Source organism: Thalassospira tepidiphila MCCC 1A03514, from assembly GCF_001662875.1.
Taxonomy (GTDB): Bacteria; Pseudomonadota; Alphaproteobacteria; order Rhodospirillales; family Thalassospiraceae; genus Thalassospira; species Thalassospira tepidiphila.
This window is the reverse complement of sequence record NZ_JPVZ01000002.1, coordinates 516,451-574,121: the sequence shown is the minus strand read 5'-3', so window position 1 is coordinate 574,121 and position 57,671 is coordinate 516,451. Positions and strand designations below refer to the sequence as shown.

Sequence of the window (57,671 nt, the reverse complement as noted above, 5' to 3'; positions counted from 1 at the left end):
CCACCGTCACCGTGCTGGAGGCCAGCCGCCGTGCTGTCGGCCTTGGCATGACCGTGATTGGCATTGTTGCCATCATTTACGCCCTGTCGGGTCCGCGCGGTGCGCTGCCGTGGGTTGGTGAATGGCTTCCGGGCATTCTTGCCCATCGCGGCAACGACGTTGATCGCCTTGTCGGGCAACTTTACCTCGGTCAGGAAGGCATTTACGGCCTGCCGATGGGGGTTGCTGCGACCTATATCTTCATGTTCGTTCTGTTTGGGGCGTTCCTTGAAGTCACGGGTGCTGGCAAGTTCTTTATCGATATGGCTTATGCCGCCACCGGCAAAAAACCGGGTGGCCCGGCCAAGGCCGCCGTTCTGGCATCGGCCGGTATGGGATCGATCAGCGGGTCGGCAATTGCCAACGTTGTCACCACGGGTGCCTTTACCATTCCGCTGATGAAAAAGCTTGGCTACCGCCCGGCACAGGCGGGTGGTGTTGAGGCCGCGGCATCCACCGGCGGCCAGATCACCCCGCCGCTGATGGGGGCCGGTGCGTTCCTGATTTCCGAATATACCCAGGTGCCGTATCTCGACATCGTTCTGGTCTCGATCTTCCCGGCGATCCTGTATCTCGGCACGGTTTATCTGTTCGTGCATATCGTTGCCCTGAAACAGGGCATGCGCGGCATGCCGGTCGAAGAACTTCCGGACTGGAAGGAAGTTCTCAAGGAAGGCTGGCAGTTCATCCTGCCGCTGGGCATCCTGATTTACCTGTTGGTCCTTAACATCTCGCCGATGCGGGTGGGCTTCTGGGCCATTCTGTCGGTGATGGCGGTTGCCGCCTTGCGTTATGCGCTGTGGTTCTTCTTTGTCGCCCCGCAGCAGGGTGAAAAACCAAGCCACGAAAAACTGATCGCCGCCATTCGCAAGGGCATCGCGATCACCATTGCCGCCCTTGAACTTGGTGCCAAAAACGCCGTTGCCGTCTCGATGGCCTGTGCGGTTGCCGGTATCATTGTCGGCGTGGTTGGCGTGACCGGTCTTGGCCTGAAATTCTCGTCGATGATGATCGCGTTTTCGGGTGGCAATATCGTTCTGGCGCTTGTTCTTGTGCTGATCGCAAGCCTGATCCTCGGTATGGGTCTGCCGGTTACGGCATCCTATATCGTTCTGATCGTGCTGGTGGGTCCGGCCCTTTCGAACGAGTTCGGCATTCCGCTTCTGATCGCGCATCTGGTGGTGTTCTGGTACTCGCAGGACAGTAACGTCACGCCGCCGATTGCGCTGGCGGGCTTCGCGGGGGCCGCAATTGCCAACGCCAGTCCGATGGAAACCAGTATTCAGGCGTGGAAATTCGCCAAGGGTCTCTATCTGATCCCGGCCTTCATGGTCTTCAACCCTGAAATCATCGAAGGCGGTTCGATCCAGATCGTCCTTTGGACCGGCTTTACCGCGATCCTGTGTCTGGTAGCCTTTGCCGCCGCCCTTGAAGGCTATCTGTTTGCCCCGATGGATGTGCTTTCACGCATCATCATCGTTCCGGCAACCATCGGCGTGTTCTATCCCGACATCCGGGCCGAAATCGCTGGCACGATCGTCCTTCTTGCGGTTCTGGCCTTCAACTGGTGGCAGGGCAAAAAGAACACCCCGACACCGGCGGTCGCCGCAAGCTAAACCATTTCCGTCCCGACGAAAGTCAAAGCCCGTAAGCGAAATGCTTGCGGGCTTTTTCTTTGCCGCATCCCCGGGCGACCTGATCCCATCCCACCCATGCGGGCAGGTAGACAGGTGTTCACACGCCAGATACATTCCTCATACTATTTAATTTTGCGCCCCACTCACACCTCGCCGGAATCCGCATGCAGTTTTTGATCTTGCTTCGCCAAGCGCCCCGCCAACTTGCCTTTGGCGCGTTGCACAGTTTTGGCTCCTCGTTCGGGCAGACGTTTCTGGTCGCATTGTTTGTGCCCTTCATCTCGGCAAGTTTGGCACTCAATGAAACCGAATTTGCCAATATCTATGCCGGGATTACCATTGCCAGCGCGCTCTGCCTGCCGGTCGTTGGCCGCTGGATCGACAAGGTCGATATCCTGTCCTATAGCCTCGCCACCATGGCGCTGCTTGCACTTGGCTGTGTGATGATTGCGCTCGCGGGCAATGTCTGGATGCTGATTGCCGCCCTGTTTGTGCTGCGTCTGGCTGGTCAGGGATTGATGAGCCATGTCAGCATGACCGGCATCGCGCGCTATTTTTCGCGCAGTCGCGGACGGGCGCTGGCGATTGCCAGTTTCGGCTTTCCCCTGGCAGAGGCGATCATGCCTGCCACCTTGCTGGCCCTGATTGCCGCCTTTGGCTGGCGATATACCTATGCCGGGTCGGCGGTGTTTATTTTGCTGGTCCTGCTGCCGGTTGCGATCTGGCTTATTCGAAGCGACGCAAAATTCCGCAAGGCGCCTGCAAAAGCAACCGAGTCGACGACTGTACCTGAAACAAACAGTTCGGATCAGGCCGAGTCCCCTACCGACACCAGCCAAAGTGATCACCCCCGCCTGTTCAAATCGCTTTATGTCTGGTTCTGCATGCCGATGCTGGCCGCACCCCCCTTGATCATGACCGCGCTCTTTTTCCATCAGGGCGCAATTTCCAACAGCAAGGGGATCGAGCTTGGCTGGTTTGCCGCCGGGTTTACGGTGTTTGCCATCACATCGGTGCTGGGCGCTTTTGGCAGTGGTCCGCTGATTGACAAACATTCGGCCCGCCGCCTGTTTCCCTGGCATCTGATCCCGATGATGGTTGGCATTGCCATTCTGGCGCTCACAACCACGCCGTGGGTGATCCTGATTTACATGGGGCTGGTCGGTATTACGGTGGGCTTTGCCACGACACTGCGCACCGCCATCATCCCGGAACTGGTGCCGCTTGATGAAATTGGCGCGGTGCGCAGTACGCTGACCGCGGTCATGGTGCTGGCATCGGCGATTGGCCCGGCGATTTATGGCTGGATGTTTGCCGCCGACATGTCGATTGCCACCATGCTGGTGGTGACCTTGATTGCCGCCGCCATCGTCAGCCTGGGGTCATGGTTCTCGGAACGGCCGGGCTTTTACATGCCGCCCAACATCGCCCCGAAAGAGGCCGATTAGGCAAAAAAATGGCCCGGATCACAAAAGTGACCGGGCCAGTCGGGAAAACAGCGTCAAATAGGGAGGAAGACGCTAGATAGAAACCGTCGTCATAGTCCTTGCCTGCGGGAGCACCTCTTGGGGAGGAAATCAATCGGCGCTCGACCGCATGCAGTTAGGTCGTCAGTTAGGCAGCACCGCCAACGGTGCCGGCCGGATGGTTTACGTCGGCTGATTTCTCGGAACCTTTGAACAGGTTACGGAAGAAGGAGCCTACGAATTCAGCGCGAAGCTGCTGACCTTTACGTACACCTGCCTCGATTTCGGTGGTGGAGATGTAACGGGTGGTGATTTCTTCGTAAGTGGCCATGGTGACCTCCTAAAATTTCGTTCGTTGCGACGCCGTGTCGCTCTCGATGAACTCAATCTAATTTCCTTTACGGGGAAAGAGAATTACCTCAATATGCACATTACTTGTGAATGTCCGTCATAAATAGGAAAGCTGAATATGGATCGCGCCGCGGAAATGGAAATCTTTGTCCATGCAGTCGAGGAAGGCAGTTTCTCGGCCGCTGCCCGGACAATGCGTCTGTCACCGTCAGCTGTTTCGAAATACATCTCACGCCTTGAAGATCGTCTGGGTGCCCGTCTTTTGATGCGCACCACCCGTCAGCTCAGCCTGACCGAGGAAGGCCGCGCCTTTTACGAGCGCGCCCGCACGATCCTAAACGAGATTGAGGAAGCCGAAGAAGTCGTTACCCAGCTTTATGCCGCCCCCCGCGGGACATTGCGCATCAACGCATCGGTCGCCTTCACCAAGATGCAGGTGGTGCCGCTGATCCCGGAATTCCTTGCGCGCTATCCCGATGTGCGGATTGAGCTGACCCTTGATGACAAATTCACCGATCTGGTCAACGATGGCTATGACCTTGCCATTCGCCTCTCGGCACTCGAAGACTCGTCGCTGATCGCGCGTAAATATGCGGTCAACCGCCGCATGATCGTCGCATCGCCGGAATATCTTGAAAAGAACGGTATCCCGCGCAAGCCGCAAGACCTTGAAAACCATAACTGTCTGCATCTGTCATCACGCGAAAGCTTCAACGACTGGCACTTTGAAACGCCCGATGGTCACGTGGCGTTCCGCGCACAGGGCTCGTTCTCGGCCAATGACGGTGACGTGCTGCACGAGGCGGTTCTGGCCGGGCTGGGTATGGCGCGCCTGGCCGAATATCTGGTGCATGAAGATATCCGCACCGGGCGCCTGACCCCGGTTCTAACCGAATATGTCCATGATCAGGCGTGGATTTCGGCGGTGTATCCGCATAAACGCCACCTGTCGCCCAAGGTGCGTGCCTTTGTTGACTTCCTGGCCGAAAAATTCACCCCGGTTCCGCCGTGGGAGCTTGGCTTCCGTGATGCCCGTGCGGTGCGCCGCAACAGTGACGGCACCACCGACACCAGCAAAACCGCCCGCGATGTTGGCAAATAACCGATAGGCACCCGGCCTAGAAGCCAAGCGCCTTCTGATAGGCCGCAAAGTCAAAGCGGAACTGCCATTCCGACGAATTGGAAAGATCATCCAGAATGCGGCTTTCGCCTGTGCGCGCAAAGCCGCATTTTTCATAAAACCGATGCCCGGCCTCAAACCGCTTATCGGTCCAAAGCATCACCACTTCGCATTCAGGATGCGTCTGGCCAAGCCAGGCCAACGCCTTGGCCATCAGTTTCTGCGCCGTGCCGCGCCCGCGCACAGCCGGATGCAGATAGACCTTGTGAAGCTCGCCTTCGCGGCTGGCCACGTCATATTTAACCCCGAAACAGCCCAGAACCCGATCCTGATCATCGACCGCAACCCAGATCCGGCCGTCATCGGCCTTGAAGTCATCGGCAATCGCATCAAGTTCGGGGAATTCGGCGGCACGATCAAACACGCAGCCGGGATAATCGGCAAACACCAGCGCGATCAGATCGGCAATGCCATCGCCATCGCGGTTAAAGGCCGGCCGGATCGTCACATCACCACCGGTATGTGCCGTGATATTTGCCATCAGCCGAGCTTTACGCCCTTGGCAAGCTTGTCATAGCCGCGCAGCACCGCATCAGTATCCATCACCGATTTGCCCGGGCGCTGAATACGGGTCGGGCGCAGCGCGCCGGTGCCGCAGCCAATCGTCAGCTTGTCATCAAGGATTTCACCCACCGGACCGGATTGATCAATCACCTCGGCCGCCTGCACCTTGATGCGTTCCTTACCAAGCTCGAAATAGGCCCCCGGCCACGGGGTAAAGGCACGAATTTTGCGCTCGAGTGCAGCGGCATCATCAGCAAAATCAAGCTTGGCCTCGGCACGTTCGAGTTTGGCCGCATAGGTCACACCCTCTTCGGGCTGCTTGGTCGCAACAAGCTCCCCCTTGGGCAGCTTTTCAAGCGCCTCGACAATCATCTTACCGCCAAGTGCGGCCAGATCATCATGCAAAGCATTAGCATAGGTCTCCGCCGTGATCGGCAATTCGCCAACTAGCAACATGTCACCGGTATCCAGCCCGACATCCATCTGCATGATGGTGACCCCAGTCGCATCATCCCCGGCCAGAATGGCGCGTTGAATCGGGGCTGCCCCGCGCCAGCGCGGCAGAAGAGATGCGTGAATATTCAAACACCCATATTTCGGCGCATCGAGAATGGCTTTCGGCAGGATCAGGCCATAGGCCGCCACCACCGCGACATCGAGATCAAGATCGGCAAAGGCCTGCTGTTCCTCGGCCGATTTCAGCGACACCGGATGACGGACCTCAATCCCCTGCGCGGCCGCCCAGGCATGCACCGGACTTGGCGTTTCCTTGTGCCCGCGGCCAGCCGGGCGCGGCGGCTTTGAATAGACGCAAACCACGTCATGCCCCGCCGCCACCAGATCCTTTAGCGCCACATGGGCAAAGTCCGGGGTTCCCATAAAGGCAATGCGCAGCTTGGTCATATCAATCCCATTCATCTTTTGACTCTTCTGGCGGCAATTTGGCGTTATCCTGCCCAAATGACAAGCCAAGCCTTACCTCAATCGCCGAAATACCCGGTCAGCCACATCTGGCATGCGGATTGGAGCCTATCGCCCAAAGGCCGCTGGGTCGCCAAGGCCAGCCGCAATGACAGTGGCTGGCAAATCCACGCCATCGAGCCGGTCGGGATGCTCCATCAGTTCCGCCAATCGCTCGCCAGCCATGGCAAGAAGGATGTGCTCTGGCTTGGCCTTGATATGCCGATCGGGTTTCTGGATACGTGGTATGATGGCGCGAATATCAAAGACTTCAAATCATTACTCGGATTGCTTGAAACCGATGAATGGCAGGAATTCTTTGATGTCTGCCAATCACCAGATCAAATCCGGCACACCCGGCCATTTTATCCACAAAGCTCCGGCATCAAGGGCAGCGTGAAACGCGACGATTTGATAAAGGCACTTGGCCTGACCGATTTCAACGCACTTCATCGCGCCTGCGAATTTCCAACCACCCAACGCAACGCCGCCTGCCCGGCCTTCTGGACACTGGGGGCGAATCAGGTCGGCAAAGGGATGCTGCACGGCCTCAAAAACCTGATCATCCCGGGCCATGCCGACGGCTTTCACATCTGGCCGTTCTCGGGTGACCTTGAAACCCGTACCAAAGCGCCCGGCGTCACCCTGATTGAAACCTATCCCGGCGAGATCTATGGCTGGCTTGATTACACAAGTGAGTTGACTAAATCAAATAAAGACAGTCGCAAGAAATACCTGCACCAACTACGCGATAACGCCAGCAAGAAGGGCATTGAAATCAGTCCTTCGGTCTGGGACGACATCAAGGATGGCTTTGGCCCGGACCACGGCAAGGACGATGCCTTTGACGCGCTGATCGGCGTAATGGGCTTGATCGAAATCGCCGAGGGTCGCCGCCCCGAACATCTGCCCCGCACGCCAAGCATTCTTAAGCGCGAGGGCTGGATCGTCGGGCTTGATCCGAACGACATCAAACCCCGCAAACTCTGAACCTGCGCAAACAAAAGGGCCGGAAAACCGGCCCCTCGCATGCGTTTCTGATCAGACGTCTCAGGCAGACTTTTTGGTTTTCTGCAGCTTCTGGACTTTCTTCAGGATCATGTTGCGCTTAAGCGCGCTGAGATAATCGGTGAACAAAACGCCGTCCAGGTGATCAATCTCGTGCTGGATGCAGGTTGCAAGCAACCCGTCCGCCTCGATCTCGTGGGTTTCGCCGTTTTCATCCATGTAACGCATGCCGACTTCGGCCGGGCGTTCGACATCGGCATATTGTTCCGGGATCGACAGGCACCCTTCCTGATAGATCGAGGTTTCCTCAGATTCCCAGATGATCTCCGGATTGATCAGTTTGAGCGGTTCCGGCTTGTCCTTGTCATCAGACACATCCATGACCACCACGCGCTTCATCACCCCGATCTGCGGCGCTGCAAGGCCAATGCCCGGGGCCGCATACATGGTTTCCAGCATGTCATCGAGAAGAGTCTTGATCTCATCATTCACTTCCTCGACCGGTTCGCATTCCTTTTTCAGGCGCGGGTCTGGAACGATAAGAATTTCACGCAGGGCCATGGGTCAGTAATCCGGTGTTCGAACTAATTGCAGTAAACCAGTATAGCGAATTTCGCGCTTCGAGATAAGGTTTCCCCACGCCCAAGTCAAGCAAACAGCCCGATTTCTCCGTGATGGCTGCCATGTCGCGCACAAGGGATCTCGGCCAAAACCGGTTTGACTTAATCCCCGGCGTCTGGCTTCGCAGCCTCTGGCCCGGCCAGCAATTCCGTCTTGGTGATTTCGCGCACATGGGTTTCCGACGGGGACGGTTCCTCGATCATGCGGTCATCAGAGACGATATGCTTTTCCTTGAGCTTGCGCGCCGACACCAGAACCGATCCTTCGAGTGACCCCAGCGTCTTGTTGTAATGCTTGACCGTACTTTCAAGCGATTTTCCCATCGATGAAAAATGCTTGGCAAGCGCGCCCAGACGATCATAAAGCTGCAAGCCAATTTCACTGATATCACGCGCGCTTTCGGCCAAAGCTTCCTGTCGCCAACCATATGACACGGCCTTAAGCAAGCCCAGCAAAGTCGTCGGTGTTGCCAGAATGACCCCGTCGCGGAAGCTGTCCTCGATCAAACGCGGGTCGCGTTCAAGGGCGGCCGAGAAGAAGCTTTCACCGGGCAGGAACAGCACGACAAATTCCGGGCTATCCACCGACTTCCAGTATGATTTTTTCGAAAGATCCGTGATCACCTTGCGCACATTGGTGACATAGGTCGCCATCAAGGCTTCGCGGCGATCGTCGTCATATTTCTCGTCAATCGCCTCAAGATAAGCCGATGTCGGGGCCTTGGCATCGACCACGATATTCTTGCCGCCCGGCAGGTGAATGACCATGTCGGGTTTCTGGATACCTTCGTCGGTGTTGAAATGCACCTGTTCGTCAAAGTCGCAATGCTTGAGCATCCCGGCCAGTTCGACAATCCGCTTGAGCTGCAATTCGCCCCACTTGCCCGACACCGATGAACTGGACCGCAGGGCCGAGCTCAGCGTCTGGGTTTCCTTGGACAATTTGTGTTGCGATTGCACCAGGGTCCCGACCTGTTCACGCAGCTCGCCATAGGCTTCCTTGCGGTTTTTTTCAAGTTCGTTAACCTTGGTATCAAAGGCTTCAAGCCGTTCCCGGATGGGCTTTACGATCCCGTCAATGGCCTGCTGGCGTTTTTCAAGATCGCCCTTGGCCCCTTCCTGCAGGCGTGAAAAGTTCTCACGCGCCAGTTTCATGAACTCGTCGTTATTGACCTTAAGCGCATCAGACGACAGGGCCTTGAAGCTATCAAGAAGCTTTGTCTTGGCATCTTCGAGCATCTCGAGCTTTTCCTTGGCCGCCTCGCGCTCTTTCTCAAGCGCGGTCTCAAGCTCGGACCCCTTTTCGCGCCAGTGATCAAGGGCGGTGCGAAGTTCCTTCATCTCGGCTTCAAGCACCGGCACCCGGTTGGCCGTGGTTTCGGCAATGGCCCGCTTTTCCGATGCCTCGGAAAGCTTTTCACGCATCTGTGCCACCTCGGTCGCAAGATCGCGCCGGGTATTGTCCGCATGTTCAAGCTGGGACGCCAGAAGGGCTGTGCGCGACTCCGTCTCGGCCTCTGCGGCATCCTTGATGCGCTTGACCATCATGATGCTAAAGACAAGTGCCAGAACAGATGCGCCAAGCGCCCCCGCTGCCAAAGAAATCGGATCCATTATCCCACCATTTGATTACGTGCTGGCTTCTTTGTATCTGTTTTGTTCCGTCAAATCCAGAACCGAACCAAGCTGGCCCCACATCCACGCACAGAAAAAATGTAATCGGCTTCACTGGCGAGCCTAAGAATTTCGGATATATTTCAATTGGATAAGGGAACAGAACCAAGGATCGGCACCCAAGGGCGGCCAATGACGACGACCACGCCGGCTGTTGCGGCAAACGTACACCAACCAACGCGCACCCGGCCAGGCCCGCCCCCGTCTTAAGTTGTATTCCCTCAATACTCTCTGCGCACTAGCATAGGGCGCAAGCGACAGGAGTAACTTTGCCGTGCCCGCCCCCTTTGAACGGGACCGATCACACACCGGACCGGGCAGCATGGCAAAGCAGGTTCTGAACCGCACCGAAATTACTGCATCGGACGGATGCCTTTTTCGAGCCCGTTGGAAAAGTCATCGAAAGCACCCCGGTGCCGACCTAGAGACCACAGGAAACGAACAAGAGGCCACATATGTCTGCGAACGTTTATCCCGTACCTGACGACATCGCGAAGGGCGCTTTGATCGACAAGGCAAAATACGACGCCATGTACAAGCAGTCGGTCGAAGACCCGGAAGGCTTCTGGGGCGAACACGGCAAACGCATTGACTGGATCAAACCCTATAAGACCGTCAAAAACGTCAGCTACGACGCCAAAGACCTCTATATCAAGTGGTATGAGGACGGGACGCTCAACGTCGCGGCCAACTGCCTTGACCGTCACCTTGAAAAGCGCGGCGATCAGACCGCCATCATTTTCGAGGGCGATGATCCCAACGTCTCCGAACACATCACCTATCGCGATCTTTATGAGCGCACGTGCCGTTTCGCCAATGCGCTGAAATCGATGGGCGTTGCCAAGGGTGATCGCGTTGTCATCTATCTGCCGATGATCCCCGAGGCCGCAGTTGCCATGCTGGCCTGCGCGCGTATCGGCGCAATCCATTCCATCGTGTTTGGCGGCTTCTCGCCCGAAGCGCTGGCTGGCCGCGTTGAAGATTGCGGTGCGAAGGTCGTCATCACGTCTGACGAAGGTCTGCGTGGTGGCCGCTCAGTCCCGCTGAAACGCAATGCGGACGAAGCCCTGTCGCACCCGGGCGTCAAATCGGTCGAGAAAATGGTCGTCGTCAAACATACCGGCAAGGACGTTGCCTGGAACGATGCGCGCGACGTTTGGTATCACGAAGTCTGTGCCGCCGCCTCCACCGACTGCCCGCCGACCGAAGTCAATGCCGAAGACCCGCTGTTTGTTCTGTATACCTCGGGCTCGACCGGCAAGCCGAAGGGTGTTCTGCACACCTCGGGCGGTTACCTTGTCTACGCATCCATGACCCATGAATATGTCTTCGACTATCACGAAGGCGACATTTACTGGTGTACGGCCGATGTCGGCTGGGTCACTGGCCACAGCTATATCGTTTACGGTCCGCTGGCCAACGGTGCCACGACCCTGATGTTTGAAGGTGTTCCGAGCTATCCGGACGCATCGCGCTTCTGGCAGGTTTGCGAAAAGCACAAGGTCAACATCTTCTATACCGCTCCGACCGCAATCCGTGCCCTGATGCGCGAAGGCGAAAGCTTTGTGAACAAGGCTGATCTGTCGTCGCTTCGCATCCTCGGCTCGGTGGGCGAGCCGATCAACCCGGAAGCCTGGGAATGGTATTACGAACATGTCGGCAAAAAGAATTGCCCGATTGTCGATACCTGGTGGCAGACCGAAACCGGCGGCATTCTGATTACGCCGCTGCCGGGTGCGACCGACCTGAAACCGGGTTCGGCGACGCTTCCGTTCTTTGGTGTCCAGCCGGCCTTGCTTGATAACGAAGGCAAGGAACTGACTGGCGCAACCGATGGCAACCTTGTCATCAAGGACAGCTGGCCGGGTCAGATGCGTACGGTCTATGGTGACCATGAACGCTTCATCCAGACCTATTTCAGCACGTTCAAAAACGTCTACACCACCGGTGACGGCGCACGTCGTGACGATGATGGCTATTACTGGATCACCGGCCGTGTCGATGACGTGATCAACGTATCGGGTCACCGTATGGGCACCGCCGAAGTCGAAAGCGCACTGGTTGCGCATTCCAAGGTGGCCGAGGCCGCCGTGGTCGGCGTTCCGCACGACATCAAGGGTCAGGGCATCTATGCCTATGTGACGCTGAATGCCGGCGAAGAACCAACCGACGAGCTGCGCGCCGAACTGGTCAAATGGGTCCGCAAGGAAATCGGCCCGATCGCAAGCCCCGACTTCATCCAGTGGTCGCCGGGTCTGCCGAAAACCCGTTCGGGCAAAATCATGCGCCGTATCCTGCGCAAGATTGCGGCGAACGAATATGATCAGCTTGGCGATACCTCGACCCTTGCTGATCCGGGTGTTGTCGATGACCTGATCGATAACCGCCAGAATCGTTAAGTCCTGAACCGCTAAGGCCAAAACTCCGGCGACCCATCGTCGCCAGATACCCTTACACGGAAAGGCCCCTGCCAATGGTGGGGGCCTTTCTTGTATGCGGGCTGCAATCAGGACTGTAATCCGGATCGCTTCCGGGGCTCGACGAAACGTCCTATCAACGCAATAATCCCCAAACTGAAAAGCCACCAAAAACACATATCAGCGGAGAACAGCACCGTGACACGCCCCACCCACAAAATCGCAGTCATCGCCGGCGACGGCATCGGAACCGAAGTCATGCCCGAAGGCATCCGCGTGCTTAAGGCGGCGGCCGAAGTATTTGACCTCGATCTGGTGTTTAACGAGTTCGAATTCGGCTCGTGCGACTACTATCAAAAGCACGGCCAAATGATGCCCGATGATTGGCGCGCACAGATCGAACCCCATGATGCGATTTTCTTTGGCGCGGTCGGCTGGCCCGATACGGTACCGGACCATATTTCGCTGTGGGGCTCGCTGATCATGTTCCGGCGCGACTTTGACCAGTATGTCAATTTGCGTCCGGCCAAACTGATGCCCGGCGTGCCATCGCCGCTCGCAGGTCGCAAACCCGGTGACATTGATTTCTATGTCGTGCGCGAGAATACCGAAGGTGAATATTCCTCGGTCGGCGGCAAGATGTATCCCGGCACGGACCGCGAAATCGTCATTCAGGAAACCGTCATGTCGCGCACCGGCATTGATCGCATCCTGAAATACGCGTTTGAGCTGGCCCAGAAACGCCCGCGCAAACACGTGACATCCGCCACCAAGTCCAACGGCATTTCAATCACCATGCCATATTGGGATGAACGCGTGATCGAAATGGCGAAAAACTATCCCGACGTCACCTGGGACAAATACCATATCGACATTCTGACCGCCCAGTTCGTGATGAACCCGGACCGCTTTGACGTGGTCGTGGCATCGAACCTGTTTGGCGATATCCTGTCTGACCTTGGCCCGGCCTGCACGGGCACGATTGGCATCGCGCCATCGGGCAACATCAACCCGGAACGCAAATTCCCCTCCCTGTTCGAACCGGTCCATGGTTCGGCCCCGGACATTGCCGGCAAGGGCATCGCCAACCCCATCGGGCAAATCTGGTCAGGGGCGATGATGCTCGATCACCTCGGTCATACCGATGCCAATGACGCCATCATGCGCGCCATTGAGGCCGTCCTGCTCGATGAAAACCTGCGCACCGCCGACCTTGGCGGCAAGGCCAATACCGTCACCTGCGGCGAGGCAATCGCCAAGGCGCTGCGCGACAGCGCCTGAGGCGAAAACAGCCGAACTGCTTGAAAACATGGCCTGATCCCTGCTTGCCGGGGATCAGGCTTTTCTCGTTTGGCACCACGTGCGAGCTCACACCCTAGACACAAGCATGTGAATTCGCCGGATCGGATTTTTGCTTTACTGAGTAATTGAACACTCATTCCAGAAATCGGTCAGGAGGGTCTGGTGTCATTCCTTGCCTCTATGTCTTTGCGTCGCGTCATCCCGACGACAATCGCCATTTTGGCAATCGTCGCCGCTGCCACCACGGCCCTTTCAAGTTATCTGATTGCGCGCGATGCGCTGAATATGGGGGCCACCGAAAAGCTCTCCGCCGTTGTGAGTGCGCGGCAAAGCGAACTGGATGGCTATTTCCGATCCATCGAACAGGATCTGGTGTTGCAGGCATCCAGTCCGGCGCTGCGCCAATCGATCACTATTTTTGATTTTGCGTGGTCCGATCTGGGCAGCAGTGCAATGGCAACTTTGCACGATCTCTACATCAAGCAAAATCCACATAACGCCTCTGAACGAGACATGCTCGACAAGGCGGCGGATGGCTCTACCTATTCTGACATCCACAAACAGTATCACCCGTGGCTTCGCCAACTGCGGCGCGAACGTTCCTATGGCGATATCTATCTGATCGCAACACAGGGCAGTGTCCTTTACAGCGTCTCGAAAACTGACGATTTCTCAATCGACCTTAGTCAGGATGCCTATGCATCGACCGGTTTGGGGCGGGCCTTTGCCGCTGCCAGCAATGCAGAGCCGGGAACCGTCAGTTTCATTGATTTCAGCCAATATACCCTTGCCGATGGTCAGCCTTCTGCCTTTATGGCAGCCCCCGTCTATGACGAAGCGGGCAGCAACCTGATCGGCGTTATGGCCGTTCGCATTCCGGTAGACCGCATCAACAATACATTGCAGGGCGCTCAAGGCCTTGGGGAAACGGGCGATACGTATCTTGTCGGTGCAGATGGGTTGATGCGCAACGACACCCGCCTGATGAAAGAACCAACCAGCCTTCGGCGCGAAATCCGCGCAGCGCCGGTTGACCGCGCCCTTGCTGGTGAAACAGGTACCATGACGGTTGATGATTTCGGCGGGACAGAGGTGGTCTCGGCATATACCCCGCTGGAAATCCTCGGCTCCCGGCTGGCACTTGTTGCAACAGTTTCCGCCGATGAAGTGTTCGCACCGACGATCAACATGCGTAATGCTTCCTTGCTGATCCTTGTCATCGTTGCGGCCATTGCCACCATTGTCGGATGGTCTTTGGGTCGGGGCATCACGCGCCCGCTGACCCATGCAGTTAGCATGATGGAACAGCTCGCCGCGGGGAAACTCGACGCCGAAATCCCCCCGACCAAAGGCAACAATGCCATTGCGCGCATCATGCAGGCCTTGGCCAATTTCAAACAAAGCTTGCTGGAAAATGATCGCCTGACCCGTCAGCGCGAAGAGGAAAACCGCGAAAAACTTGAACGTGCCACCGCCGTTGCAAATGCGGTCGATACTTTCCGCACCCGTGCGGACAATGTCGTGCAGGCGCTGTGCCATGCATCGGAATCGATGGGCAATACGGCCAATGTCATGTCCGGTGCAGTTTCTGACACCACCCAGCTTGCAAGCGGTGTGGTCACCATTGTCGAACGTGCTTCTGACAACATCAATTCCGTCGCCAGTGCCGCGACTCAACTGTCATCCTCGGTCGCGGAAATAGGCGATCATGTCCGCACCTCAAGCACCATCGCCCAAGGTGCCGTCACCCGGACAGAACACAGCAACCGTCTGGTCCAAAGCCTGTCAGAAAGTACCGTCAAAATCGGCGAAGTCATCACGCTGATCAGTGATATCGCATCCCAGACCAACCTTCTGGCCCTCAATGCGACGATCGAGGCCGCCCGGGCGGGTGAAGCTGGCAAAGGCTTTGCCGTGGTCGCCAACGAAGTCAAAAACCTTGCCGCCCAAACCAGTCGCGCAACTGGCGAAATCAGCGAACAGATCCTGGCCATTCAGGAAGCAACCCAGGAATCCGTCACCGCCATGCGCGACATTTCCGAGGTGATTGATGAAATCAACTCGATCTCGAACACGGTGGCCCAGGCTGTCACCCAGCAGGGTGAAGCCACCAGCAACATCGCGCTTCGCGCCCGCGACACCGCACAGGGCACACGCGAAGTGCTTGACAGCATCAATGGTGTTCAAACTGCTGCCTGCAAAAGTGAAAACGCAACCCGGGATGTAACCAATGCAGCAGATGAACTTTCCGTTCAGGCGGCAAATCTGCGCAGCGAGATCGACCTGTTCCTCGCAGCCATCCAGATCGACGAGCGCGCCACCGGCTAGCAACATCGGCAAAAGTTTTGTGGCCTCCGCCAAACTGCGCCTGCCGGGACTTCAGTGCCCGGCAGTTTTTTTTGGGCGACCGGCGCTTGCCAAAATGCCTTGGCAAATCCGTGTCACGGTTGTGCAAAATCTTAAATTGGTATAGGTACAGCCTGCTGCGACGCAGCAACGAACGGGATGGTCTTGGGGAGACCTGTCGCTGAATTTCCGGCTGACGGATCATGAAGACCGCCTGATGACATTCCAGCCCGCGGGACAATCAATCGTCAGATCTGGCGATTGCGCGGTCGGGCTTGACCGAGACGGAGATTTTCTGTGAATAGCGATTTTCTGCCGCGTTTGCGGGCTGAATGGCTTGGCAACATTCGCGCCGATGTGCTTTCGGGCCTTGTGGTTGCGCTGGCCCTGATCCCTGAGGCGATTGCCTTTTCCATCATTGCCGGTGTTGACCCGAAGGTCGGGCTTTATGCCTCCTTCTCGATTGCCGTCATCACCGCCATCTTTGGCGGCCGTCCGGGCATGATTTCGGCGGCCACCGCCGCCACCGCCGTTCTGATGGGATCGCTTGTCCGTGAACACGGGCTGGATTACCTGCTGGCCGCGACCGTTCTGGCCGGTGTCATTCAGATGCTGGCAGGTGCGCTTCGTCTGGGGTCGCTGATGCGCTTTGTTTCCAAGTCGGTCATGACCGGCTTTGTCAACGCACTCGCCATCCTGATCTTCATGGCCCAGCTGCCGGAACTGACCAATGTCAGCCCCATGACCTATGTGATGGTCGCGGGCGGCCTTGCCATCATCTATCTGTTCCCGCGCATTACCAAGGTCATCCCGTCACCGCTGATTTGCATCATCGTTCTGACCGGCTTGTCATTCTTTATCGATGCCGATCTGCGCACCGTGGGCGATATGGGCGCGCTTCCCGATGCCTTCCCGGCGATCTATTTCCCGGATGTGCCGCTGAACCTTGATACCTTCCTGATCATCCTGCCCTATTCGGCGGCGGTCGCGGCGGTCGGTCTTCTGGAAAGTCTGATGACGGCCCAGATCGTTGATGATCTGACCGACACAACATCCAACCGCACACGCGAATGCTATGGTCAGGGGATCGCCAACTTCTTTACCGGCTTTATCGGCGGCATGGCGGGTTGCGCGATGATCGGCCAGTCGGTGATCAACGTCAAATCGGGTGGCCGTTGCCGCCTCTCGACCTTCCTTGCCGGGATTTTCCTTTTGATCCTGATTGTGGTTCTGGGCGATCTGGTCGCAATCATTCCGATGGCGGCCCTTGTCGCGATCATGATCATGGTGTCGATCGGGACATTCAGCTGGTCCTCGATCAAGGACCTCAAGGATCATCCGAGAAGCTCGTCGATCGTGATGCTGGCAACCGTGATCACGGTGGTGGGGTCTCACAACCTTGCCATCGGTGTTCTGGTCGGTGTGTTGCTTTCGGGTATTTTCTTTGCCTGGAAGATCGCGCAGATTTTCCGTGTTACCAGCACGCTTTCGCCTGACAGCACGCACCGTACCTACGAAGTGCGCGGCCAGATCTTCTTTGCCTCGGTCGAAGACTTCACCAAGGCATTTGATTTCCGCGAAGCCCTCGACAAGGTCACGATTGATGTCAGCCACGCGCATATCTGGGACATTTCAAGTGTTGCAGCCCTTGATATGGTCGTGCTCAAATTCCGCCGTGAAGGGGCCGAGGTCGAGTTGATCGGTCTCAATGAAGCCAGCGAGACAATCGTCGATAAACTGGCCATCCACGATAAGCCCGGCGCGCTTGAACGCCTGATGGGCCACTAGGGAAACTGGGAAAGGAAGACGATCCATGACACATCTGATCGCACTGATCGATGGATCAGGCTATTCGCAAAGTGTATGCGACCTGACCCGCTGGGTGGCAGAACGCACCGACGCATCGGTCGAACTGATGCACGTGCTGGGCCGGCGCAATACCGATTCCGAACCGGCAGACCTGAGTGGCAGCCTCAAACTCGGTGCCCGTTCAGCGCTGCTGAAAGAGCTGGCCGATCTGGACGAGCAGAAAAACAAGCTCGAACTCAAGCGCGGTCGCTTGCTGCTTGAAGAAGCCAAAACCGGGCTTGAGGAAAAGGGTGTCGCCACCGTCACCACCAAGCTGCGCCATGGCGATCTGATCGAAACCATTGCCGAGTTCGAAGGGGATGCAGATCTGATCCTGGTTGGCAAACGCGGCGAGGCCGCCGATTTTGCCAAGCTGCATCTGGGCTCCAACCTTGAACGGGTTGTGCGTTCGGCCAAAAAGCCGGTGCTTGTCGCATCACGTGCGTTCAAGCCGATCAACAAATTCCTGATCGCATTTGATGGCGGCGAAAGTGCGATGAAGGCCGTGCGCCATATCGCATCGGGCAAACTGTTTACCGGTCTGCCCTGCACGTTGCTTTCGGTTGGCAAACCCAATGACACCTTGCAGGAAAAGCTTGATGACGCGGCAACCATCCTGCGCAAGGCGGGGTACGAGGTCGATGCAGGCTTTGCTTCGGGCGAACCCGAAGACGTGATCAAGGACAAGATCGAAGCGGAAAATATCGATCTTCTGGTCATGGGCGCCTATGGCCATTCGCGCATCCGCAACCTGATCATCGGCAGCACCACCACCGAAATGGTCCGCTCCTGTCATGTGCCGGTGATGATGTTCCGCTAAAACACGTCTTGATCCGCGACCAAAGACCAAGCCCCGGCCAACCGACCGGGGCTTTTTTTTATGCCTGAAAGGTCCTTGATCGCGATCAAGGACGCCAACAGCCCGCCGACCGGTAAAACTCATCGCATCATTTCATTTGGTTTGAAGGATCAAGAATCTTGCGTTTTACCGTCACCACGTTGGCCATCTTGGCGGCTTTTGTCATGTCCACCCCATCCCATGGCGCGCCCAATGCCGTGGGTTTTACGGAAACCACCATCGCGGCAAGTGATGGGAACCGCGCATTGGTTGGTGCAATCTGGTATCCGACCAGCGACACAAACCCAGCCGTACCTGTCGGCGAAAATCCGGTCTTTTTCGGTCAGATGGTGCAGCCTGATGCCAAAATTCAGGACGGACGCCATCCATTGGTCGTGATGTCGCACGGGTTTGGCGGCAACTGGCGCAATCAGGCATGGCTGGCCACGGCACTTGCCCGGGCGGGCTATGTGGTGGCCGCGATCAATCACCCCGGCACCACCAGCCGCGATGTCACCGCCGAAGTCGGATCCGCGTTATGGCTTCGCCCGCGCGATATCAGCCACGTGATCACATCGCTGACCGATAATCACACATGGACGCCCCACATTGATCCAAACAACATCACGGTGATTGGTCATTCACTGGGCGGATGGACGGTGCTGGAGCTCGCCGGGGCGCGAATGGACATGGAGCGGATGGACATGGAATGCAAACAGCATCCTAAATTCGCCGCCTGTGATGGCCTCGCGACACTTGAGGTTGGCCGCACAGTGGCAGACCGCGCAAAGCTGGGCGCCAACCTTAAAGACCAACGTATCCGTGGCGCCATCTCGCTTGATCTTGGCCTTGCCCGTGGCTTTACCCCCGAAAGCCTGGCGGCCATCGACATCCCGGTTCTGGTCATTGCCGCCGGTGCGCCCAATCCTAAAATCCCCAAGGACCTTGAATCGGGCTACCTCATCGAACACCTGCCGACCGATTTAACCCGTTACCATGCCCTGCCCGGTGCGGCGCATTTCAGCTTCCTGCCGGAATGCAAACCAAATGCCGCGATCCTGCTTGAACAGGATGTCCAGGGTGATGGCATCATCTGTCTGGATGGCGATGACGCAACGGATCGATCAGACCTGCATCAACAGACCATCACGCTTATTCTCGACTTTTTGCGTTCTCTGAAAACAGCTTCCTGATCGGACCGAACGGTTGATCGGGGGCCGGTTGATCGGTGGCCAGTTGATCAGGATTTGGGTCCGCGTCGCGATAAGCCCGCGGCCCCATCCCGGTCACCCGGCCAAATTCACGGTTAAAGTTCGATTTGGTCTGAAACCCGCAGTCAAACATGATTTCAGTCACCGGCTTATCAGTCGTTCGCAGCAGCATCTGCGCCTCTGCCACGCGGTATTCATTGACGACCTGTGACACATTGCGCCCGAACCGGCGGTTAATCGCCCCGGAAATCTGCCGTGCCGGGATCACCACACGGCGCGCCAATCGATCCAGTGTCAGATCAGGACCGCGATACAGATGCTGCGCGTGCATGACCTCATCGATTGCGGCAAGGATGGCATCATCCTCGGCGATATCGTTGTTGTCTTGCGAGCTGTCTTTGTACTGCGAAAGTACGGGTTCGGTCACGCTGTCGGTCAGCTGCGTGGTCTGCGGACTAAGACGCTCCAACCGGACCATCAGCAACGCCAGCACCACCAGAACGACCAATTGAGCAGAGCCGACGATTGTTGCGACGTTTGTGCCCTGCGTGATGCTGAAATCAAGGGCGATCAACCCGTCAACGAGCCCTGAGAAAATCAGCGCCCCGCCAACCACGGCAACAATGCCCCGAACCGATCCGACATCACCCAGCCGTGCCTGCGCAAAACGGTCTTCGCCGCGGCTGGCCAAAACCATCAGCGCAATACCATATCCGGCGAATTGCAGTGCAATCAGGAAATCAACCTGGATATGCCATTGCCGCCAGGTCAGACTTGCGATGAAAATCGCCAGAACCGGGATAACATGCAGCCACCGCCATCTGGTTTGCGACCGATCCTTTGAACCGAGTGCGGCAAAGCACATCCAGGCGATGGGTGGCAGCATCGCGGCAAACAAGGGTCGTAAGAAACGGAAAATCAGCAGATCAAATTGCCAGCGCAGCCCGACCATGATCACCAGTGCCAGACTGGCGGCAACGAAGATCCGCATGCTCCGCCCGACCGGACCGGCTGGCCCGCGCAGGATCAGGCGCACCAGCAAAATCGCCAGCAACAAGGCAACAACAAAGGGCAACGGGATTTCAAACATAAGGCTTGGCACAATCTGGCAATTGGCAATCGTAACCTGATGTTTGTCCCGCGTGTCGCAGGGACGCGCAACAAAAAAGACCGCGATGACAGATCACCGCGGCCTTTGGACTTTGTTTAAATCCCTTACAGGAAGTCGATCACCGCAACAGGAAACGGCCCAGATTGTTATTGATCTGGCGTTCCATTTCGCGATCAAGATCCATCAAAAGGGCAGTGGTTGCGTCATAGACCGCCTGTTCGCGTTCGGCGACCGACATAGATTCCGAAAGCGTACGCGACCGTTCCGCCATTGCCGTTACCTCGCCCTTCTGCATGCCATTGGGGTCCAGCAGCTCAAGCTTGGCTGCGACCTTAAGGTCAATCTTGTCGGACTGATCGTCGGTAAAGACCCCCTTGATACCCTTGGTGGTTTTAAGCGCGTTCGAGGTCACCGAGGCCTCGGTCACGCTATAACGCAGCATGTCGCTGGTACCCGCGGTCTGTATGCGGTCATCGGGCCAGTTCATCGCCATGCGGCCCAGATTGAACGGCAGGGACGACTGGATCGATCCATCCTCATTGTCCGACCAGGCCGCAACTTTTTCAATCGGACCGGCGGCAAAGACAATCGGATCAAGATGGCGCCATGTCACATCGGGATAGGTCGCAACCGGGCCGCTTGTGCAAGCCGCCATCAGCGCAAGTGCAGCCCCGGCAACAACGGCGCGCAGGCCCTTGATGGACATAACCGTCATGTCTTCGATCTCCTTTGATCAATCACACAGATAAAAAAACAACGCCACCATGGCGCGTCAGGACGATGATCCTGTCATGGTGACGTTGCTTTAGGATTAAGGCAAGGCTGTGACGAACAATTAAGCCCCGAAGCCCCTGAAGCCCTTACTAGATTTTCGGCGACGCCGCTTCGGCATCATCCGCCTTGAGCTGACGCAGCTCCGCCTCGTTAAAGCCATAACGCGTGTTACAGAACTGGCAGGAAACGCCGACCTCGCCGGTATCGGCTTCGCGCATCGACAAAAGCTCATCAAGCGGATAGGTCACAAGCGCGCCTTCGATCTTCTCGCGCGAGCAACGGCATTTGAACTGAAGCTGGGTCTGTTCAAACACGCGCGGTTCCTCGTCATGGAACAGGCGCCAGATCAGGTCATGGGCAGAAAGCGAAATATCAACCAGCTCGTTCTCGGTCGCACTCGCCATCAGGATGGTTGATCTGTTCCAGTCTTCAGATACCTTTTCGGCCTCTTCCGGGGTGCTCGCATCGCCCGATGCGCTGACCGGCATTTTTTGCAGGAACAACCCGCCAACCCACCAGTCATCCGCCGTCTCGCCGCGATGCACTTCAAGCTTGAACGACGTTTCAAGCTGCTCGGACTGGCGGAAATAGGCCTCTGCACATTGCGCCAGCGTCTCGCCTTCAAGCGATACAATCCCCTGATAGCGTTCATGCTCGTCGCCCTGATCGACCGTAAAGGCAATATGCCCCCGCCCCATCAGTTTCAGGACCTGACCGCGCAGGGCATCCTCGCCGCCTTCTTCGGCTGCGATCATGGCGTTGAGGCGTTCTTCATCGACCCGAAGGCAGGCGCGCACATTGCCATCACTATCGACATCAACCACCAGCATGCTGATCGGCCCATCCGAGCTGGTCTGAAGGGTAAACAGGCCTTCATATTTCAGCGACGAGGACAGCAGCACGGCAAGGCCGATGATCTCGGAAAGCAGATGGTTGGCAAGCGCAGGATAAGTGTGCTGCCCGATGATGGTCTGCACCGTCGGGCCCAGGCGCGTGAAGCGGCCACGGATGTTGGAATGATCCAGCGTGAAGGGCTGGCAAAAATCGACAGCAATCTGCATTTTCAGCTTCCGCGTTTTTACGTGTTGCAGGGCGTATAACAACTGCACCCCCGCATTGTCGAGGTGCCAGAGTAAAGACCCTGGACGAAAACACCTGACAGCATAGCAAAGGGCGGCCAATGCCGCCCTTCAAATTCGATATGGCTTATTTAGGGGCCATAACCCGGATGGCAAGCCTTACGACGGCAAACCATTCAGGCAATAAAGCAAAACACCCTTTTGCGCATGCAGGCGGTTTTCCGCCTCGTCAAACACAACCGACTGTGGCCCGTCAATCACCGCGTCGGTGACTTCTTCGTTCCGATGGGCTGGCAGACAATGCAGGAAGATCGCATCATCCTTGGCCTGTGCCATGGTGGCCTCATTAATCTGATAGGGCGAAAGGGCCTCCATACGGGCGTCGTAATCTTCATCGCCCATCGAGACCCAGCAATCGGTCACCACAACATCGGCACCGGCGAGCGCACTGTCCATATCGGTCAGACGCACTTTGCCGCCTTCGGCATTGGCGGTTTCAATCAGACCCTGATTAGGGCGATAGCCCGCCGGACACGCCATATCGAGTGCAAAGCCGAATTTCGGCGATGCATGAATGAACGATGCCGAGACGTTATTACCATCGCCAACCCAGGCAAACTTGAGGCCTTCAAGCTTGCCCTTGTGTTCCTTGACCGTCATCAGATCGGCCATGATCTGGCACGGGTGGCTTTGATCGGTAAGCCCGTTGATCACCGGCACGGTGGCATATTGCGCCAGCTCATGCAGTTTGGATTCATCGGTCGTTCGGATCATGATCGCATCAACAAAGCGCGACAAAACGCGTGCGGTATCGGCAATGGTTTCCCCACGGCCAAGCTGGCTGCTATCGGCATCAAGCGTCACCACATCACCGCCAAGCTGGCGCATGCCAACTTCGAACGACACGCGCGTACGGGTCGACGGCTTTTCAAAAATCAAAGCCAAGGTCTTGCCCGCAAGCGGCTTTACCCCGAACGGGGCCTTCCCGGCCTTCTCGGAGTCGCCAAGGGCCAGAATATCCTTAAGCTCGCTTGCCGACATTTTGTCGAGATCGAGAAAATGGCGAATATCAGTCATAGTCAAATTTCCTTCCGCGCCCTTATTTGCGCATTATTTACCAAGGGCGGCAGCGGCTGCGTCAATGGCAACCAGCGCTTCGTCAACATGGGTTTTGGTGATGTTAAGCGGCGGAATGATACGCACCACATTGTCGCCTGCCGGCACGGTCAAAAGATTGAACTCGCGCAGTTTGGCAACAACATCAACATTGGCCGGTTTGGTTTTCATCCCCAACAGCAGGCCCATGCCACGCACTTCTTCGATAAAGCCCGGATGCTTGCGTGCAATCACCTCAAGGCCATCAACAATCAGGCGGCTCATTTCCAGAACATGGTCCATGAAACCGGGTTTCAGGACCTCATCCAGCACCGCATTGGCCGCCGCCGTTGCAAGCTGGTTACCGCCAAAGGTCGTGCCATGCATTCCGGGCGTAAAGGCAGCGGCTGCCTTTTCATTGGCAAGCAACGCCCCGATCGGGAAGCCACCGCCAAGTCCCTTGGCCGAGGAAATGATATCAGGCTCCATGTCCGACCATTGATAGGCAAACAGCTTGCCGGTTCGGCCAATACCGGTCTGAACTTCGTCAAACATCACCAGCATGCCGAATTCATCGGCTGCCTTGCGCACACCCTCAAGATACCCTTCCGGCGCACGGCAAATGCCGCCTTCGCCCTGGATCGGCTCAAGGATGATACCGCCGGTATTGGGCGTAATCGCGTTGCGAAGTTCGTTCAGGTTGCCAAACGCCACCCGGTCAAAGCCATCGGGCATCGGCCCGAAACCTTCGCGGTATTTTTCGCTATAACCTGCGGTCAGGGTGCCAAGGGTCCTTCCATGAAACGCATTGGTCGCAACCAGAATGCGGTTCTTTTCCGGATGGCCCGACACATACTGATACCGACGCAGCATCTTGATGCCCGCTTCATTGGCCTCGGCACCCGAATTACAGAAAAACACCGTATCGGCAAAGCTGTTCTCAATCAGCCGCTTGGCCAGTTTTTCCTGCCCCGGCATCTGATACAGGTTCGAGGTATGCCAAAGCTTGCCAACCTGCTCGGTCAGTTTCGCCACCAGATGCGGGTGCGAATGACCGAGCGTATTGACCGCGATCCCCGACCCGAAATCAAGGAATCGTCGGCCGTCCTGCGCATAGAGATAAGGTCCTTCACCTTTCTCAAAGGCCAAATTGGCCCGCGCGTAGGTCGGCATGACGGGAGTAATCACTTTCTTATTCCTCAATTCGGGTAAAATTCACATTCCTGACCGATTGGTCAAGCTCCAGCGGACTGCTGAGAAGCCGAGGAGTATCAAGAGATTCACCGACCCTGTCAACGCCGCAAAAGCACGTACGGGGGTCTTTTGAAAAAGGTCATCAAAATGAAAAAGGACGGCATCCGCATCAGAATACCGTCCTTTGTGATTTGGCAATCTGATCGGCGCTTAGGCCTTAAGCTTGTAGCCGGTTTTGATCATGCGATAGCACAGCAGCCAAAGGGCCGCATTGACCAGGGCAAGAACCACCACACCGGTCATGATCGTGCCATCGGAAATCCCGGTAAAGCCATAACGGAACCCGTCAATCATGTAGAAGAACGGGTTGAAATGCACCAGAACCTGACCGGCTTCGGGCAGGCTTTCCGCACTGTAAAACGTGCCCGACAGGAACGATAACGGGGTCACGACAAAGTTGGTCACGACCGCGATATGGTCAAACTTCTCGGCCCAGACACCACCCGCAATCCCCAGAAGCGACAGCATCAAGGATGCCGAAATCCCGAAATACAGGATCGCCCAGATATTGTGGATCGCGACATCGACAAAGAACGACATGAAGATCGCGGTGACCAGACCAACGATCATCCCGCGCGTCACCGCGCCAAAGGCAAAACCGGCAACCATTTCGCCAGCCGACAGCGGCGGCATCAAAACATCGACGATATTGCCCTGTACCTTGGCAATCGTGATCGAGCTTGAAGAATTGGCAAAGGCGTTTTGCACCATGGTCATCATGATCAGACCAGGGGCCAGGAAGGTGGCAAACGGGATGCCATTGACCATTTCAACCGCACGGCCAAGGGCCAGCAGGAAAACAGCAAGAAACAGCAGGCTGGTAACAACCGGCGCACCGATGGTTTGCAAATGCACATTCAGGAACCGACGGACTTCTTTGGCATAAAGGGTCCAAAGTCCAAGCCAGTTCACAGCCCCCATATAGCGCGGGGCAAGAGCACGTTGCTCTGACTCGTTCATGGAATTTCCTTCGGAAAAATGCAGACAATTGCGCGTAAAATAGGGAGAGTGGGGGCATACTTGCAAGGGTGTGAATTCATTCATAGTGTCAGTCATGCACGACAAACATCGCCAAAGCCCGGAAACCAGCGACTCTGCGCGCGAAAAAAAGCCCGCCGGAAATGCGCGTTTTTCCAACCAGTCCGGCAAAAAGTCGAAAACCCGCTCGCATGAACCCAAACGCCCGCGCAAGGTCACCCGCGACTATCTGATGAATTATGCCACCTGGTATCTCGAACGCTTCGCCGCCTCACGCGCCCGGCTTGAAACATTGATGCGCGGTAAAATCCGCCTGTCGGTCGCCGAACACGGCACCGACCCGGACGAAGCCGTTGAGTGGATGAATTCGGTTTTGTCGGCCTGCGAAAAGGCTGGCTTCATTAACGACGATGCCTATGCCAAGGGACGCGCACGTTCCTTGCTGCGTCGGGGCAAGGCGCTTCGGGTGATTGCCGCCGATTTGTCATCGCGCGGCATTGCCAGTGATCAGGTCGATGCCGCACTGACCGAACTTCGGGCCGAGGCCGATGACGCCGCCTATGAAGAAGTGCGTGGCACCGACCCCAACATTGCCGCTGCCGCTGCCTATGCCCGTCGCCGTCGTCTTGGCCCGTGGCGCCGGCCCTATATCCGCGAAGAAAAACGCGAAAAGGATATGGCCGCCCTCGCCCGTCAGGGCTTTGGCTATGACACCGCCACCCGCATCATCAATAGCGAGATCGAAGAGCTCGAAGACCTGCTCTCGATGATCGACGGGATTTGATTGCATCCCCAAAGATCGCTATCAATGAACAAATCCATTTTGATACGGAGACCCAACCATGATGGTCCGCATCTACCACAATCCGCGCTGCTCGAAATCGCGCCAGACCCTGGCCCTGATCGAAGAACAGGGCATAACGCCCGACGTGATCGCCTATCTCGACACCCCGCCAACCCCGCAGGAACTTTCAGGCATCCTTGATATGCTCGGCATGAAACCCGAAGACATCCTGCGCAAGAAGGAAGCCCGCGAAGAAGGCATTGCCGATCTGCGTGGGGAGGAGCTGATCGAGGCCCTCTGTGCCCATCCGCGCGCCCTTGAACGCCCGATTGTGGTTAATGGCGACAAGGCCGTTCTCGGCCGTCCGCCGGAAAACGCGCTGGAAATTCTGTAACGCTGCGGTCTGGAATGACACCGACATTTGGCGGAAGGTGGGTCAACCCCACCTTCCAATACTTTTAGAAGTCAAACGTCAACTGGCGAGGCCAGCGACGCGTATGCGCGCAAACATACTCGCGATGTCCATATCGGATACGCTCGTAGGCTCGCACAAAAACACGACTTTCTTGCATCAACAAATTCCTTGTTGCCGGAATTGAATTGAAATCGGCAAGAAAAAGTGCATAATTAATCGGCACTTAAGGCATGCACTATGCTTGCCGAAGGCTTAATACGGCGTCCCACTTTGGGCTTCTGAACCAAAGTGGGTGCTAAAATTGAGCTTTTAAAACCAAAGGCATAACGGTCCTTGCCGACCTCCATGTGTTAGCGGTTTATGCGCCACGGAACGGCCGCCAAGCAGATTCCGTGGCGCAAATTCTTCAATTAAAAACACTACTCTTCGCTCGTTTGGCAGTTAAGTACTGAACCAACTTCCAAATTGCGTCTTTCACATCAGCGTCCAAGTCATCTTCTGTCATTAGATCAACTAACTGATGTTCCAATGGTTTTTCTGGGACAACAGGCTGGGCTGGCAACTCGCTGTCTGCTTTTGGATCGTTGCCATTGTTCTTTTTTCTCTGCTTGGAACTTTTCTTAGAAGACGACGAAGATGCTATCGGCTTCCGCGCCTTCAGTTGCGAAGACAAGGGTATCTCAGCAAAGTTGGCAGCGGATATGAAAAACGCGGCAGACTTGTCTATTGTCGAACCTTTTACGTCATAAACATCACGTAGATGATCATTGAACTGGCCGGCCGAGGCTGTCTCTAGATTGATCGACCCATCCCAAAGCGACGCATAACCAACTCTAAGAATATCCTTCAGTTTCTGCTTTCGCTCTTCATCGGTAGAAGTGACAAAATCAATGAATTTTAGAGAAGGGACTCCGTTTTCGTCGATCAGGTCTAAAGATTTCAGCGCAGAAATCGTGCTATAAATGACGCTACCAGAAGCCGCCCCAAAAACTGTCTTATCTATTCTGTTTGGCACCCCCTCTTCTCGCAACTTATTGGAAAAGTTTATAAAAGAAGAGAATGTCGCATACGGCACAGATTTAGAAGACTGAGATTCGACCATAAATCACCATCGTAATTTTATGTGTGGCTATGTCCTAAATAACAAATAGCCACACATAAATCAAACTGATTCGAAATATCCCGAAAGATCAATTTCGATTAACGGTGAGTGCCCGCCCAAGAATCAATTTTATTCCCACCCGGCACGGGCGTTTTGCGTAATTAATAAAAGTCGAACTTCCCGAAGCCTATTATGTCTTACGCAGAAAAACATGCATGTGCCTGTGGGGAGGTTTTTGATGATTGCTGCTTTTGCCCTGATCCTTGTCTGCCAGCTGTTTGGCGAGGTGGTGTCGGAACTGTTTGATCTGCCGGTTCCCGGTCCGGTGATCGGTCTGGTGCTGCTGTTTGTCGGCCTTCTGATCAAACGCAACCCGCCCAAGGTGCTGACCGATGCCGCAGATAATCTGCTGATCCATTTCTCCTTGCTGTTTGTTCCGGCCGGGGTGGGCGTTGTCACACAGATTGATCGTCTTAAAGGCGACTGGCTGCCGATTGCCGCCGCCCTGATCATTTCCACCCTGCTGGCCATGGTGCTGACCGCCCTTTTGATGTCGAAACTGCTGCCCAAGGCCAAACCGGGCGAAAGTCTGGAGGACGGGCAATGAACGAGACCGATATCACCCAGCTCTGGGTTTACCTGTCGGCCAAACCGCTGACCGGGCTGACCATCACCCTTGTTGCCTATGCCATCGGCTTCTGGCTTTATCAAAAAAGCGACCGCAACCCGATCTGTAATCCGGTGGTCATCGCCATCGCCCTGATTGCCCTGTTGCTCAAAGTCACCGGCACGCCCTATGCCACCTACTTCGAAGGCGCGCAGTTTGTTCACTTCCTGTTGGGTCCGGCCACGGTGGCCCTTGCCGTCCCGCTGTTTCGTCAGACTGAAACGCTGAAACGTGCGCTGCCAGTCATCGCATTCGGGGTTCTGTTCGGATCACTGGTTGCGAGTGCCAGCACCGTCATTCTGGCCTGGGCACTGGGCGCAAGCCCGGAAACACTGGCATCCCTGGCCCCGAAATCCGTCACCACCCCCGTCGCCATGGGCATTGCCGAAAATATCGGCGGGGTCCCGGCCCTGACCGCAGTTTGCGTGATCGCGACGGGCATCGTTGGCGCAACCCTTGGCCCGATGGTGATGAATATGGCCCGTCTTAAGGACTGGCGGGCGCGCGGCTTTGCCATGGGGGTGGCATCACACGGCATCGGAACGGCGCGGGCGTTTCAGGTCAATGAAACCGCCGGGGCCTTTTCCGGCCTTGCGATGGGGCTCAATACCCTTGCCACCGCATTAACCATCCCGTTCCTGTGGCACTGGATATTTGGCTAAACAAAAAGGGTGGGCATTTGCCCACCCTTTTTCAGTTTGGTTCTGCGGCAGGTATCCCGCCGCAAACGTGATCCGATCAGCCTGCGCGCAATTGCGACAGGAAGTTCGACACGGTCTTTTGCAGACTGTCGATCTGCTTGGCCATCGCACCAACATTCTGATCAAGTTCACTGGCGGCTGCCCCACTGCTGGCGGCGGCTTCGTGAATTTCGTTGATGTTGGCGACAACCTCGCTCGAACCGGACGATGCACTGGTCGCACTGTTGGCGATTTCGTTGACGGCGGCGTTCTGTTCGCTCACTGCCGATGAAATGCCTGATGCGATTTCGCTGATCGACGAAATCGTATGCGTGACCTTTTCAATTGCCTCGACTGTAACCCTGGTCTCGCCCTGAATCGCCCCGATCTGCTGGGCGATTTCGTCGGTTGCCTTGGCGGTCTGGTTGGCAAGGTTTTTGACCTCTTGCGCCACAACCGCAAAGCCCTTGCCGGCTTCACCAGCACGGGCGGCCTCGATTGTCGCGTTGAGCGCCAGAAGGTTGGTCTGGGCCGCAATGTCGTTGATCAAACTCACGACTTCACCGATGCGCTCGGCTGCTTCGGCCAGACCACCAACCATTTCGTTGGCCCGCGATGCTTCACCAACGGCGGTTTCGGCAATCGCTGTGGATTCACGGACCTGATCACCGATGCCGCTGATAGAGGCTGAAAGTTCCTCGGTCGCGGCTGCAACCGTTTGAACGCTCTGGGCCGAATCATTGGCGGCCTCGGACACCCGTTGGCTTTGGGTCAGGGAATGATTGGCCGATTCACGCATCAGTTCGGTGGATTTCTGCATACCGGTCGACGACTGGCGAACAGATGCAACGATCTGACCGATGGATTGTTCAAGTTCATGGGCCAGACGGTTGCGCTGTTCCAAACGTTCCTTTTCGGCACGTTTTTCGGCTTCCACCCGGGCGGCCTCGGCCTCACCCATTTTTTCAGCCGTTTCACGCCAACGCACAAGACCATTGGCAATCACGCCAATCTCGTCCTTGCGATCGGTAAACGAAACTTCTTCGGAAAAGTCACGTTCGACAAATCGGGAAATCGTCTGACCAAGATCGCGCAGCGGTCCGAGCTGCCAGCGCAGCAACAGGAACAGCAACACAGCCGATGCGATGGCAACGATAATACCGACAATCGCGATCCGCAGTTCGATCTCACCTGCGACCGCGGCGACCTCTGCCTTTTTGATCCCGACATAGAGAATACCAAGCGTGTCACCCGATGGTGATTTGATCGGCGAATATTGCGTTACATATTCCGTCCCAAGAATAAGCGCCTCACCCCGGAACGTGTTGCCCGACATGATCGGCTGATAGGCCGCACTGCCCTTGCCCAGCATGGTGCCAACCGCACGTTTGCCGTCCGGTTTGATAATGTTGGTCGAAACACGCACGAAGTCCTGCTCTGCCGGGACGAAGGCGAACACGGTCGCCGTCTGGCCGGTGGCGGCCCCGATCGAGTCAATCAGGTCATGCGACGACAGATCCGGGATTTCGGGAATGACGAGATCGGTGGTTTCACCGTCTTCGCTGATCTTCATGGAAAATTCGGGATGATTATCCTGGAAGATTGTCGCAGCAACGCGAAGGTTCAGTTTCTGCGATTCAAGACTGTCACTTGCCACCTTGTCATCGATGCGCTGCATGATCAGCAAGCCCAGAAGCGCGATGCCCGCAATCAGGATCGCAACGGCGGCGAGAGCCACCTTGAAAATCAAACTTTTCGACATACTCACTCTCATTTCATCGTTGGTCACCGACGAGCCCCTCTAGCAACTAGATCGGCGGTTCAGCATCTTCCCGGGTCTTGGTCGCCTGGTTCAGCAGAGATATAAGATATACAATCCTATAAATTAAACTTTAGTATAGAGCAATACTATCGTACAGACTTTTCGCAACCTGAACGCGAGTCAGCCAACTAAAGATTAATTAATAGTGTAATTACAGTTCGTTACCGATAGGTGAACACCTACCCATAAGATGAACAACCATATCAATAAGCGTCATATGGGGAGTGGTAGACAGAAAACCGAAAAAAATTTCGCCTGTGCGTCGTTTTTTCTACAAGGAGGTCCGGGAAGGATGAAATGCGCACAGATAATGCGCAAAGGTCAGGCTGAATATTCGTCTGCTGAATTTACTTCAGACGCTGAACGGATCTCTATCTGATCGGGTGTCAGTAATCGACCTTGACGAAATAAAGCCCGTCGGCCGGTGCCGTCGGGCCGCCAGCACTGCGATCCTTGGCCTCAAGGGCCGTTTTAACGTCAATCGGCTTCCAGGCGCCCTTGCCAACCAGAACAAGTGTGCCAACCATATTGCGCACCTGATGATGCAGGAAAGACCGGCTTTCGGTATGGACCCGGATTTCAAGCGGGTTTTCGATCCCGCGTATGACTTCAAGCTTTTCCAGCGTCTTGATCGGACTTTTGGCCTGACATTCACTGGCCCGGAAGCTTGTGAAATCAAACGTCCCGATCAGATGTTGGGCCGCTTCATTCATCGCATCAATATCAAGTGGCTTATAGACGCCCCAGGCCAGCCCAGCCTCAAAGGTCAGGGGTGCGCGGCGATTGATAATGCGATACATGTAATATCGTTTCTTTGACGAAAACCGCGCATGGAAGTCTTCCGTGACTTCCTCGCATTCCTTGATCGCCACCGGATCAGGTTTGAGGTGATGGTTGATCGCATTCATCACCGCTTCCGCCGGGTAGTATTTCGGCAGATCGAAATGCACCACCTGCCCCAGCGCATGCACCCCGGCATCGGTCCGGCCCGACACATAGACGCGCACGAATACACCGGCGAATTTTTCGATCGCGGTCTCAAAGACCTTCTGAACCGAAATCACTTCGTCCTGGTACTGCCAGCCGTGATAGGGGCGGCCATCATATTCGACGGTACATTTATAGCGCTGCATGACCGATATACTTATCTGAACAGGTTAAGAGCCCGCTTATAGCTTGGCTTTCAAACGAAAACGAGGGGCAAAAATGCCCCTCGCTTGCCGCTCCACAATTGCTTGCGGAAACTTACTTCATGCCGTCGCGGTCAAAACCAAGACGCAGGCGAAGCGCATTCAGTTTGATGAAGCCTTCTGCATCGCGCTGGTTGTAAACGGTGTCGGCCTCGAACGTGACATGCTCTTCGGAGTAGATCGAGTTCGGCGACTTACGGCCGGTGACGGTAACGTTGCCTTTGTACAGATCAAGGCGCACAACGCCGTTCACGGTACGCTGGGTCTCGTCGATCAGGCGCTGCAGGGCCTGACGTTCCGGCGACCACCAATACCCGTTATAGATCATCTCGGCATAACGCGGCATCAGCTCGTCCTTGAGGTGACCGGCGTTACGATCAAGGGTGATGCTTTCCATCGCACGGTGTGCAACCGACAGAATGGTGCCGCCCGGGGTTTCGTAAACGCCGCGCGACTTCATGCCGACATAACGGTTTTCGACCAGATCCAGACGACCGATGCCGTTCTTGCCGGCAACTTCGTTGAGTTTGGTCAAAAGCGTTGCCGGGCTCAGGCGTTCGCCGTTGATCGCAACCGGGTTGCCCTGCTCGAACTCGATTTCGATCGTGGTGATCGCATCGGGTGCGTTCTGCGGCGATACGGTGCGCTCGAACATATTTTCGTCCGGCTTGACCCACGGATCTTCCAGCGCCTTGCCTTCATAGGAAATGTGCAGAAGGTTCGCGTCGGTCGAATAGGGCGGCTCATCGCCACCAAGCTTGTCAGCCGAAATCGGAATCTGGTGCTCGCGGGCAAAGTTCAGCAAAGCAGTACGCGAGTTCAGCTTCCATTCGCGCCACGGTGCGATGACCTTCACGTTCGGCTTAAGGGCATAATAACCCAGCTCGAAACGGACCTGGTCGTTGCCTTTGCCGGTCGCACCATGGGAAACGGCATCTGCACCAACTTCTTCGGCGATTTCGATCTGGCGCTTGGCAATCAGCGGACGCGCGATCGAGGTACCGAGCAGGTAAACACCTTCATAAAGGGCATTGGCGCGGAACATCGGGAAGACGAAGTCGCGGACGAATTCTTCGCGCAGATCGTCGATGAAGATCTGTTTGACGCCGAACATCTCTGCCTTTTTGCGGGCCGGTTCCAGCTCTTCGCCCTGGCCGAGGTCGGCGGTGAAGGTCACGACTTCGCAGTTATATTCTTCGCGAAGCCATTTCAGGATGATGGAGGTATCCAGACCGCCTGAATAGGCAAGGACGACCTTTTTGACCTGATCGCTCATGGGAGTGACGCCTTTCTTCTTCCGATGTAATGCAGGGCGCGGCACCTAACGCCTGCGTCCTGTCGGGGCTGCAACCCATATGTCGCAAATCGCCCCTAGACCTTGAGCGCGGAGTATAGGAAAACACTACTAGGGGGCAAGACCCAAGATGGGCTTGGCCCGAAAAAGGCACAAAAAGATCGCACTTTTTGCCTCTCTTTTGGAAAAATCCGCGCCGAATGCTCAAGAATACCGAAGAAACCGAGATCGATATGCCCAAAATCGGCCCGTTGCCGGTGCGATTGCGGCCAAGTGCGCGCGCGACGCGACTCAAATTGCGCATTGATCCGGCATTTGACGGTGTCGAAATCGTCGTGCCCAACGGGGTTTCGCGCAAAATGGCGATTTCGATGCTCCATCAGCATGGCGATTGGGTGGCAGCCCACATGCAACGCCTGCCCGAACGGGTTCAATTCATGCCCGGCGCGTGGATTCCCTTCATGGGCCATGATCACGCCATCCGTGCCGTGCCCGATGCCAAACGCGGAGTCTGGGTTGAGGCGGGCGTGATCTGGGTCTCAGGCCAGCCCGAACATACCAACCGCCGGGTGACCGATTTCCTTAAAAAGCAGGCCAAACTTGAAATCGCCCCACGCGCCCATGCCTATGCCGAACAGATCAACAAAAAGGTCAATCGCATCTCGCTCAAAGACACCCGCACACGCTGGGGCAGTTGTTCATCCTCGGGCAATCTGTCGTTCAGCTGGCGGTTGGTGCTGGCGCCTGAAGATGTGCTTGATTACGTCGTCGCCCACGAAGTCGCCCACTTGCAGGAACTAAACCACTCCGCACGTTTCTGGGCCGTGGTCGATGATTTGTATGGCCCCTCGAAAAAACAGCAACACTGGCTTAAGAAACATGGCGCAGCACTGCATCGCTATGGGGCTGGAAGCGCGTAATATTGAAATGTGAGGAACCCTCACATTTATTCCCAAAGGACGTAAAGCATGCTGATCCCGCTGGAAACCCTGGCGATTTTCATCCCCACCGCCCTGGCGCTGAACATGACGCCGGGCAATGACATGCTGTTTTGTCTGGGACAGGGCATCAAATCCGGGCCGATGGCGGGCAATGCGGCAAGCTTCGGAATTGCCACCGGTGCGCTGATCCATACAGCGCTTGCCGGGTTGGGTCTGGCGGCGCTTGTTGCGGCCCATCCGGTGGCACTTGATGTGCTGCGCTGGGCCGGGATTGCCTATCTGGTGTGGCTGGCGATTGGTGCGTTTCGAAGCACCGACCAGCGCCTGAAACCCGCGCAAACCAAGCGTTCCAGCGCCTTTACGGCCTGGCGGGACGGGATTGTGGTGAACCTGCTTAATCCCAAGATCATTGTCTTTGTGCTGGCGTTTATTCCGCAGTTTGTTGATGCGTCGCGCGGGTCGGTTTTGTTGCAGTTTTTGATTTTCGGGCTGATTCTCAATATCGGCGGGACGATTATCAATTGTCTGGTGGGCAGTTTTGCCGGGAAAATCGGGCAGGTTTTGTCGCGATCAGCGAAGATTGCGCGCGCCTTTCAGATCGCCACCGGCTGTATCTTTTTAGGCCTTGCAGCCAAGCTGGCGTTTGACCGGAAATAATGAATAATCAGGGTCATTATTCAAATTCAGTGAATAATGGGCCGATTCCGGAGTATCGCCCCAAATAGGGCCAAATCAAATCCTCATACAATACAGCCGCTGGCGCGCAGATTTGGCAATTCGGCGCGCAGAAATGCGAGAAACCGTTTTTCCACCGCACTCAGTTCACGTGACGCGGTAAACAGTGCCACATCCCATTCGATGGTCGGCGTGAGCGTACGGGCGACCACCTTGTTGGTGTCGACCAGAAGGGCTGCGAACGGGTCACTGACCGAAATGCCGACATTGCGTTCAACCAGGCGCGAGATGGTGCGGATGGTGCGGGCCTCGACCGCGATTTTGCGCGGCCAGCCGGCAATCTGGAAAATATAGTCGATCTTGGTGCGGAGCGGCGATCCGATGGAGAGTTCAACAAAGTCTTCGCCGCGCAGCAAATCGATATCGATGGTTTCGAACTTTGCCAGCCTGTGATCGACCGGCATCAGACAGACGGCACGCGATTGCGCAAGTGGGGTGATCACCACATCCGGGTCTTGCAGATCAAGGGTAATGCCGATGCCAAGATCGCACTGGCGGGTGGCAATCATATCCAACATCCCTTCGAGGCCCGTATCGGTAATACTGATCGAAACCTTGGGATGGGCCTGTTTGAACTTGGCAACAACATCAAGCAGATAGGTATCAACATAGATCGGCTGGGCGGCGATACGGATGGCACCCAACTGATCATTGGCAATTGCACGCGCCTGGGTTTCGACCTCGCGGAAAGCATTGAGTGACCGCAACACGGTGGCATGGAACTGCTGGGCCTCGGACGTCGCGATCAGCTGATTGCGTTTGCGGGTAAACAGTTCAAACCCGACCGATTTTTCAAAATTGTTCAACAGCCGGCTGACCATCGGTTGGCTGATATTCATCGCCTGGGCCGCGCCCGTCACAGAACCGTGGGTCATAAAGGCATTGAAGCTTTCGAGTTCGCGCAGTTTCATCGTGCTTTCCCAAATCCGGATTTCGGCCGCAGAACGCTGTTCAGTATGTAAATTAGTTATACTGGAATTAATTTTTTGCGTCACCGGTTATAGTTTGTCTATGCAAGAAGGCACAAAAACAAAAGACAGAGTGAAAACCAGTCTGAGCTCCGGCAATTCTGCCACCACCACCCAGGGAGACATGAAAATGTTTCACAAGCTTAAGAAAGCAGCCGGGATCGCAGCCGCAATCCTTGCAACCACATCCATGATTTCGACCGCGCAGGCAGACGCCTATCCTGAAAAAGCCATTACGCTGGTCGCACCTTATGGTGCCGGCGGTGCATCTGACCTGGCCGCCCGTGCGCTGGCAGAAACCGCAAGCAACTATACCGGCGGGCAGCCGGTTGTTGTGGTCAACAAGACCGGCAATGGCGGCATGAATGGCGCGCGCTTCGTTTCCGAAGCCGACCCGGATGGCTATACCCTTCTTCTGTCGCGTGTTGGAATGGCGCTTTATCCGGCTGTCTATACCGACAGCCCGGTTGGCTGGGATGCCTACACCTTCCTTGGCATGCTTGAAGCCACCCCGATGATTTTGGCGGTGAATGCCAATTCCGATATCCAGACCATCGACGAGCTGATTGCCAAAATCAAAGACAGCAACGGTGCCACCACCTACGCCGCATCCGGCCCCACCGCGATTGACGGCTTTACGGTTCAGGCATTGCTGTCTGACGTTGGTCTTGACCCGCTGACCGCATCCACCCTCGTGCCATATAAAGGCGGCTCTGCACTGGCCGCTGCCCTGCTTGGCGGTCACGTTGATTTCCTGGCGATTGCTGCTGGCTCCCTGATGCCCCACATCGAAGCCGGTAAAATGCGTCCGCTGATGGTCTATTCGCCGAAACGTATGGCATCCCTGCCGGATGTTCCGACCGCGAAAGAACTGGGTTATGCCCAGGCCGGTCAGGTTGGCGGCTGGAGCGGCTTGTATGCGCCGAAAGGTCTTCCGGAAGATGTCGTTGCCAAATGGACCGAGATCCTTGGTCAGGTTGCGACCGATGAACAGTGGCTTGATCTTGCCGAGAAACGCGGTTCGACCTCGATCATTGGTGATGAAGATCCGGCTGCCTACGTCAAAAGCCAGTTCGAGCTTTATAACGGCATGGCCAAGAAGTTCGGCTACATCCAGTAAGCGTTAGGTCCTGACCCTACCAACGTCGTTTAGTTCAGACTTTTGATGCGAGACGGAACCATGAACCAAAATCGTGATTTCTATGCCGGACTGGTGGCAACGGTGTTCTTTGCCGTCATCCTGTTCGTTCTGATCCCGATCTATGTGAAGGTTCCGTCTTTCATTCCGGGCTTTGCCCCGCCACCTGATATGTGGCCGCGCGTGGTCGCGGTGATCGGACTGGTGATGGGTGTTCTTGCGCTTGTTCTGGCCTTCCCGAAAATGCGCGAAGCCAGCCGTGACCGCGTCGAAGGATTTGGCACCCGCATCCTTGGCAACAAGACCCATCTGATGCGTTTTGCCGGTATCCTGATCGTGTTTGTCGCCTTTGTGTATGGCATGCCATTGATCGGATTTGTCCCGGCGACGGTTTTGTTGCTTGGCGTGTTGTTCATCATGACGGGCAATTTCGAACGCAAGTTCTGGATGATCGGCCTTGCGGTCATTTTCCCGGTTCTTTTGTATCTGCTGTTTACCGAAGTCACGCATACGCCCTTCCCCAAGGGCAAGCTGTTGTCGGCGAACATTTCCCACCTGACCACCCTGATCTGATTGAGAGTTCATCGTTATGTGGAATGAATTGCTTTACGCCTTTCAGGAGGTGGCAACGTTACCGAATTTCCTGGCGATGTTTGCCGGGATCTGGGGCGGTGTGATCATTGGCGCGATCCCGGGCATGACCGGGACCATGGCCGTCACCCTGGCCCTGCCGTTTACGTTCTATCTGTCGCCGGTGACGAGTATTTTGCTGTTGGTTGCGCTGTATAAAGGCTCAACTTACGGCGGATCAATCTCGGCCATCCTGATCAAGACGCCCGGCACGGCATCAGCCGCCTGCACGGTGCTTGACGGCTATCCGCTGGCACGCGCCGGCAAGGGTGGCAAGGCGCTGAACATGGCGTTGATTTCAAGCTGCATCGGCGATTTCATTTCCAACATTTCGCTGTTTTTCCTCGCCATCCCGCTGGCGACATTTGCGCTACGCGTTGGTCCGCCGGAATTCTTTATGCTGATGGCGTTTTCGCTGACCATTGTGGCAAGTATTTCGGGCCGGTCGCTGGTTCTGGGTATCATTTCGGCCTGCCTTGGCTTGCTTTTGGCGACCGTGGGCGAAGACATGTACGGATCGTTCCGCTTTGCGCTTTCCGAAGACATGAAATCGGGTCTTGGCATGGTGCCGGTTCTGATCGGTCTGTTTGCCCTGCCGGAACTGATCAAGATGATTGTGTTCCGCCCGGAAGATAATGCGGCGGCAATGAAACTGGGCGACAACCGCCTGACCCTTGCCGAGTTTCGCGGCTCGATCAAATCGATCTGTCGCGGATCAATCATTGGCGTGATCCTGGGCGCGATCCCTGGCATCGGTCCGTCGACGGCAGCGTTCTTTTCCTATAGCGAAGCGCGCCGGACCTCGAAAAACGGGGACAAGTTCGGCGAAGGCGAGCTTGAAGGCATTGCTGCGTCCGAGTCTGCCAATAACGGTGCGTGCGGTGCGACCATGATCCCGCTTCTGGCCCTTGGTGTGCCCGGTGATGTGATTACCGGTGTGATGCTGGGTGCGTTCATGATCCATGGCCTGACCCCCGGCCCGCTTCTGTTCCAGAATAATCTGGGCGATGTCTATGCGCTGTTTATCGGCATCCTGTTTAGTTCGGTCTTCCTGTTTGTTGCCGGCAAGGCAACAGCCGGTGCCTTTACCAAGATTTCGCGCATTCCCCAGACGCTGCTTTTGCCCTGCATTCTGATCCTGTGCGTTTATGGCATCTATTCCATCGGGGCGAGCCCGTTTGATGTCACCGTCCTTCTGGTGATGGGTGTGGTTGGCTTTGCCATGATGTTGCTTAACATCCCGGCGGCCCCGTTCCTGATCGCCTTTATCCTTGGCCCGATGTTTGAAGACAATATGCGCCGGTCGCTTGCGATTTCGCGCGGTGATCTTGGTGTTTTCTTTCAGTCATGGATTTCATGGGGCTTCTTTGCCCTGACCGTTCTGTTTGTCATTCTGACCATTCGCCGCGAATGGAAGAAATGGCGCGACAATCGCGATGCCACCAACGCATCCGCGTCCTGACCCAAACAAGAAGATAAAAATGTCCAAACCAAACATGTCCCGCCTTCATCATGCCATCGATCTGCTTGGCAAACTGGTGGCGTTCGACACGACGAGCAAAAACTCCAATCTCGGTCTGATCCATTTCGTCCGCGACTATCTGGCGGAATATGGCGTTGAGTCCACGCTGTTCCACGATGAAACCGGGCAAAAAGCCAACCTTCTGGCGACCATCGGCCCCAAAGGGGTGCCCGGTATTGCGCTTTCGGGTCATACCGATGTGGTGCCCGCCCTTGAGACCACATGGATCAGCCCGGCATTTGAGCTGACCGAACGCGATGGCAAGCTGTTTGGGCGCGGTTCAGCCGACATGAAAGGCTTTTCGGCCTGTGCGCTGGCGATGATCCCGGAACTGGTCAAACGCGACCTTGAAATCCCGTTTCATCTTTGCCTGTCCTATGACGAGGAAGTCGGCTGTATCGGTGTTGGTTCGATGGTCGATCATCTGGCGAAAATGGACACGCCACCGCATCTGGCCGTGATTGGCGAGCCGACCAACATGAAGGTGATTAACGGCCAGAAGGGCAAATATTCCATGCGGGTTGGCGTAACGGGTACCGCCGGACACAGCTCGTTTGCGCCTGATCACGTCAATGCCATTGAATATGGCGCACGTGCGATTAACCTGATTGCCGACAAGGCCCGTGAATTCGAAGAAAACGGCCCGTTTGATCAAGACTTCACCGTGCCGCACAGCACGATGCTGACCACCACGATCAGTGGCGGGACGGCGACCAACGTGACGCCTGAATATTGCGAGTTTACCTTTGAAATTCGCCATCTGCCCGACCATGACGCCGAAGCGGTGATTGCCGATCTGCAAAAGACCATCATGGACACCCTTGATGCCGAGATGAAGGCCAAGGCAGAGGATACCGGGTTCACCTTCGAGAAGATCTTTTCCTATCCGGGGATGGGTGATTGCACGGATGCCGAAGCCTTTTCCTATGTCAGCAACATCATCCCGGAGATTTCCGGCAAGGTGTCATATGGCTCGGAAGGTGGCGTATTTGAAAAGCAGGGCAACATCCCGTCGATCATTTGCGGCCCCGGCAGCATCGAGCAGGCGCACAAACCCAACGAGTTCATTGAAATTTCGCAGATCGAGGAATGCCTGGACTTCCTCGACGCGCTCACAGATCAGGCTGCTGCAGCCTGATCTCACCATGACGACGCGCCACCCCGCACCGTCAGTTGGTACCCCGCAGTAGAATGTCTCCCAACCCGATGCTGCACCAACGGGGTTCTGACAGGTGAGAAACTCCCGGCCACATCCCCCCTGATGTGGTCATAGCAAGCCAACTTGAAGACCGGCTCGTTTATCGATGCCGGTCTTTTTTTGGTCTTAGAGGAAAGAAGAAAAAGTAAATCTGTCCCCTTTTTTTTCAGTCCCCTTTTTTTCATGTCCCCTTTTTTTCAAACGTTCACACCAGTCTAAAATCTGCTCATATGTGACCCAGGCGACATCAACAGGGACTTCGCCGCATTTCTTGCTCCGCAGCCCTTTTTGTGTTGGTGTCGCGGGAGGTTTAAAGACGGAAACGGTTCCTTAGACCAAGGCCAACCAAGAATAGAAAAATGAAACTGAAAACACCCTGCGCAATCATGATTGCATAAACAGCCAGACTTGGTGTTCCGCAATACAGAACATCAATTGCATCGGTCCGCAGAATACTTGATTGCGGCAGAAACGGCACGCTGTTGCTGACCGATAAGAGCAAAGCCTCTTCCCACATGCTTCCAACGTCGGCGGATACTGGCGTCTTCATTGCTTTATAAAGCAATGTGAAAACGACAGTGAAGATCAACAGTGCTGCTAACGGTCGCAGGATGTTTTGGCCGTAATCACTGCAAACACTGAATGCCATGTCCAGAACCGACCCCAGCCAGGATGTTTCCCGCCACCTTCGTGCCCGGTTTTCATCGGCGGAAAATCTTAAGGCAGCGTGATGGTCTCTGTTGGTTTCGGCAATCTCTTTAAGTCGCCCCGACTTCGCCCCGTCTGTAGGATCTTCTGCGACGGGTGACAGTTTCGGCGGCCAACTCCGCCATTGCCATACACGCCGCAGGTTGACCTTTAGCGCGCTGAGGTCGACCTGATGGGTGGATCGGGTGGCGCGAAGATCGGGGATGGTGCCGATATTGCCTGAAAGACGAAGCGGTCCATCAAAAGATGCGCCTTGCAAACTCAAGAATGTCAATGCCTCAGCGGAGAGAGGGAATTCGAATACAGCCCGGTTTTTGATTGATAAATCTTCGGCTTCAATCCGGCACGCCCCTATTGTCGTCGGATTGAAGTACAACGTGGCAAGCTTTGCCTCAGTGAAGATTACGCTACCATCGCATAAAGTGACCAAATCGAAGTTCACGTTGCCATCGCCGAAATTGGCAGCATAGAAGTCCAAGTTGCCAGCGCCGAAATTGGCCTCAGTGAAGTTCACATTGCCGTCGCCGAAAGTGGCCGCAAAGAAGTTCACGTTGCCATCGCCGAAAGTGGTTCCAAGGAAGTCCACGTTACCATCGCCGAAAGTGGCATCTGAGAAGTCCACATTACCATCGCCGAAAGTGGCTCCATAGAAGTCCACTTCGCCATCGCCGAAATTGGCTAAAAAGAATGTCACGTTGCCATCGCGGAAATTGGCTTTAGAGAAGTCCACTTTGCCACTGCCGAATTTTGCCCGCGAGAAGTCCAAGTTGCCAGCGCCGAAAGTGGCCTCAGAGAAGTTCACGTTGCCATCGCCGAAATTGGCATATGAGAAGTCCACATTACCATCGCCGAAAGTGGCATCTGAGAAGTCCACATTACCATCGCCGAAAGTGGCATCTGAGAAGTCCACATTACCATCGCCGAAAGTGGCATCTGAGAAGTCCACATTACCATCGCCGAAAGTGGCATCTGAGAAGTCCACATTACCATCGCCGAAAGTGGCATCTGAGAAGTCCACATTACCATCGCCGAAAGTGGCATCTGAGAAGTCCACATTACCATCGCCGAAAGTGGCATCTGAGAAGTCCACATTACCATCGCCGAAAGTGGCATCTGAGAAGTCCACATTACCATCGCCGAAAGTGGCATCTGAGAAGTCCACATTACCATCGCCGAAAGTGGCATCTGAGAAGTCCACATTACCATCGCCGAAAGTGGCTCCGAAAAATGAAACGACGCTATCGCCGAAAGTGGCATCTGAGAAGTCCACTTTGCCACTGCCGAATTTTGTCCCCGATAAGTTCACGTTGCCAATGCCGAAATTGGCTGCAGAGAAGTCCACGTCACCATCGGCGAAAGTGGTTCCAATGAAGCTCACGTTGCCAACGCCGAATTTTGTCCCCGATAAGTTCACGTTACCAACGCCGAAAGTGGCCTCAGAGAAGTTTACGTTGTTATCGCCGAAATTGGCTGCAGTGAAGTCTACGTTGCCATCACCGAAATTCGCTTTAAAGAATGTCACGATGCCATCGCCGAAAGTGGCCTCAGAGAAGTTTACGTTGTTATCGCCGAAATTGGCTGCAGTGAAGTCTACGTTGCCATCACCGAAATTCGCTTTAAAGAATGTCACGATGCCATCGCCGAAAGTGGCCTCAGAGAAGTCCACTTTTCCATCGCCGAAAGTGGCCTCATAGAAGTCCACGTTGTTATTGCCGAAATCATATCCCGAAAACGACAGCTCTCCTTCGGATTCCCGTTCGGATGAGAAATCGACACCGTAAAAACTGATCTTCCATCCATGATGCAGATTAACCCAGTTATTCCATTCGGCTGGGCCCTTACGCCAAAGTTTGAGGGCTTCTTCGCCGGCAAGAATTTGTGTCTCCGGTTCAATCGCTTCGGTCATGACTATACTCTTTTTCCGGCAGGGTCAGACATTTAATGGCAATCAAATCCTGCAAACTAATGCGACCATAGGCAATTAAAAAGGTTACCACCTCGCGCCAAAGTTCCAAATTATCACAGGTGACCAAAACGACATCAACAGGGGTTGGGGACCAAAAAAGGGGACAGATTTGTTTTTGGCCTTCATAGGAAACATGGGACTGTCCTCTTGTTTGCGGCAACGTCATTGCGGGCGAAGCGGAGCGTAGACCCGGAATCCATGCAGCGTTGCAATCATCGTGGATTCCCGCCTTCGCGGGAATGACGAACAACAGAATTGGGTTTTAACGAAATCAGGCGGCCCGAAGGCCGCCTGTAATTTCGGCAAAGACAGTTGAGGTGCCTTACTGCTTGGTGTTGCCCGAACTGTAGCCAGCGGTGAAGTCGCGCCAGCTGTCGTCCTCGCCGATCTTTTTGGAGCGCGCGAGTGCGGCCTTGCCAAGCGATCGGACCGGGATGTTTTGGTGGGCGTGCAGCATGAAGTCGCGCCAGAGTGCGGCCGGAAGGGCACCGCCGGTGACCTGTTCATCCATCGGGCTGCCATCATCATTGCCCATCCAGATGCCTGCCACAAGATCAGAGCTGTAGCCGATGAACCAGGCATCGCGGTAATCCGATGTCGTGCCGGTTTTGCCGGCCGACGGGCGGTCGATGATGGCGTTGCGCCCTGTCCCCTTGGACACCACGGCGGCCAGCATGTTGTTCATTTCCCCGGCATGCAGCGGGTTCATCAGACGGACCGGGAAGTCGTCAGAGCGTTCATACAGCACTTCGCCACCCTTGCCGGTGATCTTGCTGACCGCGTGCGGGAAGACGGCAAAGCCGCCATTGGCAACAATCGCGTAGGCACCGGTGAGCTCGAGCATCGAGACTTCGCTGGTGCCAAGGGCAAGGCTTGGTTCCGGTTTGAGTTCCGACGAGACGCCCATGTCACGCGCCTTCTGAATGACCTTGTCGAGGCCGACTTCAAGCGAGAGCTGGACCGCGATCGAGTTGTTCGAGGTTGCCACCGCATCGCGGATCGACATGGTGCCGTGGTGTTTGCGATCGAAGTTGCGCGGCTCCCAGCCATCAATGACAATCGGCCCGTCGCGCATCCAGTCGTTCGAGCCAAAGCCGTTTTCAAGCCCGGCGAGATAGACAAACAGCTTAAACACCGAGCCCGGCTGACGGCGGGCCTGCGTCACACGGTTATACTGGCTTTCATAGTAGTCACGACCGCCAACCATGGCACGCACGGCCCCATCGGGGGTCATCGCCAGAAGGGCGGCCTGCCCGACATGGTGTTCCTTGGCCCCGTTACTGGCGAGCGCACGCAGAAGGTTTTCTTCGGCGATGGCCTGAAGACGGGAATCAAGCGTGGTATAAACCAGAAGATCCTGATCGACATAGCCGACATAATCTTTCACACGATCAAGCACCCAATCAGTGAAATAGCGCACCCCCGGCCCTGCCTGTGCAGCACGTGCGGTGCGCACACGGGTCTGTTTGGCGCGTTCGGCGCGTGCCTTGGTCAGCGCACCGGTCGATGCCATGGCTTCCAGCACGACATTGGCGCGTTCGGCCGCAAGTTTGGGATCGACCATCGGGTTATAGCGACTTGGTGCCTTGGGCAGGCCGGCCAGTACGGCGGCCTCGTAAAGGTTCAGACGCCTAGGGTCGGTGCCGAAATAATGCCGGGATGCGGCATCAATGCCATAGACGCCCGATCCGAAATAAATCCGGTTGAGATAAAGCGAGAGGATTTGCTGCTTATCGAATTTGAATTCCAGCCAGATGGCCAGAAGCACTTCTTCGATCTTGCGGCCAAAGGAGCGTTCGGGGGACAGGAACAGGTTTTTTGCCAGCTGCTGGGTGATGGTGCTGCCGCCCTCGGCAATGCGGCCAGCGGTCAGGTTGGCCCATGCCGCACGCATGATGCCGACGACATCAATCCCGAAATGGTCATAGAAACGGCGGTCTTCGATGGAAACAAACGCCTGACCGACATAGTCGGGAAGGTTGCGGACCTCGACCGGGTTGCCATAGCGGTTGCCATAGGCCGCGAGGTTTTGGCCATCAATACTGATCACGCGAATAGACGGTTTGCGTTCGCTTGCGACATCAAAGCTGACCTTGTCGGGCAGACCATAGCCGTAATAGGCAACAACCCCGCCGCCCAGAACCATGACCCAGATCGAGCCGAGCACGATGAATTTGGCAATGGCTTCGGGCCCCGGAATCATATCGCCCAGACGGGCAAAAAGACTGCCGCCTTTCTTGCCCGAACTGCTGACGCGCTTTTTCGGCTTTTTGGAACCTGTCGCGCCTTTGCGGACGCTCTTTTTCCTTTTGAATTCTCTTTGGGCCACAAAAGCACCTATCGGTCTGGTCCGGGCCGTGCACACGCCAACCTGCCCGTCATATCCGCACAACCCCAAAGTGCGTCTGACAGGCGATAGCGCCGCATTTTCCGGCGAATTTCAATTTTTATGTCCCAACCGAGGAGGGAGTCCCCCGTCTCCCCGTTTTGCGACGGTTTTATCCGTTATTGTCCGTTTGCAGTGTCAACTTGACCCATTTTCCACAGATCCTTGACGCCATCGCCGGCGCGACGGCGTTCAGATGATGCACGGACCATGGAACGGATGGGTAAACCATCATGCGCTTCCAGCATAAATAACCGCCACAAAGACGCAAGTTCTACCTCGCCGCGGACATCCATCTGTGACCGATTGTCATTCCCCGCCCAGACGGTTGTGATCAGATCAGACGAGAACCCGACATACCATGCATCGGTGCGGCCACCGGCCACCGTGCCATAGCCGGCAAACGGACGATCCAGACGCACTTGCGGGTCGGTGACACTGGCAAACAGAACGTAAGACGCCTGAATCCCCTCGTCGGTCAGGCGTTTTTCCTGCACTTCCTCGACCCGTTGATAAACAGGGGGTGCGCCAGTATCACCCGTATAGGACACCCGGTTGATCAGGGTCATCTGGGGTGGTTTGCCGGAATTTTGCGGCAGGGCATGAATGGCGGTGACGTCGCTGATTGTTACCGGATCAAGGCCGACGACGGTTCTGATATCACTCGATAGCGGGCTTTTGATGCCGATATTGTGGGCATATTGGCGGACATTCAACAGACCGAAGTGATCGGCAAGGTTGGTTGGCACCGTGTTGACATCACGCACGAACGCCTCGCGGAGCGATATCATGCCCATATAGTCGTGATCCGGGTTGATCGGACGCCAGCCGCCCACCGCCATGCGGTTATCGCGCACCCATTGGGCCGGATCGCTGTTTTCATTGAGCGCATAGTAATAGGTCGCGATCTTGATCATCCGGCCGGGCGAATGGCGGACATCGGTGACCCGGTTGCGCTGGAAGGGTGAATAATTCAGCCCGCCGATCAGGGCGCGAATGCGACCTTCGGGGCTGATGGACAGCAATCCCGTCTGTGACGCGCCGCGCGGCTTGAAACGCAATTCGGCGATTTCCGGTACAATTTCCTGCGCCAGATTTTGAATTTTCCAGTCGATGCTGGTGAGCACATCAATGTCGCGGCTGCTGTAGCCGACAATATCGGCGACTTCTTCGAGCACCATATCAACGACATAGCCCGACAGGACGTTTTCTTCGTACTGCACATCAAGTTTCGGTTCGAGCAAGGTCAGGGCCGACACGCGATCAGCCTCGATAAACTTGTACTGTGCGAGACGGGCCAAGATCTTGTTGGCTTCTTCGGCGGTTTCGCGCGGATAAAACAGCGGATTGAAGGTTTCAGGATCGCTTATGGCGGCGGCCAGAACGGCGGCCTGATGCAAGGTCATGCGTTCGGCAGGCCCGCCATACCAAAGACGCGATGCCGCCGAGATGCCAAAGATGCCGCGCCCGACATAGGCGCGTTCAAGGTAGCTTCGCAAGATGGTTTTCTTGCTGAAACTCCATTCCAGCCAAAGCGCGACAAGAAATTCCTGGATATGGCGGCCCGGGCCGCTGTCCTTGGTTTTGAAAAAGCTGCGCGCGACCTTCATCGTGATGGTTGAGCCGGGGGAATCTTCGGTGCTGAACATGCGGGCAACATCCGCGCCGGAAACCCCGAGATGATCAAAAAACGTCGGATCGGTGGCGGCAACAAAAACGTTCTGAACCCGTTCGGGCAAGGTGGTCAGCGAGACATCCTGGCTATAGTGGCCCTTGATGGTTTCAAGCAGCGCACCGTCATACCCCAGAATACGGACTTCGGGGCTGCGGACCATGTTGCGGCTGAGATCAAGGTTGGACTTGATGGTAAACAGGCTGCCGAAGATGGCAAGGAACAGCAAGGAGAAGCTCAGGCCGAACACGATCATGCGTTTGCGGCGCTGACGTTTGCGGATCTCGCGCAGTTCCTTTTCGGCGATGCGTTTCATCGCTGCGTTGGCCGCTGTCCTGCCGCCTTGTTCGTTGTCGTCGTTTTCTTCTGCCACGCCGAATATCCGTTATTGCTCGCGGTTTTTGCTTATTCTCTGACAGTAAAGCGCCAAGCCGTTAATAAAGTACTTTAAATCGCCAGATTTATCATACGAACGTATGGTAACGCCCCTCGTAAAAGACGTGATGGCCGCGACCATATCCGAACGCGCGGCGGGTGACTGTGATCAATGATATGGCGATGCAGATTTTGCTTGCCAACTTGCGCCCATCTCTCAATATGTCCGGGTGGGCAGGCGATGGCGTCGCCAGCGTGAAATGGCCTTTGATGTACGCGCCCAATCCATCACCAACCATATCCTGAACGCCGGGATCTTGCTTTGTCGTTGTCATGACAGGGGGAGGTCTTTGTCCCTTTGCATGCGCAACGCGTAAAAAAGGGAACGCGCTTATGGATCGCCCGGAATTTTACCGTTTTCACCAAGGTGACCGCGTGCTGCCGTTTGAGGCCGCCGAATATGATGCCCGCCTGAGAGGCTTGCGCAAGATCATGAATGACACCGGTGTTGAGGCCTGTGTTTTCACTTCCATGCATAACATCGCCTATTACTCAGGCTTCCTCTATTGCGCCTTTGGCCGGCCTTACGGGCTTGTCGTCACGCCAACTGAAAGTGTCACGATCAGTGCCGGGATTGATGCCGCCCAACCGTGGCGCCGCTGTCATGGCGATAACATCACCTATACCGATTGGGCGCGAAACAATTACTGGCGCGCGATCCTGTCCGTCACCGGACCGGGCAAGGTGATTGGTTATGAGGGCGATCACCTGAGCCTTGTGCAAAAGGCGCTTTTGGATGAGTTCCTCAAACCGTCCGAAAGCCGGGATATCGCACCGGCCACCATGCGCCAGCGCATGCATAAATCGCCTGCCGAGATTGCCCTGATCCGCCATGGGGCGCAGGTTGCCGATGTCGGTGGCTATGCCATCCGGGATGCCATCAAGGAAGGGGTGCGCGAAATTGATGTTGCCATGGCCGGGCGCGATGCGATGGAACTTGAAATCGCCAAGCGGTTCCCGCATGCGGAATATCGCGATACGTGGGTCTGGTTCCAGTCAGGGATCAATACCGACGGGGCGCATAACCCGGTAACCGCACGCAAGCTCAAACGTGGCGATATCCTGTCGCTTAACACGTTTCCGATGATTTCGGGTTATTACACAGCGCTTGAACGCACGCTGTTTGTCGGCGAGGTCGATGAGGCCAGCCTGAAAATCTGGGAGGCCAATGTCGCGGCCCATGAATATGGCATGAGTTTGCTCAAACCCGGTGCGTCCTGTGCGCAGGTGACAGAGCAGATCAACGCCTTCTTTGCCGAGCGGGATTTGCTGCAATATCGCACCTTTGGCTATGGCCACAGCTTTGGCGTGCTGTCGCATTATTATGGCCGCGAAGCCGGGCTTGAGCTGCGCGAAGATATCGACACGGTGCTTGAGCCCGGCATGGTGATCAGCATGGAGCCGATGCTGACCATTGCCGAGGGCAACCCGGGGTCGGGGGGATACCGCGAGCATGACATTCTGGTGATTACCGAAGACGGCAATGAAAACATCACCGGATACCCGTATGGCCCGGACTTCAATGTGGTTGGTTAGGCAAGGATAGCGTGTTGCAAGAAATGGGCCCGATAACGGGCCCATTTCCGGATTGAATGCGCATCGGACAGGGAGACTGGATGGGCAACCCGTGCGCACCCAATACAGTCACGGTGGGCCAATCACGATGGATTGGCACTTAAAACCGTGACATTCGCGCGGTTGAGATTGAGGGGTGTGAAATCGTGGTTTGGCGGCGTGTGCCCCATGGGACCGAGGGTTTCAGGGTCCAGCTCGGACAATAGAGGCTGTCTGCTATCCTTTTCAGACACCACCGGCTGTTGGCCGTAAAGCTGCCAGTCGATACCAAGATCAGGATCGTTCCAGGCGATCCCGCGATCATGATCGGGACTGTAATAGTTCGAGGCCTTGTACATGACATGGGTGTCGGGCTTGAGCGTTTTGAAGCCGTGGGCGAAGCCTTCGGGGATCCAGAGCTGGTACCAGTTTTCAGCACTGAGTTCGATCTTGATGTGTTGACCAAAGGTCGCGGAACGCGGGCGGATATCGACCGCGACATCAAGGATGGCACCTTGTGTCACGCGGATCAGTTTGCCTTGGGCATAGGGGCAGGTCTGAAAATGCAGGCCGCGGATGGTGTTGATCGGAACGCTGATCGAATGGTTTTCCTGCACCAGATCAATATCACCCACCACCTCGCAAAAATCGTCATAGCGAAAGGTTTCGGCAAAAACACCGCGTTTGTCCCGATGTCGGTTGGGCACAAACAAAACCGGACCTTCGATATCAAACGCGGTAAATTCGACAGGCATTGTTCAATACTCCTTGATCGAGATCGGAACACGGATCAGTTGGCGCGGCACACGCCAGCGATCCTTGTAGGGTTTCGGGACAAGACGGACGAAAACCAGGCTGGCTTCGTCATCAACCGTGCCAAACAGACGATCTGTGCTGTCTTCGTCGATGATCGACGGATAGGCCGAGAAGGTTTCGCCCTCTGCCGCGTCGCGTTGCAAAGGCTGGCGATAGAGCAATTTGGGCTCCGACCAGTTTTTAAGATCCGTCGAGGACGAATAGAAAAAGCCGGCAATATCGGGCTCGCCCTTTTTGCGGATGCGATGGAGGTAAACGGTGATGAAACTGTTTGAACCTTCATGGCGGACCAGACCGCGGATGGAGGAAACCCCCACCGGCCCGACGCGCGCACATTCGGTTTCGAGTGCCGACCATCCCTGATCGGTCAGGGTTGCGGCCAACTCGAAGCCTGAGCCGTTCCAGACATCCCATCGTTTGGGATCATCAATCGGGGCGCGCACCAGACAATTGCGCGACTCTTCCCAGTTATCAGCCCGACGCCAGACAATGGCGTAATAGTAATTCTGCCAGGAGATGATGTTGGTCACCGTCACATAGCTTGGCGCGCGTTTGCGATCATCGCGATAGGGTTCAGGCGGCGGGAACGGTGCATGTCGGGGCGGGTTGCCGAGATAGTCAAAGGTCTTGCCGCCGTCACTTGATTTCAGCGTCACCAGACCATTGATCCAGCAATCGGTGCGTTTTGTCCGTCCCTTGCAGGGCATGTCATGGCGATAGGGCATGAAACTGGCACTGCCCAGCGCATAAACATCGCGCCCGTCACGGGTATAGATAGCCTGAAGCCAGGTGCGATCATCAAGCAGTTCGGGTACGGCTTTGCCCGCGGCCTTGAAGCGGCTGTCGCAATCGGGTTTCAGGCTGTTAAAGCCATAACCGACAAAGGCCCGGTTTTGAAAGTTCGGGGCAAACAGAACCATTTTGCCCTGATTGTTGCGAAAGGCCCGGGCTGGTGAATCGGGCAGATGATGGTTGTCACATCCGGTGACGTCGCTATCAAAGATGACGGTTTCGGTGCCCGAGACAGTTACCTCGGCGGCCCGCAAATCCGGGTTCCAGCCAAACATGCCCCCGACCGACAAGCCGATCAGGAATGCCGAGAGACCTGTGATGCGTTTTGAGAAACGAAGTGTGCCCAAGGTTTCACCCGCCAGGTTTGAAATCAAATGAGAAAGTGTGGTGCGTGGCGTTACTGGGGGTTACGCCACGCACCAGACAGCAAGGTCACGCCGCCTCTGCGACGTATGGGGCCGGGGTACTGCCCAGACGGTGTGCCATGCTGTTTTCTTCAAGGAAGTTTTTCAGATCGCCAAAACGCTTCTGATAAGTCTGCTCAAACAGATCGAAATCGGCGTTATCCCAAGCTTCCTCGAACGAGAATTTGTCCATGTAGCGACCATCCACGAACGGAATGCCAAGTGTTCGGACAAATTCGCGGGTGCGCGTGTCATAGGTGACATAAAGGGCCGGAACTTCGTTGGCCAAGGCCAGCAAATTGCCATGCAGGCGATAACCGGTCACCGCATCAAGGTTCTGTTCGGCCCGTTCAAAATCCGCGACACTTTCAAACACCGAAAGCGACGATTTATAAAGGTCCAGCAACGGATCCCTGGGGCCATAGAACCACTTTTCCGCGGTCAATTTTTTGACAGCCTCGTCCATGACAGCCGCATCATTTTCGACCTGTTTGGATCGCGCGTAATAGATCTGCTTTTCTTCAAGTTCGCCGGCACACAGGATTTCCGTGTCGTAGCGTTCGGCCAGTGTGCGCAACATAAAGCGTTGCTGGGTCTGAAAACCGTGCGTCTTGCGGCGAAGCGTAAAGCCCAGCCTTTTGATCGATGCGGCATCAACCCGGCGCAATTTCAGTTCCGGTTTGCAATGGCGGAACGCCGTCGGACAGCCAAAGATGCGGACATTTTTGATCCCGATCGAATTCAGCGCCTTTTTCGACAAGTTGCCGCGCACGCCAATTGATGCCGAGCGATCTGCAACCAGATTCAAGAACCGTCGGGTCGACTCATTGACATATTCTTCGGAATTGTCGGGAACCTGAACACCGATGCCAAAGGCAATCACGGGGACCTTGGTTTTTTCAAGAACCGCTGTGATCGGATCCCATTGACCGTTGGTGTTGATATAGTTCGATCCGCGCAGAAAGATGTAATCCAGCCGATTGATCTGTTCGATCTGGGTTTCCGAAATATTGCCGTCCGAGGGCACATAGATCGGAAAAAGTTCGGAATAATCGAGAATGCGCAGCGAGGAATCATAGACAAAGCAGTCACCGATATTGGTGAATAACGTCTTTGCCTTTTCCGGCGCATTATAGGTGTGGGTGACAACACCAAGATTGCCCTCAAGACGGCCAGCGGGCATCAATACGCCAATACGGGGCTTGCGCCCCCCGGTGGGGAGTTCGGGTGCCATTTTATGCTCCTGCGTGTTTGGTTCGTGTCATTTTTGACGTTGTTTCGAACCGTTGCTCGTGTTTGGAAGTGCAGGTCTTGCGAGGTGTGTTTAAGCCGCACTGACCTCGCGGGATTTAAGGCTTTGTTCCCAATCAAGGGCATGGCGCACGATGGCATCCAAGTCATCATGAACCGGGGTCCAGCCGAGTTTCTGGCGAATACGATCGGCCGCGGCAATCAGGGCTGCCGGATCACCGGGGCGACGGTCGGCAAGTTCGACTTCGAAATCAACGCCAGACACTTTTTTGACCGCACCGATCACTTCGCGCACCGAGAACCCGCGACCATAACCGCAATTCATCACGTCGCTTTCGCCGCCGCGTTCGAGATATTCAAGGGCCAGAACATGGGCATTGGCGAGGTCGGACACATGGATGTAATCGCGAATGCAGGTGCCATCGGGAGTTTCGTAATCTTCGCCGTAAATGGCCATTTGCGGACGCGTCCCGGTTGCCGCCTGGCTTGCGATCTTGATCAGATGGGTTGCCTTGCGCGATGTCTGGCCGGAACGGCCTTTGGGATCGGCACCGGCAACATTGAAGTAACGCAGCGCGACATAGCGCAAGTCATGGGCGATGGCGGCATCGGCCAACATCTTTTCGGTCATCATTTTTGATGTGCCATAGGGCGAGATCGGCTTAAGGGCAAAGTCCTCGTTGATCGGGGTGGCTTTTGGTTCGCCATAAACCCCCGCGGTCGAGGAAAAGATGAAATGCTTTACGCCGCTATCCACGGCAACTTGCAACAGTGCACGCGAATTGACCGTGTTGTTGCGGTAATATTCCAGCGGATAGATGACCGAGTCCGGGACAATGATCGACCCGGCAAAATGCATGATCGCCGTCACATCATGTTCGGCGATGACGCGACGCACCAGATCTTCGTCGCCACAATCACCTTCAACGAAGGCCGCCCCGGTGGGCACTGCCCAGCGATGCCCCTGACTTAGGTTATCCAGCACGACGACATCGCGCCCGCCATCGAGAAGTGCCAGTGCCGCGTGACTGCCGATATACCCTGCGCCACCTGTTACAAGTACAGTCATTGCCGTGTCTCCTTGTTGATGTTGCCTGTTTTGGTTCAGGCTGCTTTGGAAGGCACGGCCGCCCGGCGATCCCGATCCGGGTCGCCAGAACGGCCATACCGGGTGGGATCACGCGACCTTTCGCTGAGGCTGCGTATCAGCTTTCATGACATCGACCATTTTGTGATCAATGTTGTTTTCGGTCAGGAATTGCGCCATTTCGCGATAGGTCTGGAACCAGGCGCGGTTGAACTTGTCGAACAGATCCTGATTCCAGTAATCCTCGAGCACGAATTCCTTTTCCGAGAACACGTCATAGGACGGGATCTGATAGGTTTCGGCGAATTCGACCGTGCGGCTGTCATAGGTGAAGTAAATCGACGGAACACCGTTGGACAGCGCCATCAGATTGCCGTGCAGGCGATAGCCCAGCACGCAATCCTTGGTCCGGACCAGATCCTCGTAATCGGACACGACATCGGAATAGAACAGCTTCTCGCGATAGAGGCGTTCCATCGTGTCATCGAGATACCAGTTCTTGACCCAGTCGTTGTTTTTGAGCGCCTGCATGGCTTCTTCGCGCTGGGCGTTGCTGCCAAAGACGAGCTTTTTCTCTTCGGGTTCGCCCTGGGCCATCAGGGTCATGTCATCGAACCGGTCGGCAAGATGTTTGACCAGATCACGATGGAACGTCAGATACCGTTTGATGTCCTGGGCATAGGCCGGGGATACTTCACGGCGCAGCGTAATGCCGACATTTTTCACGCTATCGAGCGATGGCAGCTTGATGCGCATGTCGGGATTGTTTTGCCTAAACGCGGTCGGGCAGCCGACAATGCGGACATTGGTGATGCCAAGATCCCAAAGAACCTGTGCGGTATAGGCCCCGCGCACACCGATGGAGGTGGTGGAATCAGCCATCATCCGCAGAACCGTTTTGGTCTGTTCGGACAGTTCGATCTTGCCTTTGACCGGGGCCTGCGCACCGATGCCAAAGCCCAACACGGGCAGTTTCAGGCGTTTGAGAACGTCGATGGTATTGCGCCAGTCCATATCGGAATGGATGTAGTTCGACCCGCGCAGGAAGACATAGTCATATTCCTCGCGAAGGCGGTCGATGTCTTCCATCTTGGGATCGGCAATCGGCAGGACACCAAGCTTGTCGTAATTCATCAGTTTGAGCGATGAATCGAAGACAAAGGCATCCCCGATATTGTGGTAGTGATTGATGCTCTTTTGAACATCCTGATAGTTGTACCATCGGACGCAGTCGTGGTCGTAGACTTCGCCGGACGGGATCATTACGAGAACGCGCGCCATGTTGTCTCTCCTTGGTTGATCACGTTTTTGTTCTGAATTCATGCCGTGCTTGCCACGGTTTGCGGGCTCGCAGCCTTTGCAGACATACGGCGCGTTTCCAGAACCTCCCGATACTGCGCGAGATGTTGCTCGGCGCATTCCTGATAGGTCGTCACGCTTGGTATTCCCTCGCGCATCCGATCCCAGATCTTGTTGTCGCTGAGAACTTCGATCATCCGATCCGCAAGGTCTTCGGCACTTCCGACCCGGAAATGCAGACCATTGACACCGTCGGTGATTTTTTCGGCCATGCCGCCAATGTTGGAACAGATCATCGGACGCCCGTGGAAGAAGGCTTCCTGAATCACGACCGGCGAGTTTTCCCACCAGATCGAGGGAATGATCGTCCAGTCGGCGAGCTCCATCAGTTTGGGCATTTCGGTATTCTGATAGGCCCCGTAAAAGCGGACACGTTCGCCGGCCTTTTCGATCAGGTCATGGACCTTGTCCTGATATTCCTTGGGCTGGCGATCAAGGTTGCCGCCAAAGATCATCAGCCGCGCATCATCACCCCAGATTTCATCAGGCACACGCCCGACCGCATCGAGAAGGATGTCAGCGCCCTTGAACATCGTCAGTTGCCCGAAGAAGGCAAAGCGCGAGCGGCGCGGCTGGGTTTTGGAAAGCGGGCGGTCCTTGGCCCGTTCATTAATGTCGAGACCGTTTTCGATCACCGACATTTTTTCGGCCTTCATGCCCCAGTCAATGAAACGGTTGGCGAGAAACTCGCTGGGCGAGACATAGTGATCGGCCAGTTCCAGCATCGCCTTGATGAAGCGTTCACGCCGCAGGAACGAAGCCGGCGAGATATTGGGGAAACAGCCATTGCAATCAATCGGGCTGGCCCGGTTGCACAGCTTGGTTCCGCCGCTTTTGATCATCTGCCCGTGATTGTGGCAGATCGTCAAAAACTCGTGGAAAGTAAAGAAAATCGCGGTTTCGGGCAGGGCTTCGCGAATGGCATAGATGGTTTCGAGCCCAAGGCCGAGATAGTGATGGAAATGCACGACATCGGGTTCGTAATCCTTCACAAAGCGCAGGAAATCCCGATCAATTTCATCCGTGCTGCCGTTCGAGAGCAGGAAATGATCATAGTTTTCCGCGTGATAAAGGATTTCGTTTTCCTTTTGCCGCAGGCTCATCAGGGCCGAGGCGCCGTGACGCGGTACGGGATTGCCAACGCGGGCGAGATAAAAGCTTTCGACCCCGTCAAGTTTGTTCAACCCTTTATGCAGGTTGTAGGAGGCCACTTCGGCCCCGCCCAGCGAGATGCTGGGATGGCCGTGCGAAATAACGAGGACGCGTAAATCAGTCGACGGCATTGTTGTGGCTCCGCAAGTTTGAAACGACCAATGACCAGCGGCGATCAAACGCCCAGCGGTCAAGACGATTGGAAAGTTCCTCCCAGGCAGGGGCTTTGCTTATGGATTGTTCGCTGCCCAGTACTTCGACATCGGGGATCCAGTAGGATGGCGTCCCCGCCATGCGCAGCTTGAGTGCAAGGTCGAGGCTTTTTTCCGCCGGACCGATATAGCCACGGGTAAAGCCGTCACTGTCCTTGAAGGCCTTGCGCGGCAGAATGCAGCATTCCAACGTACCGGCACTGACTTCGCTGGGTTGGGCATCGGCAAGAACCGCGCAAGGGTAGCCGACATAGCGATCCGACAGATATTGCCCGCCATTGGCATTGCTGTTGATCCAGGTCCCGGCCCAACGGACAGAATCGTCTTCAAACAGGATGGTCGGCGAGACGAGAACCTTGTTGCCGCGTTTGATATAGGCGGCATGCAACTGATCAAACCAGCCATCATCGCGCGGCAGAATATGTGCTGACACCAGCCCGACTGTTTCGGAATTGGTGGCATCCACACCGACTTCGAGCGCATCGCAATAGTCTTCGACCCCTTCGGCGAAAACGATCCGGGTGTTGAGTTTGTAAAAGGCGGCAAGGCGCAAGATTTCGCTGCCGACCTGATCAAAGCTTTCGACCGGCCCGGCAATGACAATCGGCAGATGGCGGGTGGCACTATCCAGTCCCAACAGGGCAATGGTGACACCGATATCATTGATCGTGTCATCGACACCGACCACAAGGGTCACCGGCGCGTCTTCGTCAAAGTCGCCGATATCATGGATATCCACCGCATAGGGGCGCTGTGCCGTCATGGCCTGTAACATCGGGCCGAACTGACGTTCGATACTGTTCGAGGCCGTGACCGACCGCGGATCAAGCGACGGCAAAACCCGTGAAAGAGCCTGACGGGCCGATGCACGCGTCGGGTTCAGCGGGCAATAGGCCGGAAAGGCATCACTGATGCCCAGTTCAAGATAGGTCGCCTGATCGGATGGCGGGGTGACGTCCAACGGGCAAAACACCAAAAAGCCGTGATTATTCCGGGCCGGGTTCATGCCAGAGAACATCGGATCATTGGCAAAGGCATCGGTCACATCGGCGCGTGACTGGCGCGTCCAGTGATCGTCAATCCGCACGACTTCACCGCC

48 protein-coding genes (2 of these 48 only partly in view) are annotated in these 57,671 nt (G+C 55.8%); 21 read left to right on the top strand and 27 right to left on the bottom strand.

From position 1 onward, the window contains the following. Positions 1–1,655, top strand: the 3' portion of a protein-coding gene (locus tag TH4_RS06660) for a TRAP transporter permease (protein WP_064780386.1). It extends 361 nt beyond the left edge of the window; only the last 1,655 of its 2,016 coding nucleotides appear in the window; the start codon falls outside the window, past its left edge; the stop codon is at positions 1,653–1,655. Between the two features lie 185 nt (positions 1,656–1,840). Further along, positions 1,841–3,124 carry an MFS transporter gene (locus TH4_RS06655; RefSeq protein WP_064780385.1) on the top strand — a complete coding sequence of 428 codons (1,284 nt, stop codon included), beginning with the start codon at positions 1,841–1,843 and terminating at the stop codon, positions 3,122–3,124. 166 nt (positions 3,125–3,290) lie between these two features. Here TH4_RS06655 and TH4_RS06650 read toward each other — a convergent pair whose 3' ends face one another. Beyond that, on the bottom strand, positions 3,291–3,473 hold the full coding sequence (locus TH4_RS06650) for a hypothetical protein (protein WP_008889045.1): 183 nt from the start codon (positions 3,471–3,473) through the stop codon (positions 3,291–3,293). 138 nt (positions 3,474–3,611) lie between these two features. On the opposite strand from TH4_RS06650, the gene TH4_RS06645 reads away from it, so the two are divergent. Next, the gene (locus tag TH4_RS06645) at positions 3,612–4,595 is read left to right on the top strand and encodes a LysR family transcriptional regulator (RefSeq protein ID WP_008889044.1); all 984 of its coding nucleotides are present in this window, start codon (positions 3,612–3,614) and stop codon (positions 4,593–4,595) included. Positions 4,596–4,611: 16 nt separating this feature from the next. Here the strand turns inward: TH4_RS06645 and TH4_RS06640 are convergent, their stop codons facing one another. Together TH4_RS06640 and fmt are read right to left on the bottom strand one after the other, a co-directional pair. Beyond that, positions 4,612–5,154, bottom strand: a complete 543-nt coding sequence (locus tag TH4_RS06640) for a GNAT family N-acetyltransferase (protein WP_064780384.1) — start codon at positions 5,152–5,154, stop codon at positions 4,612–4,614. Beyond that, on the bottom strand, positions 5,154–6,080 hold the full coding sequence (gene fmt / locus TH4_RS06635; protein WP_064780498.1) for a methionyl-tRNA formyltransferase: 927 nt from the start codon (positions 6,078–6,080) through the stop codon (positions 5,154–5,156). Before fmt ends, TH4_RS06640 begins: the two co-directional genes overlap by 1 nt. A gap of 57 nt (positions 6,081–6,137) precedes the next feature. On the opposite strand from fmt, the gene TH4_RS06630 reads away from it, so the two are divergent. Further along, positions 6,138–7,127 carry a hypothetical protein gene (locus TH4_RS06630; RefSeq protein WP_064780383.1) on the top strand — a complete coding sequence of 330 codons (990 nt, stop codon included), beginning with the start codon at positions 6,138–6,140 and terminating at the stop codon, positions 7,125–7,127. Positions 7,128–7,187: 60 nt separating this feature from the next. Here TH4_RS06630 and def read toward each other — a convergent pair whose 3' ends face one another. After that, positions 7,188–7,706, bottom strand: a complete 519-nt coding sequence (def, locus tag TH4_RS06625; RefSeq protein WP_064780382.1) for a peptide deformylase — start codon at positions 7,704–7,706, stop codon at positions 7,188–7,190. 161 nt (positions 7,707–7,867) lie between these two features. Further along, positions 7,868–9,379 (bottom strand): DNA recombination protein RmuC, encoded by a 1,512-nt coding sequence (locus tag TH4_RS06620; protein WP_064780381.1) that lies wholly within the window; start codon positions 9,377–9,379, stop codon positions 7,868–7,870. 515 nt (positions 9,380–9,894) lie between these two features. Here TH4_RS06620 and acs point away from each other — a divergent pair. The 6 genes from acs (at position 9,895) to TH4_RS06590 (ending at position 19,383) form a co-directional block, all read left to right on the top strand. Continuing rightward, on the top strand, positions 9,895–11,838 hold the full coding sequence (acs, locus tag TH4_RS06615) for an acetate--CoA ligase (protein WP_064780380.1): 1,944 nt from the start codon (positions 9,895–9,897) through the stop codon (positions 11,836–11,838). A 216-nt stretch (positions 11,839–12,054) separates the two neighbouring features. Then, a complete protein-coding gene (locus TH4_RS06610; protein WP_157097709.1) occupies positions 12,055–13,137 on the top strand; it encodes a tartrate dehydrogenase in 1,083 nt (360 codons plus the stop codon). A gap of 183 nt (positions 13,138–13,320) precedes the next feature. Continuing rightward, the gene (locus TH4_RS06605; protein WP_157097708.1) at positions 13,321–15,486 is read left to right on the top strand and encodes a methyl-accepting chemotaxis protein; all 2,166 of its coding nucleotides are present in this window, start codon (positions 13,321–13,323) and stop codon (positions 15,484–15,486) included. Between the two features lie 315 nt (positions 15,487–15,801). Then, positions 15,802–17,292, top strand: a complete 1,491-nt coding sequence (locus tag TH4_RS06600; RefSeq protein WP_064780378.1) for a SulP family inorganic anion transporter — start codon at positions 15,802–15,804, stop codon at positions 17,290–17,292. Between the two features lie 25 nt (positions 17,293–17,317). Beyond that, the gene (locus TH4_RS06595; RefSeq protein ID WP_064780377.1) at positions 17,318–18,172 is read left to right on the top strand and encodes a universal stress protein; all 855 of its coding nucleotides are present in this window, start codon (positions 17,318–17,320) and stop codon (positions 18,170–18,172) included. Between the two features lie 203 nt (positions 18,173–18,375). Then, positions 18,376–19,383: an alpha/beta hydrolase family protein gene (locus TH4_RS06590; protein WP_064780496.1), complete on the top strand. Its 1,008-nt coding sequence runs from the start codon at positions 18,376–18,378 to the stop codon at positions 19,381–19,383. Here TH4_RS06590 and TH4_RS20855 read toward each other — a convergent pair. The 6 genes from TH4_RS20855 to TH4_RS06560 all read right to left on the bottom strand — a co-directional run bounded on the left by TH4_RS20855 (position 19,343) and on the right by TH4_RS06560 (position 25,674). Beyond that, complete coding sequence (locus tag TH4_RS20855) at positions 19,343–20,491, bottom strand: helix-turn-helix domain-containing protein (protein ID WP_064780376.1); 1,149 nt, start codon at positions 20,489–20,491, stop codon at positions 19,343–19,345. The two genes, TH4_RS06590 and TH4_RS20855, sit on opposite strands and share 41 nt — an antisense overlap. A 139-nt stretch (positions 20,492–20,630) precedes the next feature. Then, the gene (locus tag TH4_RS06580) at positions 20,631–21,227 is read right to left on the bottom strand and encodes a hypothetical protein (protein ID WP_064780375.1); all 597 of its coding nucleotides are present in this window, start codon (positions 21,225–21,227) and stop codon (positions 20,631–20,633) included. Between the two features lie 148 nt (positions 21,228–21,375). Next, on the bottom strand, positions 21,376–22,347 hold the full coding sequence (hslO, locus tag TH4_RS06575) for an Hsp33 family molecular chaperone HslO (RefSeq protein WP_064780374.1): 972 nt from the start codon (positions 22,345–22,347) through the stop codon (positions 21,376–21,378). 177 nt (positions 22,348–22,524) lie between these two features. Beyond that, entirely contained in the window at positions 22,525–23,442 is a 918-nt protein-coding gene (argF, locus tag TH4_RS06570) for an ornithine carbamoyltransferase (protein ID WP_064780373.1), read from the bottom strand. Between the two features lie 33 nt (positions 23,443–23,475). Continuing rightward, entirely contained in the window at positions 23,476–24,633 is a 1,158-nt protein-coding gene (locus TH4_RS06565) for an aspartate aminotransferase family protein (protein ID WP_008889024.1), read from the bottom strand. A gap of 231 nt (positions 24,634–24,864) precedes the next feature. Then, entirely contained in the window at positions 24,865–25,674 is an 810-nt protein-coding gene (locus TH4_RS06560; protein WP_008889022.1) for an ABC transporter permease, read from the bottom strand. Between the two features lie 94 nt (positions 25,675–25,768). Between TH4_RS06560 and TH4_RS06555 the strand changes: the two genes are divergently transcribed. Both TH4_RS06555 and arsC read left to right on the top strand, forming a co-directional pair. Next, positions 25,769–26,476 (top strand): regulatory protein RecX, encoded by a 708-nt coding sequence (locus TH4_RS06555; protein ID WP_064780372.1) that lies wholly within the window; start codon positions 25,769–25,771, stop codon positions 26,474–26,476. Between the two features lie 58 nt (positions 26,477–26,534). Then, entirely contained in the window at positions 26,535–26,870 is a 336-nt protein-coding gene (gene arsC, locus TH4_RS06550; protein WP_064780371.1) for an arsenate reductase (glutaredoxin), read from the top strand. Positions 26,871–27,297: 427 nt separating this feature from the next. On the opposite strand, the gene TH4_RS06545 is transcribed toward arsC, so the two are convergent. Next, positions 27,298–27,993 (bottom strand): DUF5343 domain-containing protein, encoded by a 696-nt coding sequence (locus tag TH4_RS06545; protein WP_064780370.1) that lies wholly within the window; start codon positions 27,991–27,993, stop codon positions 27,298–27,300. Positions 27,994–28,231: 238 nt separating this feature from the next. On the opposite strand from TH4_RS06545, the gene TH4_RS06540 reads away from it, so the two are divergent. Together TH4_RS06540 and TH4_RS06535 are read left to right on the top strand one after the other, a co-directional pair. Then, positions 28,232–28,600, top strand: coding sequence for a CidA/LrgA family protein (locus TH4_RS06540; RefSeq protein ID WP_063085876.1), 369 nt, complete (start codon positions 28,232–28,234; stop codon positions 28,598–28,600). Further along, entirely contained in the window at positions 28,597–29,322 is a 726-nt protein-coding gene (locus TH4_RS06535) for an LrgB family protein (RefSeq protein ID WP_063085879.1), read from the top strand. The genes TH4_RS06540 and TH4_RS06535 overlap by 4 nt, the downstream gene beginning before the upstream one ends. Positions 29,323–29,398: 76 nt before the next feature. On the opposite strand, the gene TH4_RS06530 is transcribed toward TH4_RS06535, so the two are convergent. From TH4_RS06530 to TH4_RS06520, 3 genes are all read right to left on the bottom strand, one after another. Further along, a complete protein-coding gene (locus TH4_RS06530; RefSeq protein ID WP_064780369.1) occupies positions 29,399–31,102 on the bottom strand; it encodes a methyl-accepting chemotaxis protein in 1,704 nt (567 codons plus the stop codon). 446 nt (positions 31,103–31,548) lie between these two features. Then, the gene (gene truA / locus TH4_RS06525; RefSeq protein WP_064780368.1) at positions 31,549–32,295 is read right to left on the bottom strand and encodes a tRNA pseudouridine(38-40) synthase TruA; all 747 of its coding nucleotides are present in this window, start codon (positions 32,293–32,295) and stop codon (positions 31,549–31,551) included. 112 nt (positions 32,296–32,407) lie between these two features. After that, the gene (locus TH4_RS06520; RefSeq protein ID WP_008889015.1) at positions 32,408–33,628 is read right to left on the bottom strand and encodes an argininosuccinate synthase; all 1,221 of its coding nucleotides are present in this window, start codon (positions 33,626–33,628) and stop codon (positions 32,408–32,410) included. A gap of 218 nt (positions 33,629–33,846) precedes the next feature. Between TH4_RS06520 and TH4_RS06515 the strand changes: the two genes are divergently transcribed. Both TH4_RS06515 and TH4_RS06510 read left to right on the top strand, forming a co-directional pair. Next, entirely contained in the window at positions 33,847–34,566 is a 720-nt protein-coding gene (locus TH4_RS06515; RefSeq protein WP_063085888.1) for a M48 family metallopeptidase, read from the top strand. Positions 34,567–34,614: 48 nt separating this feature from the next. Further along, a complete protein-coding gene (locus TH4_RS06510) occupies positions 34,615–35,244 on the top strand; it encodes a LysE family translocator (RefSeq protein ID WP_064780367.1) in 630 nt (209 codons plus the stop codon). An 83-nt stretch (positions 35,245–35,327) separates the two neighbouring features. Here TH4_RS06510 and TH4_RS06505 read toward each other — a convergent pair whose 3' ends face one another. Then, positions 35,328–36,233, bottom strand: coding sequence for a LysR family transcriptional regulator (locus tag TH4_RS06505; RefSeq protein ID WP_063085894.1), 906 nt, complete (start codon positions 36,231–36,233; stop codon positions 35,328–35,330). Positions 36,234–36,420: 187 nt separating this feature from the next. Between TH4_RS06505 and TH4_RS06500 the strand changes: the two genes are divergently transcribed. Genes TH4_RS06500 through argE form a run of 4 tightly spaced genes read left to right on the top strand, consistent with a single transcriptional unit; the run spans position 36,421 to position 40,718 of the window. After that, complete coding sequence (locus tag TH4_RS06500; protein ID WP_008889011.1) at positions 36,421–37,410, top strand: Bug family tripartite tricarboxylate transporter substrate binding protein; 990 nt, start codon at positions 36,421–36,423, stop codon at positions 37,408–37,410. Positions 37,411–37,470: 60 nt separating this feature from the next. Next, positions 37,471–38,001, top strand: coding sequence for a tripartite tricarboxylate transporter TctB family protein (locus TH4_RS06495; RefSeq protein WP_064780366.1), 531 nt, complete (start codon positions 37,471–37,473; stop codon positions 37,999–38,001). A 16-nt stretch (positions 38,002–38,017) separates the two neighbouring features. Beyond that, positions 38,018–39,520: a tripartite tricarboxylate transporter permease gene (locus TH4_RS06490; protein WP_063085901.1), complete on the top strand. Its 1,503-nt coding sequence runs from the start codon at positions 38,018–38,020 to the stop codon at positions 39,518–39,520. A 19-nt stretch (positions 39,521–39,539) separates the two neighbouring features. Further along, on the top strand, positions 39,540–40,718 hold the full coding sequence (argE, locus tag TH4_RS06485; RefSeq protein ID WP_064780365.1) for an acetylornithine deacetylase: 1,179 nt from the start codon (positions 39,540–39,542) through the stop codon (positions 40,716–40,718). 370 nt (positions 40,719–41,088) lie between these two features. Here argE and TH4_RS06475 read toward each other — a convergent pair whose 3' ends face one another. The 4 genes from TH4_RS06475 to TH4_RS20765 all read right to left on the bottom strand — a co-directional run bounded on the left by TH4_RS06475 (position 41,089) and on the right by TH4_RS20765 (position 48,220). Then, a complete protein-coding gene (locus TH4_RS06475; protein ID WP_064780363.1) occupies positions 41,089–43,392 on the bottom strand; it encodes a pentapeptide repeat-containing protein in 2,304 nt (767 codons plus the stop codon). A 382-nt stretch (positions 43,393–43,774) separates the two neighbouring features. Then, entirely contained in the window at positions 43,775–45,781 is a 2,007-nt protein-coding gene (locus TH4_RS06470) for a transglycosylase domain-containing protein (RefSeq protein WP_064780495.1), read from the bottom strand. A gap of 176 nt (positions 45,782–45,957) precedes the next feature. After that, positions 45,958–47,883 (bottom strand): transglycosylase domain-containing protein, encoded by a 1,926-nt coding sequence (locus TH4_RS06465; RefSeq protein ID WP_064780362.1) that lies wholly within the window; start codon positions 47,881–47,883, stop codon positions 45,958–45,960. A 91-nt stretch (positions 47,884–47,974) separates the two neighbouring features. Beyond that, positions 47,975–48,220: a hypothetical protein gene (locus TH4_RS20765; protein WP_064780361.1), complete on the bottom strand. Its 246-nt coding sequence runs from the start codon at positions 48,218–48,220 to the stop codon at positions 47,975–47,977. Between the two features lie 58 nt (positions 48,221–48,278). Between TH4_RS20765 and TH4_RS06455 the strand changes: the two genes are divergently transcribed. After that, positions 48,279–49,481, top strand: coding sequence for a M24 family metallopeptidase (locus TH4_RS06455; protein ID WP_064780360.1), 1,203 nt, complete (start codon positions 48,279–48,281; stop codon positions 49,479–49,481). 122 nt (positions 49,482–49,603) lie between these two features. Here the strand turns inward: TH4_RS06455 and rfbC are convergent, their stop codons facing one another. The 7 genes from rfbC to TH4_RS06420 form a co-directional block, all read right to left on the bottom strand. Next, a complete protein-coding gene (gene rfbC / locus TH4_RS06450) occupies positions 49,604–50,254 on the bottom strand; it encodes a dTDP-4-dehydrorhamnose 3,5-epimerase (RefSeq protein WP_064780359.1) in 651 nt (216 codons plus the stop codon). A 3-nt stretch (positions 50,255–50,257) separates the two neighbouring features. Continuing rightward, the gene (locus TH4_RS06445; protein ID WP_064780494.1) at positions 50,258–51,454 is read right to left on the bottom strand and encodes a hypothetical protein; all 1,197 of its coding nucleotides are present in this window, start codon (positions 51,452–51,454) and stop codon (positions 50,258–50,260) included. A gap of 85 nt (positions 51,455–51,539) precedes the next feature. Beyond that, on the bottom strand, positions 51,540–52,745 hold the full coding sequence (locus TH4_RS06440; protein WP_064780358.1) for a polysaccharide pyruvyl transferase family protein: 1,206 nt from the start codon (positions 52,743–52,745) through the stop codon (positions 51,540–51,542). A gap of 90 nt (positions 52,746–52,835) precedes the next feature. Next, positions 52,836–53,831, bottom strand: a complete 996-nt coding sequence (gene galE, locus TH4_RS06435; protein ID WP_064780357.1) for a UDP-glucose 4-epimerase GalE — start codon at positions 53,829–53,831, stop codon at positions 52,836–52,838. Between the two features lie 108 nt (positions 53,832–53,939). Continuing rightward, positions 53,940–55,130: a polysaccharide pyruvyl transferase family protein gene (locus tag TH4_RS06430; protein ID WP_008888997.1), complete on the bottom strand. Its 1,191-nt coding sequence runs from the start codon at positions 55,128–55,130 to the stop codon at positions 53,940–53,942. 38 nt (positions 55,131–55,168) lie between these two features. Next, complete coding sequence (locus TH4_RS06425; RefSeq protein ID WP_063085926.1) at positions 55,169–56,491, bottom strand: glycosyltransferase family 4 protein; 1,323 nt, start codon at positions 56,489–56,491, stop codon at positions 55,169–55,171. Beyond that, positions 56,478–57,671: the 3' portion of a hypothetical protein gene (locus TH4_RS06420; RefSeq protein ID WP_064780356.1), read on the bottom strand. 1,002 nt of this gene lie beyond the right edge of the window; only the last 1,194 of its 2,196 coding nucleotides appear in the window; the start codon falls outside the window, past its right edge — the gene reads right to left on this strand; the stop codon is at positions 56,478–56,480. Before TH4_RS06420 ends, TH4_RS06425 begins: the two co-directional genes overlap by 14 nt.

Excerpts from the sequence above, each read along its gene's own strand:
- TH4_RS06655 (WP_064780385.1), top strand. The coding sequence starts at position 1,841 with ATGCAGTTTTTGATCTTGCTTCGCCAAGCGCCCCGCCAACTTGCCTTT.
- TH4_RS06650 (WP_008889045.1), bottom strand. The coding sequence starts at position 3,473 with ATGGCCACTTACGAAGAAATCACCACCCGTTACATCTCCACCACCGAA.
- TH4_RS06645 (WP_008889044.1), top strand. The coding sequence starts at position 3,612 with ATGGATCGCGCCGCGGAAATGGAAATCTTTGTCCATGCAGTCGAGGAA.
- TH4_RS06640 (WP_064780384.1), bottom strand. The coding sequence starts at position 5,154 with ATGGCAAATATCACGGCACATACCGGTGGTGATGTGACGATCCGGCCG.
- fmt (WP_064780498.1), bottom strand. The coding sequence starts at position 6,080 with ATGACCAAGCTGCGCATTGCCTTTATGGGAACCCCGGACTTTGCCCAT.
- TH4_RS06630 (WP_064780383.1), top strand. The coding sequence starts at position 6,138 with ATGACAAGCCAAGCCTTACCTCAATCGCCGAAATACCCGGTCAGCCAC.
- def (WP_064780382.1), bottom strand. The coding sequence starts at position 7,706 with ATGGCCCTGCGTGAAATTCTTATCGTTCCAGACCCGCGCCTGAAAAAG.
- TH4_RS06620 (WP_064780381.1), bottom strand. The coding sequence starts at position 9,379 with ATGGATCCGATTTCTTTGGCAGCGGGGGCGCTTGGCGCATCTGTTCTG.
- acs (WP_064780380.1), top strand. The coding sequence starts at position 9,895 with ATGTCTGCGAACGTTTATCCCGTACCTGACGACATCGCGAAGGGCGCT.
- TH4_RS06595 (WP_064780377.1), top strand. The coding sequence starts at position 17,318 with ATGACACATCTGATCGCACTGATCGATGGATCAGGCTATTCGCAAAGT.
- TH4_RS06590 (WP_064780496.1), top strand. The coding sequence starts at position 18,376 with ATGTCCACCCCATCCCATGGCGCGCCCAATGCCGTGGGTTTTACGGAA.
- TH4_RS20855 (WP_064780376.1), bottom strand. The coding sequence starts at position 20,491 with ATGTTTGAAATCCCGTTGCCCTTTGTTGTTGCCTTGTTGCTGGCGATT.
- TH4_RS06580 (WP_064780375.1), bottom strand. The coding sequence starts at position 21,227 with ATGACGGTTATGTCCATCAAGGGCCTGCGCGCCGTTGTTGCCGGGGCT.
- hslO (WP_064780374.1), bottom strand. The coding sequence starts at position 22,347 with ATGCAGATTGCTGTCGATTTTTGCCAGCCCTTCACGCTGGATCATTCC.
- argF (WP_064780373.1), bottom strand. The coding sequence starts at position 23,442 with ATGACTGATATTCGCCATTTTCTCGATCTCGACAAAATGTCGGCAAGC.
- TH4_RS06565 (WP_008889024.1), bottom strand. The coding sequence starts at position 24,633 with ATGCCGACCTACGCGCGGGCCAATTTGGCCTTTGAGAAAGGTGAAGGA.
- TH4_RS06560 (WP_008889022.1), bottom strand. The coding sequence starts at position 25,674 with ATGAACGAGTCAGAGCAACGTGCTCTTGCCCCGCGCTATATGGGGGCT.
- TH4_RS06555 (WP_064780372.1), top strand. The coding sequence starts at position 25,769 with ATGCACGACAAACATCGCCAAAGCCCGGAAACCAGCGACTCTGCGCGC.
- arsC (WP_064780371.1), top strand. The coding sequence starts at position 26,535 with ATGATGGTCCGCATCTACCACAATCCGCGCTGCTCGAAATCGCGCCAG.
- TH4_RS06545 (WP_064780370.1), bottom strand. The coding sequence starts at position 27,993 with ATGGTCGAATCTCAGTCTTCTAAATCTGTGCCGTATGCGACATTCTCT.
- TH4_RS06540 (WP_063085876.1), top strand. The coding sequence starts at position 28,232 with ATGATTGCTGCTTTTGCCCTGATCCTTGTCTGCCAGCTGTTTGGCGAG.
- TH4_RS06535 (WP_063085879.1), top strand. The coding sequence starts at position 28,597 with ATGAACGAGACCGATATCACCCAGCTCTGGGTTTACCTGTCGGCCAAA.
- TH4_RS06530 (WP_064780369.1), bottom strand. The coding sequence starts at position 31,102 with ATGTCGAAAAGTTTGATTTTCAAGGTGGCTCTCGCCGCCGTTGCGATC.
- truA (WP_064780368.1), bottom strand. The coding sequence starts at position 32,295 with ATGCAGCGCTATAAATGTACCGTCGAATATGATGGCCGCCCCTATCAC.
- TH4_RS06520 (WP_008889015.1), bottom strand. The coding sequence starts at position 33,628 with ATGAGCGATCAGGTCAAAAAGGTCGTCCTTGCCTATTCAGGCGGTCTG.
- TH4_RS06515 (WP_063085888.1), top strand. The coding sequence starts at position 33,847 with ATGCTCAAGAATACCGAAGAAACCGAGATCGATATGCCCAAAATCGGC.
- TH4_RS06510 (WP_064780367.1), top strand. The coding sequence starts at position 34,615 with ATGCTGATCCCGCTGGAAACCCTGGCGATTTTCATCCCCACCGCCCTG.
- TH4_RS06505 (WP_063085894.1), bottom strand. The coding sequence starts at position 36,233 with ATGAAACTGCGCGAACTCGAAAGCTTCAATGCCTTTATGACCCACGGT.
- TH4_RS06500 (WP_008889011.1), top strand. The coding sequence starts at position 36,421 with ATGTTTCACAAGCTTAAGAAAGCAGCCGGGATCGCAGCCGCAATCCTT.
- TH4_RS06495 (WP_064780366.1), top strand. The coding sequence starts at position 37,471 with ATGAACCAAAATCGTGATTTCTATGCCGGACTGGTGGCAACGGTGTTC.
- TH4_RS06490 (WP_063085901.1), top strand. The coding sequence starts at position 38,018 with ATGTGGAATGAATTGCTTTACGCCTTTCAGGAGGTGGCAACGTTACCG.
- argE (WP_064780365.1), top strand. The coding sequence starts at position 39,540 with ATGTCCAAACCAAACATGTCCCGCCTTCATCATGCCATCGATCTGCTT.
- TH4_RS06475 (WP_064780363.1), bottom strand. The coding sequence starts at position 43,392 with ATGACCGAAGCGATTGAACCGGAGACACAAATTCTTGCCGGCGAAGAA.
- TH4_RS20765 (WP_064780361.1), bottom strand. The coding sequence starts at position 48,220 with ATGACAACGACAAAGCAAGATCCCGGCGTTCAGGATATGGTTGGTGAT.
- TH4_RS06455 (WP_064780360.1), top strand. The coding sequence starts at position 48,279 with ATGGATCGCCCGGAATTTTACCGTTTTCACCAAGGTGACCGCGTGCTG.
- rfbC (WP_064780359.1), bottom strand. The coding sequence starts at position 50,254 with ATGCCTGTCGAATTTACCGCGTTTGATATCGAAGGTCCGGTTTTGTTT.
- TH4_RS06440 (WP_064780358.1), bottom strand. The coding sequence starts at position 52,745 with ATGGCACCCGAACTCCCCACCGGGGGGCGCAAGCCCCGTATTGGCGTA.
- galE (WP_064780357.1), bottom strand. The coding sequence starts at position 53,831 with ATGACTGTACTTGTAACAGGTGGCGCAGGGTATATCGGCAGTCACGCG.
- TH4_RS06430 (WP_008888997.1), bottom strand. The coding sequence starts at position 55,130 with ATGGCGCGCGTTCTCGTAATGATCCCGTCCGGCGAAGTCTACGACCAC.
- TH4_RS06425 (WP_063085926.1), bottom strand. The coding sequence starts at position 56,491 with ATGCCGTCGACTGATTTACGCGTCCTCGTTATTTCGCACGGCCATCCC.